Source organism: Amycolatopsis solani (assembly GCF_033441515.1).
Taxonomy (GTDB): Bacteria; Actinomycetota; Actinomycetes; order Mycobacteriales; family Pseudonocardiaceae; genus Amycolatopsis; species Amycolatopsis solani.
Window position 1 is genome coordinate 2380840 of sequence record NZ_JAWQJT010000002.1, and the last position, 56577, is coordinate 2437416.

The 56577-nt window shown below is 71.1% G+C and carries 54 protein-coding genes and 1 pseudogene (2 of these 55 cut by a window edge); 33 read left to right on the top strand and 22 right to left on the bottom strand.

Annotated elements, in window-relative coordinates:
* Positions 1 to 294, top strand: partial view of a DUF2254 domain-containing protein gene (locus tag SD460_RS31490; protein ID WP_290050218.1) — the final stretch only. 987 nt of this gene lie to the left of the window's left edge; 294 of the gene's 1281 nt are visible here — the last part of the coding sequence; its start codon lies off the left edge, out of view; the stop codon is at positions 292 to 294.
* A gap of 166 nt (positions 295 to 460) precedes the next feature.
* Here SD460_RS31490 and SD460_RS31495 read toward each other — a convergent pair whose 3' ends face one another.
* Positions 461 to 1078 (bottom strand): NADPH-dependent F420 reductase, encoded by a 618-nt coding sequence (locus SD460_RS31495; protein WP_290050220.1) that lies wholly within the window; start codon positions 1076 to 1078, stop codon positions 461 to 463.
* Between the two features lie 14 nt (positions 1079 to 1092).
* Here SD460_RS31495 and SD460_RS31500 point away from each other — a divergent pair, with 14 nt between their 5' ends.
* The gene (locus tag SD460_RS31500; RefSeq protein ID WP_290050221.1) at positions 1093 to 1557 is read left to right on the top strand and encodes a MarR family winged helix-turn-helix transcriptional regulator; all 465 of its coding nucleotides are present in this window, start codon (positions 1093 to 1095) and stop codon (positions 1555 to 1557) included.
* Between the two features lie 3 nt (positions 1558 to 1560).
* Here SD460_RS31500 and SD460_RS31505 read toward each other — a convergent pair whose 3' ends face one another.
* The 4 genes from SD460_RS31505 to SD460_RS31520 all read right to left on the bottom strand — a co-directional run bounded on the left by SD460_RS31505 (position 1561) and on the right by SD460_RS31520 (position 5826).
* Entirely contained in the window at positions 1561 to 2979 is a 1419-nt protein-coding gene (locus SD460_RS31505) for a carboxylesterase/lipase family protein (RefSeq protein ID WP_290050222.1), read from the bottom strand.
* A gap of 19 nt (positions 2980 to 2998) precedes the next feature.
* Entirely contained in the window at positions 2999 to 3895 is an 897-nt protein-coding gene (locus SD460_RS31510) for an MBL fold metallo-hydrolase (protein ID WP_290050225.1), read from the bottom strand.
* Positions 3896 to 3926: 31 nt separating this feature from the next.
* Positions 3927 to 4883, bottom strand: a complete 957-nt coding sequence (locus SD460_RS31515) for an SMP-30/gluconolactonase/LRE family protein (RefSeq protein WP_318307136.1) — start codon at positions 4881 to 4883, stop codon at positions 3927 to 3929.
* A gap of 67 nt (positions 4884 to 4950) precedes the next feature.
* Positions 4951 to 5826, bottom strand: a complete 876-nt coding sequence (locus SD460_RS31520) for a helix-turn-helix domain-containing protein (RefSeq protein WP_318307137.1) — start codon at positions 5824 to 5826, stop codon at positions 4951 to 4953.
* Between the two features lie 100 nt (positions 5827 to 5926).
* On the opposite strand from SD460_RS31520, the gene SD460_RS31525 reads away from it, so the two are divergent.
* Complete coding sequence (locus SD460_RS31525) at positions 5927 to 6421, top strand: SRPBCC family protein (RefSeq protein WP_290050229.1); 495 nt, start codon at positions 5927 to 5929, stop codon at positions 6419 to 6421.
* Between the two features lie 15 nt (positions 6422 to 6436).
* Here the strand turns inward: SD460_RS31525 and SD460_RS31530 are convergent, their stop codons facing one another.
* Positions 6437 to 6799 carry a cupin domain-containing protein gene (locus SD460_RS31530; protein WP_290050231.1) on the bottom strand — a complete coding sequence of 121 codons (363 nt, stop codon included), beginning with the start codon at positions 6797 to 6799 and terminating at the stop codon, positions 6437 to 6439.
* Positions 6800 to 6871: 72 nt separating this feature from the next.
* Here SD460_RS31530 and SD460_RS31535 point away from each other — a divergent pair, with 72 nt between their 5' ends.
* A complete protein-coding gene (locus tag SD460_RS31535; protein WP_290050233.1) occupies positions 6872 to 7591 on the top strand; it encodes a GlxA family transcriptional regulator in 720 nt (239 codons plus the stop codon).
* A 37-nt stretch (positions 7592 to 7628) separates the two neighbouring features.
* On the opposite strand, the gene SD460_RS31540 is transcribed toward SD460_RS31535, so the two are convergent.
* Together SD460_RS31540 and SD460_RS31545 are read right to left on the bottom strand one after the other, a co-directional pair.
* Positions 7629 to 8174, bottom strand: coding sequence for a carbonic anhydrase (locus SD460_RS31540; RefSeq protein ID WP_290050235.1), 546 nt, complete (start codon positions 8172 to 8174; stop codon positions 7629 to 7631).
* A gap of 71 nt (positions 8175 to 8245) precedes the next feature.
* On the bottom strand, positions 8246 to 9190 hold the full coding sequence (locus SD460_RS31545) for a GlxA family transcriptional regulator (protein ID WP_290050237.1): 945 nt from the start codon (positions 9188 to 9190) through the stop codon (positions 8246 to 8248).
* 187 nt (positions 9191 to 9377) lie between these two features.
* Between SD460_RS31545 and SD460_RS31550 the strand changes: the two genes are divergently transcribed.
* Positions 9378 to 9680: a putative quinol monooxygenase gene (locus SD460_RS31550; protein WP_290050238.1), complete on the top strand. Its 303-nt coding sequence runs from the start codon at positions 9378 to 9380 to the stop codon at positions 9678 to 9680.
* Between the two features lie 6 nt (positions 9681 to 9686).
* Here the strand turns inward: SD460_RS31550 and SD460_RS31555 are convergent, their stop codons facing one another.
* Complete coding sequence (locus SD460_RS31555; RefSeq protein ID WP_290050240.1) at positions 9687 to 10379, bottom strand: alpha/beta fold hydrolase; 693 nt, start codon at positions 10377 to 10379, stop codon at positions 9687 to 9689.
* A 29-nt stretch (positions 10380 to 10408) separates the two neighbouring features.
* Positions 10409 to 11545 carry a YbfB/YjiJ family MFS transporter gene (locus SD460_RS31560; RefSeq protein ID WP_318307138.1) on the bottom strand — a complete coding sequence of 379 codons (1137 nt, stop codon included), beginning with the start codon at positions 11543 to 11545 and terminating at the stop codon, positions 10409 to 10411.
* A 78-nt stretch (positions 11546 to 11623) separates the two neighbouring features.
* On the opposite strand from SD460_RS31560, the gene SD460_RS31565 reads away from it, so the two are divergent.
* The 4 genes and pseudogenes from SD460_RS31565 (at position 11624) to SD460_RS31580 (ending at position 15377) form a co-directional block, all read left to right on the top strand.
* Positions 11624 to 12211: a TetR/AcrR family transcriptional regulator gene (locus tag SD460_RS31565; RefSeq protein WP_318307139.1), complete on the top strand. Its 588-nt coding sequence runs from the start codon at positions 11624 to 11626 to the stop codon at positions 12209 to 12211.
* A 227-nt stretch (positions 12212 to 12438) separates the two neighbouring features.
* Positions 12439 to 13110, top strand: coding sequence for a response regulator transcription factor (locus SD460_RS31570; protein WP_290050244.1), 672 nt, complete (start codon positions 12439 to 12441; stop codon positions 13108 to 13110).
* Between the two features lie 343 nt (positions 13111 to 13453).
* The gene (locus SD460_RS31575) at positions 13454 to 14710 is read left to right on the top strand and encodes a hypothetical protein (protein WP_290050245.1); all 1257 of its coding nucleotides are present in this window, start codon (positions 13454 to 13456) and stop codon (positions 14708 to 14710) included.
* A gap of 252 nt (positions 14711 to 14962) precedes the next feature.
* Positions 14963 to 15377 (top strand): annotated as a pseudogene (locus SD460_RS31580) (beta-class carbonic anhydrase).
* On the opposite strand, the gene SD460_RS31585 reads toward SD460_RS31580, so the two are convergent.
* The 3 genes from SD460_RS31585 to SD460_RS31595 form a co-directional block, all read right to left on the bottom strand.
* A complete protein-coding gene (locus SD460_RS31585) occupies positions 15361 to 15894 on the bottom strand; it encodes a P-loop nucleotide/nucleoside kinase family protein (protein WP_290050247.1) in 534 nt (177 codons plus the stop codon). The pseudogene SD460_RS31580 and the gene SD460_RS31585 sit on opposite strands and share 17 nt — an antisense overlap.
* Positions 15894 to 16100 (bottom strand): hypothetical protein, encoded by a 207-nt coding sequence (locus tag SD460_RS31590; RefSeq protein ID WP_290050248.1) that lies wholly within the window; start codon positions 16098 to 16100, stop codon positions 15894 to 15896. The genes SD460_RS31585 and SD460_RS31590 overlap by 1 nt, the downstream gene beginning before the upstream one ends.
* Before the next feature lie 84 nt (positions 16101 to 16184).
* The gene (locus SD460_RS31595; RefSeq protein WP_290050249.1) at positions 16185 to 17156 is read right to left on the bottom strand and encodes an aldo/keto reductase; all 972 of its coding nucleotides are present in this window, start codon (positions 17154 to 17156) and stop codon (positions 16185 to 16187) included.
* A 116-nt stretch (positions 17157 to 17272) separates the two neighbouring features.
* Here SD460_RS31595 and SD460_RS31600 point away from each other — a divergent pair, with 116 nt between their 5' ends.
* The 5 genes from SD460_RS31600 to SD460_RS31625 all read left to right on the top strand — a co-directional run bounded on the left by SD460_RS31600 (position 17273) and on the right by SD460_RS31625 (position 21865).
* Positions 17273 to 17878 carry a TetR/AcrR family transcriptional regulator gene (locus tag SD460_RS31600; RefSeq protein ID WP_290050250.1) on the top strand — a complete coding sequence of 202 codons (606 nt, stop codon included), beginning with the start codon at positions 17273 to 17275 and terminating at the stop codon, positions 17876 to 17878.
* A 54-nt stretch (positions 17879 to 17932) separates the two neighbouring features.
* Entirely contained in the window at positions 17933 to 19033 is a 1101-nt protein-coding gene (locus SD460_RS31605) for a Gfo/Idh/MocA family protein (RefSeq protein ID WP_318307140.1), read from the top strand.
* A gap of 13 nt (positions 19034 to 19046) precedes the next feature.
* Positions 19047 to 19787, top strand: a complete 741-nt coding sequence (locus SD460_RS31610) for a helix-turn-helix domain-containing protein (protein ID WP_290050252.1) — start codon at positions 19047 to 19049, stop codon at positions 19785 to 19787.
* 55 nt (positions 19788 to 19842) lie between these two features.
* Positions 19843 to 20787 (top strand): NADP-dependent oxidoreductase, encoded by a 945-nt coding sequence (locus tag SD460_RS31615; RefSeq protein WP_290050253.1) that lies wholly within the window; start codon positions 19843 to 19845, stop codon positions 20785 to 20787.
* A gap of 145 nt (positions 20788 to 20932) precedes the next feature.
* Positions 20933 to 21865 (top strand): cold-shock protein, encoded by a 933-nt coding sequence (locus SD460_RS31625; RefSeq protein WP_354670596.1) that lies wholly within the window; start codon positions 20933 to 20935, stop codon positions 21863 to 21865.
* A gap of 45 nt (positions 21866 to 21910) precedes the next feature.
* Here the strand turns inward: SD460_RS31625 and SD460_RS31630 are convergent, their stop codons facing one another.
* Both SD460_RS31630 and SD460_RS31635 read right to left on the bottom strand, forming a co-directional pair.
* Positions 21911 to 22750, bottom strand: a complete 840-nt coding sequence (locus tag SD460_RS31630) for an ACT domain-containing protein (RefSeq protein ID WP_318307141.1) — start codon at positions 22748 to 22750, stop codon at positions 21911 to 21913.
* A gap of 73 nt (positions 22751 to 22823) precedes the next feature.
* A complete protein-coding gene (locus tag SD460_RS31635; RefSeq protein ID WP_290050255.1) occupies positions 22824 to 24017 on the bottom strand; it encodes an AI-2E family transporter in 1194 nt (397 codons plus the stop codon).
* Positions 24018 to 24996: 979 nt separating this feature from the next.
* Here SD460_RS31635 and SD460_RS31640 point away from each other — a divergent pair.
* Complete coding sequence (locus SD460_RS31640; protein ID WP_290050257.1) at positions 24997 to 28899, top strand: NACHT and WD repeat domain-containing protein; 3903 nt, start codon at positions 24997 to 24999, stop codon at positions 28897 to 28899.
* A gap of 157 nt (positions 28900 to 29056) precedes the next feature.
* Here the strand turns inward: SD460_RS31640 and SD460_RS31645 are convergent, their stop codons facing one another.
* Positions 29057 to 29947 carry an LLM class F420-dependent oxidoreductase gene (locus SD460_RS31645; RefSeq protein WP_318307142.1) on the bottom strand — a complete coding sequence of 297 codons (891 nt, stop codon included), beginning with the start codon at positions 29945 to 29947 and terminating at the stop codon, positions 29057 to 29059.
* 60 nt (positions 29948 to 30007) lie between these two features.
* Between SD460_RS31645 and SD460_RS31650 the strand changes: the two genes are divergently transcribed.
* From SD460_RS31650 to SD460_RS31675, 5 genes are all read left to right on the top strand, one after another.
* On the top strand, positions 30008 to 30922 hold the full coding sequence (locus tag SD460_RS31650) for a LysR family transcriptional regulator (protein ID WP_290050260.1): 915 nt from the start codon (positions 30008 to 30010) through the stop codon (positions 30920 to 30922).
* Positions 30923 to 31168: 246 nt separating this feature from the next.
* Positions 31169 to 33958: an nSTAND1 domain-containing NTPase gene (locus SD460_RS31655; protein ID WP_290050262.1), complete on the top strand. Its 2790-nt coding sequence runs from the start codon at positions 31169 to 31171 to the stop codon at positions 33956 to 33958.
* A complete protein-coding gene (locus SD460_RS31660) occupies positions 33952 to 34620 on the top strand; it encodes a hypothetical protein (RefSeq protein WP_290050264.1) in 669 nt (222 codons plus the stop codon). Before SD460_RS31655 ends, SD460_RS31660 begins: the two co-directional genes overlap by 7 nt.
* The gene (locus SD460_RS31665) at positions 34617 to 35162 is read left to right on the top strand and encodes a hypothetical protein (RefSeq protein WP_290050266.1); all 546 of its coding nucleotides are present in this window, start codon (positions 34617 to 34619) and stop codon (positions 35160 to 35162) included. The genes SD460_RS31660 and SD460_RS31665 overlap by 4 nt, the downstream gene beginning before the upstream one ends.
* Positions 35163 to 36376: 1214 nt before the next feature.
* Positions 36377 to 37603 carry a cytochrome P450 family protein gene (locus SD460_RS31675; protein ID WP_290050267.1) on the top strand — a complete coding sequence of 409 codons (1227 nt, stop codon included), beginning with the start codon at positions 36377 to 36379 and terminating at the stop codon, positions 37601 to 37603.
* On the opposite strand, the gene SD460_RS31680 is transcribed toward SD460_RS31675, so the two are convergent.
* On the bottom strand, positions 37554 to 38030 hold the full coding sequence (locus SD460_RS31680) for a hypothetical protein (protein ID WP_318307143.1): 477 nt from the start codon (positions 38028 to 38030) through the stop codon (positions 37554 to 37556). The two genes, SD460_RS31675 and SD460_RS31680, sit on opposite strands and share 50 nt — an antisense overlap.
* A 435-nt stretch (positions 38031 to 38465) precedes the next feature.
* Between SD460_RS31680 and fabG the strand changes: the two genes are divergently transcribed.
* From fabG to SD460_RS31735, 11 genes are all read left to right on the top strand, one after another.
* Positions 38466 to 39227 (top strand): 3-oxoacyl-ACP reductase FabG, encoded by a 762-nt coding sequence (fabG, locus tag SD460_RS31685; protein ID WP_290050269.1) that lies wholly within the window; start codon positions 38466 to 38468, stop codon positions 39225 to 39227.
* Between the two features lie 7 nt (positions 39228 to 39234).
* The gene (locus tag SD460_RS31690) at positions 39235 to 39687 is read left to right on the top strand and encodes a MaoC family dehydratase (RefSeq protein ID WP_290050271.1); all 453 of its coding nucleotides are present in this window, start codon (positions 39235 to 39237) and stop codon (positions 39685 to 39687) included.
* A gap of 106 nt (positions 39688 to 39793) precedes the next feature.
* Positions 39794 to 40819: a phosphotransferase family protein gene (locus tag SD460_RS31695; RefSeq protein WP_290050272.1), complete on the top strand. Its 1026-nt coding sequence runs from the start codon at positions 39794 to 39796 to the stop codon at positions 40817 to 40819.
* The gene (locus SD460_RS31700) at positions 40820 to 42043 is read left to right on the top strand and encodes an acyl-CoA dehydrogenase family protein (protein WP_290050273.1); all 1224 of its coding nucleotides are present in this window, start codon (positions 40820 to 40822) and stop codon (positions 42041 to 42043) included.
* Entirely contained in the window at positions 42040 to 43224 is a 1185-nt protein-coding gene (locus SD460_RS31705) for an acyl-CoA dehydrogenase family protein (protein ID WP_290050274.1), read from the top strand. Before SD460_RS31700 ends, SD460_RS31705 begins: the two co-directional genes overlap by 4 nt.
* A complete protein-coding gene (locus SD460_RS31710) occupies positions 43221 to 44315 on the top strand; it encodes an acyl-CoA dehydrogenase family protein (RefSeq protein ID WP_290050275.1) in 1095 nt (364 codons plus the stop codon). Before SD460_RS31705 ends, SD460_RS31710 begins: the two co-directional genes overlap by 4 nt.
* A gap of 91 nt (positions 44316 to 44406) precedes the next feature.
* Positions 44407 to 45564 carry a sensor histidine kinase gene (locus tag SD460_RS31715; protein ID WP_290050276.1) on the top strand — a complete coding sequence of 386 codons (1158 nt, stop codon included), beginning with the start codon at positions 44407 to 44409 and terminating at the stop codon, positions 45562 to 45564.
* Positions 45565 to 46018: 454 nt separating this feature from the next.
* Complete coding sequence (locus SD460_RS31720) at positions 46019 to 47059, top strand: hypothetical protein (protein WP_318307144.1); 1041 nt, start codon at positions 46019 to 46021, stop codon at positions 47057 to 47059.
* Positions 47044 to 47694 carry a response regulator transcription factor gene (locus SD460_RS31725; RefSeq protein WP_318307145.1) on the top strand — a complete coding sequence of 217 codons (651 nt, stop codon included), beginning with the start codon at positions 47044 to 47046 and terminating at the stop codon, positions 47692 to 47694. The genes SD460_RS31720 and SD460_RS31725 overlap by 16 nt, the downstream gene beginning before the upstream one ends.
* A 170-nt stretch (positions 47695 to 47864) precedes the next feature.
* Complete coding sequence (locus tag SD460_RS31730; protein ID WP_318307146.1) at positions 47865 to 48473, top strand: hypothetical protein; 609 nt, start codon at positions 47865 to 47867, stop codon at positions 48471 to 48473.
* A 134-nt stretch (positions 48474 to 48607) separates the two neighbouring features.
* Positions 48608 to 49495, top strand: coding sequence for an alpha/beta fold hydrolase (locus tag SD460_RS31735; RefSeq protein ID WP_290058309.1), 888 nt, complete (start codon positions 48608 to 48610; stop codon positions 49493 to 49495).
* Positions 49496 to 49786: 291 nt separating this feature from the next.
* On the opposite strand, the gene SD460_RS31740 is transcribed toward SD460_RS31735, so the two are convergent.
* Entirely contained in the window at positions 49787 to 50887 is a 1101-nt protein-coding gene (locus SD460_RS31740) for a CapA family protein (protein WP_290058424.1), read from the bottom strand.
* Between the two features lie 124 nt (positions 50888 to 51011).
* Here SD460_RS31740 and SD460_RS31745 point away from each other — a divergent pair, with 124 nt between their 5' ends.
* Complete coding sequence (locus SD460_RS31745; protein ID WP_290058425.1) at positions 51012 to 51815, top strand: IclR family transcriptional regulator; 804 nt, start codon at positions 51012 to 51014, stop codon at positions 51813 to 51815.
* Here the strand turns inward: SD460_RS31745 and SD460_RS31750 are convergent.
* Positions 51790 to 52605 carry an alpha/beta fold hydrolase gene (locus SD460_RS31750; protein ID WP_290058426.1) on the bottom strand — a complete coding sequence of 272 codons (816 nt, stop codon included), beginning with the start codon at positions 52603 to 52605 and terminating at the stop codon, positions 51790 to 51792. The two genes, SD460_RS31745 and SD460_RS31750, sit on opposite strands and share 26 nt — an antisense overlap.
* Positions 52606 to 52706: 101 nt before the next feature.
* On the opposite strand from SD460_RS31750, the gene SD460_RS31755 reads away from it, so the two are divergent.
* Positions 52707 to 53858, top strand: a complete 1152-nt coding sequence (locus SD460_RS31755; RefSeq protein WP_290058427.1) for an oxidoreductase — start codon at positions 52707 to 52709, stop codon at positions 53856 to 53858.
* Positions 53859 to 54002: 144 nt separating this feature from the next.
* Here SD460_RS31755 and SD460_RS31760 read toward each other — a convergent pair whose 3' ends face one another.
* The 3 genes from SD460_RS31760 to SD460_RS31770 all read right to left on the bottom strand — a co-directional run.
* Positions 54003 to 54740, bottom strand: a complete 738-nt coding sequence (locus SD460_RS31760) for an SDR family oxidoreductase (protein ID WP_290058428.1) — start codon at positions 54738 to 54740, stop codon at positions 54003 to 54005.
* 60 nt (positions 54741 to 54800) lie between these two features.
* The gene (locus tag SD460_RS31765) at positions 54801 to 55640 is read right to left on the bottom strand and encodes a helix-turn-helix transcriptional regulator (protein WP_318307147.1); all 840 of its coding nucleotides are present in this window, start codon (positions 55638 to 55640) and stop codon (positions 54801 to 54803) included.
* A gap of 117 nt (positions 55641 to 55757) precedes the next feature.
* A protein-coding gene (locus tag SD460_RS31770; protein WP_290058430.1) for a glycosyltransferase crosses the window boundary here: on the bottom strand, positions 55758 to 56577 show its 3' portion. It continues 305 nt past the right edge of the window; 820 of the gene's 1125 nt are visible here — the last part of the coding sequence; its start codon lies beyond the right edge, outside the window; the stop codon is at positions 55758 to 55760.

Consider the following 56577-nt stretch of genomic DNA (forward strand, 5'->3'; position numbering starts at 1 on the left):
CGCGTCCTCGGCTGGGACGGCTACGTGCGGCTCGCCTTCGACGAGCTCCGGCTCGCCGGCCCCGCCTCACCGCAGATCCCACGCCGGCTCTTCGCCGCGCTGCACGACCTCAAGGCCGTCGCGCCACCGGACCGGCATCCCCCGCTCGACCGGCAACTGGACCTCCTCACCGCCGCGGTCGAGCACCAGTACGACGACGGGCCCGATCGGCAGGCCGCGCTCGTGCCCGACCAACAGGGTGTCGGGTCCGGAGCCGACCTCGGCGGCGGAAGCCCGCCTGGGTCGCCACGCTGAACACCGCTCCGCCGGGGCCGGTTCGACGAGGCCCGGTCGGTGAGCAGCACGGTGCCCGGCACGTCAGACCCGGCTTGCAGGGTGGCGTTGAAGGTCGCGGTGTCCTCCCGCTTCGCGGGGTTCGCGGGCGGACGAACAGCACGCGCCGCGGCGGTGGGCGCCCACTTCAGGTGCGGTCGGGCATACCGACCGGGTGCGCGATGTCCTCCCGGATGGCGTGCAGCCCGGTCAGGGGGCCGTCGACCTGCATGAGGCGGCCCATCGGCAGCTGCCCGAGATCCACCGGCGCGTAGCCGAATTCCTCGACCACGGTGCGGAAGCGAGCCTTGGCGTCCGCGTCGTCCCCGGCGTGGAAGAGGATGCGGCGGCCCGCCGGGGTGACCGGGTCGGCCGCGATGACCGGCCCGTAGAGGTTGTCGAACGCCTTGATCACGTGGGCGTCCGGCAGGAGCGAGGCGACGAACTCGCTGCCGCCGACGTCCAAGCTGTCGAGGACGGCGGCGGGAGGCGGGTCCGCCCACTGGTTGGTCGCGTCGATGAGGATCCGGCCCGGCCGCGCGGGAAGCGCTTTCACCGCTTCGCGTACGCGGCGCCAAGTCACGGCCAGGACGACGAAATCGGCTTCACCCGCTTCGGCGATGGTGCCGGCGGACGCTCCCGGGCCGAGCCGGGAGACCAGCCCGGTCAAGGTTTCCGGTCCGCGGCTGTTGCTGAAGACCACTTCGTGGCCCGCCTTCAGCGGGTGGCTCGCGATGGCCTGGGACAGCGTCCCGGCTCCGATCATCCCGAACTCCGACCATGACGCGGGTGCGGTGGCTGGACGAGCGGGAACAACAAGCCTGGCGGAGCCTGATGGCGATGCAGGAGGGCCTCACGGAGTTCGTCGACCGCCAGCTGCGGCACCGGTGCGGTCTGTCCAATGCGGACTACCAGGTGCTCGCGCACCTGTCGGAGGCGGCGGAACCGCTGCGGTCCTACGAGCTCGGCCGGTTGCTGCACTGGGAAAAGAGCCGCCTGTCCCAGCACCTGACGCGGATGGAAAAACGCGGCCTGGTGCGCCGGGAACCCTGCGACACCGACCAGCGCGGCTCGGTGATCGCCAGCACCGCCGAGGGCACGAAGCTGATCGAAGCCGCGGCCCCCCAGCACGTCTCGGACATCCGCGAGATGGTCATCGACCACCTCACCCCGCAGGAACTCGACGCGCTCGCGGCCATCAGCGCCAAGGTCAACGCCCGGCTGGCCGCACGGGACCAGGACTGAGCGCTACGCCAGCTCTTCGACGTGCCCGCCGCGCGAGTACTCCGCCCACCCAGGATCACCCGCCCCGGCGAACGCGACCCACGAGCGGTGCATCCGGGTGGCGAGCGCCGCCGGCGGCTCGCCGGTGCCCAGCAGCTTCCGCGGCCCACGCAACGAGGGCAACGCAAGGTTGTCGAAGACGAACGGCAGCTCCATCACGTGACTGGCGCCCAGCTGCCCGTCGACCGCGTTCGACCGCCAGCCGAACTCGTAGCGGTAGGTCGTGCCCGACGTGTGTGCCGTGGCCAAGGCGTGTGTGCCGGTCCGGAACAGGCCGTCACTGAGCACCAGCGTCCGCAGTTCGGCCGGTCCGGCGTGCGGGTAGCGGCTCCGGTAGCCGCGCACGGCGTCGTCGGGGTCGCGGTGGAAGAGCGCCGCCGTCTCGCGGACGTCGAGGTCGGTGCTGCCCGCCAGCTTGCCCGCGGGCGCGAGGTAAAGGCGGCCCTCGTCGCGGTTGTCGCCGATCAGCAGGTCGACGGCGCTGTCACCGGCAGCCTCGGCCGGCTGGCGTTCGCTCACCAGGCTGAACGCCGTGATGCCGCCCAGCGGGTGGTGGTGGGTGGACGTCCGCAGATCCAGTCCCGCCAGGTCGGCCAGCACGGCGACCAGCCGGTCCTCCGGGACGTCGGCCAGCGCCGCGGCGGTGGGCGCGACACCGAAGTGCCGGCCCACCCGCCCGGTGACCATGGCCGCCTGCTCGGGCGCGAAAGCGGCGGTGCCGCTGCCGCTCTGGATGATCGCCCGGTGGAAGAGGCCGGCCGCGGCCGGCTCGGCGAGGACGCCACCGACGAGGATGGCGCCGGCCGACTGCCCCGAGAGCGTGACGGTGCCCGGGTCGCCGCCGAACCCGGCGATGTTGTCCCGCACCCACCGCAAAGCGGCGACGACGTCGAGCAGGCCGCGGTTGTCCGGCGCGTCCGGCAGGTGGAGGAAACCGGGGATGCCCAGCCGGTAGTTGACCGTCACGAGCACGACGCCGTCCCGGGCGAACGCCGAGCCGTCGTAGAGCGGTGCGCGGTTGGACCCGGCGACGAAACCGCCGCCGTGGACGAACACCAGAACCGGGCGCGGCGAGCCGTCCGCCGGCGGGGCCCAGACGTTCACCGTCAGGTAGTCGTCGCCGCGCTGCCACCCCGGGCCGAAGTACGGCGACATGTCCAGCACCCCGAAGGAATCCCGGGCCGGCTGCGGCGCGGTGGGGCCCGGCCGGGTTCCGTCGCGGACCCCGGACCACCCCGGGTGGGGATCCGGCGGGGCGAACCGCCGGATCCCGAGGGGTGCCTTGGCGTAGGGCACGCCGAAGTGGACGGTGCCGTGGTCGTGCCGGCGACCGCGGACCGGTCCCCCGGTGGTGGTGACCGTGCTGAATTCGGCCGGAGCCATCCTGCGTCTCCTGTCCGGCTCAGTACCGGGGGAACGGGGCCCAGTTCTTGATCCCGAACCCGCTGCCGCGGTGTTCGACCTCGAGCGCGCTGTGACCGCTGAAGTGGGCGGGTAGCACCAGCGCGGCGGAATCGGCGGCCCAGCCCAGCAACCGGCGGCGCGTCGCCCGTGCTTGCGCCGGGTCCTCGCAGAAGCAGCTGTTGTGCTCGGCGTGGGTGACCTGCAGCGGCGTGTGCAGGAGGTCACCCGCGAACAGCGCCCGGTCGCCGCCGGACTCCAGCTTCACCACGCTCGACCCGGGGGTGTGCCCGGGCGCGGCTTCCAAACGCAGGTTGGCGTCGATGACGTGGCCGGTTTCCCACAGCCGCACCTGACCGGCGGCGTGCACCGGCACCACGCTGTCCTCGAAGACGTTTTCGTTGACCCCGCCGGCGATCCCGGAATTGTTCGCGGGATTCCAGAACTCGAAGTCCGCCTGGGGCATCAGGTAGGTGGCGTTGGGGAAGGTGGGCACCCAGTTTTCCCCGTCCCAGCGGGTGTTCCAGCCGACGTGGTCGACGTGCAGGTGCGTGTTGACCACCAGGTCGACGTCCGCCGGCCGGACGCCGGCACGGGCGAGGGCGCCGAGGTAGTCGAGGTCGAGGTGGTCCCACGCCGCCACCGCGGGCCGGGCCTTGCCGTTGCCGACGCCGGTGTCCACGACGATGGTCCGGCCGCCACTGCGCAGCACCCACGACTGCATGGCGACGTGCACCATCTTGTCGTCCGCGCCGAGGTGGTCGGGCACCAGCCACTCGCGGTGCTCCTGCCAGGCCTCCTCGGGCACGTCGGGGAAGAACTGATCGGTGGGCATGATCGGGCCGTGCGTCTCCTCGACGCGGGTGACGGTGACCTCGCCCAGTGCGATCTGGTCCATGGCGGTTCTCCTTGCGGTGAAAGGGGTTCGGTCAGCAGCCGAGGTCGGCGACGACGAGGTTCGGGTCCCGCCCGGTGACGTACGCGGCGCTGAACACGTGGACGGTGCGGCCGCGCACGGCCACCGAAGTGGGGCTCTGCAGGCCGTCGGCCGCGGTCAGCACGATCGAGTGGCTCCCGTCGGACCGGACGAGCGCGACTTCGCTGGGGCCGTTGAGCGCGGCGAGCAGCTCGTCCCCGCGGCCGGTGAACGCGAAGTCGTCGATGCCTTCCAGCCCGGTGGCGACCGTCCGCACCGCGCCGGCGCCGCCGTCCCGCCGGATCGGGATGCGCAGCACGGTCCCCCGGTCGAGGTTCGTGGCCCACACCGCGCCCCCGCGCAGCTTCAGGCCGTTGGCGCCGAGGAAGCCGGTGGAAGCCAGTTCGGGCGCGGTGGACCAGGCGACCGGGGTGCCGCCGGCCGCGGGCACCCGCCAGAGGGTGCCGAGCACCGAGTCCGTGACGTACAGGGTGCCGGTGGCCTGGTCGAGGGCCAGGCCGTTGGGCAGCCCCTCGGCCGGCAGGGCGGCGATCCGCTGGGGCCGGCCGCCGGGCCGCAGCCGCCACACGCCGGTGAGGTCGGAAGTGCCGGTGGCGTAGAGGAAGTACAGCGTGCCGTCGGCCGCGCGGGTGATCCCGACGGTGAGCGGGAACCCGAGCACCGGGGTGTGGACTCCCCCGTCGGCGGGCGCGGGCAGGGTGGCCAGCACGCGGACGGACCCGGCCGGGGAGATTTCGGCGATCTGGCGCCCGGCCGCGAACGTGACGTCAAGAGCGTCGCCGGGCGTCAGGGCAACGTTCTCGGGCGTTTGCCCCGCGGCCAGGTCGAAGTGGGCGGCGATCCGCGCGTTGTGCAGCGGGGCGGTGACGGCGGACGCGGGCGTGGCGGTCAGCGCGACGCTCGCGGCGACCAGTACGGACGCCGAGTACCAGGGCAGCTTTTTGGACAACGTGGTTCCTTCACTCGTTTTTCGGGCGCGCGTCAGCGACACACCGGCGCGCGGGGGTGTGGTGGGGTCAGACCGGCGTCGACGCCGGGGCGGTGTCGCGCTCGACCGCTTGGGAGAGCAGCATCAGCGCCGCGCGGGCCGGCGAGCCCGGTTCCGTCGTGGCGACGACGACGGCGGGACCCGGCCCGCTGCTCAGGGTCTGCTGCAGGACGGTGAGGGTGCCGACGAGTGGGTGCCGCATCTCGTACGGGGCGACGGCGCAGGCCTTGACCCGGTGGTCGGCCCACATCCCGGCGAACTCCGGGCTTTTGGCGCTGAGCTCGCCCACCAGGGCGTGCAGCACCGCGTCGTCCGGGTACTCCCCCGCCACCAGCCGCAGGTTCCCGACCACCGCGCGGGCTTTGCCCGTCCAGTCGGCGTAGAGCTCCCGGGTGTGGCTGTCGAGGAACACCAGGCGGGCCATGTTCGGACGCTCGGCGGGCCGCGCCGGGGCCGCGAAGTCGAGGTGACCGGCGAACAGCGCGTGCCCCAGCCGGTTCCAGGCCAGCACGTCGGTGCGCCGGCCGAGCACGATCGCGGGCACTCCCGCCAAGGCGTCCAGCAGCTGACCGGCCGCCTCGGTCACCCGCTCCGGCGCCGGACGCCGGTTCCGCGGACGCCGCCGGTCGGCGCGGGCCAGGTCGTGCAGGTGCCGCCGCTCCGAGTCGTCCAGCCGCAGCGCCCCGGCGATCGCGTCGAGGACCTCGGCTGACGCGCTGAGCGACTGTCCCTGTTCCAGCCGGGTGTAGTAGGAGGCACTCACCCCGGCCAGCAGGGCCAGCTCTTCCCGGCGCAGCCCCGGCACGCGACGGCGTTCGCCGTAGGTCGGCAGCCCGAGGTCTTCGGGTCGCACCTGGGCTCGCCGCGCCTGGAGGAAGGCCCCGAGCTGCGTCTTTCCGGTCATGGCTCCAGTATCGATCGCCTCGCCGCCGTCAGCCTGCCCCAGCTGGGGGTAGGCAACGGCGGGGCTGGTTGCCGGGCGCTCGGGCGAGTGAGCTGACCTCGTGAACACCATCGAGGAACTCGACGTGACCGGATTCGCCTTCACCAGGAGCGCGTGGGTCGACGCCGCCCCCGCCCGCGTCTACGAGCTGATCAGCGACGTCTCCGCCATCGGCCGGTGGAGCCCGACGGCGAGCGGCGTCGCCTACGACGACGGCGACGGCCCGTGGCCGGGCGCGTGGTTCAGCGGCGCCAACCGCCGGGAAGACCGGGAGTGGACCACCCGGTCCCAAGTGGAGCGAGCCGATCCGGGGTCCGCGTTCAGCTTCGTCGTCGGCGGCACCGAGGACGGCATCGTCCGCTGGGCGTGGGACTTCCGTGCCGAAGGGAGGGGAAGCCTGGTGCGCCAGTCCTGGCGGCTGCTGCGCTTCGACCCGGTGCTGGGAAAGTCCCTGGCCGAGCTGGAAGCTCTGCGCGAATACATGGCGGGCAGCGTCGAAACCACCCTGGCGGCGCTCGCGCGCTGGGTCGCCGAGCAGGGCGGATCGCCGCAGTAGCGGCGGAACGGCCGGTCAGCTGGGCTCGGTGCCGCCGTCGAAGCTCCACGCCGGCTTGCCCCCGGCGGCGGTCGAGGTGACCGCGGGCCCGATCAGCAGGAAACGGGCCTCTTCCTCCGCCACCGGGCAGTGCTCCGTCCCGCGCGGGATCACGTAGAGGTCGCCCGGGCGCAGCTCGACGTCGCCGGTGCGGAGCTGGATCCGCAACCGGCCGCTGAGCAGCAGGAACGTCTCGTCCTGGTCGTCGTGCTGGTGCCAGGTGGTCGAGCCGATGCCCTTCGCGACCTTGAACAGGTTGCCGTTGGCTTCGGCGAGGACCCGCTGCGACCAGAACTCCGTGAGCCCGGCCGCTTCGTGCGCGAGATCGATGGCCGTCATGAGCACCCTCCTTGTCGTGGTGTCCCGATCGTGCCGCCGGAGCCGTCGCGAAAACAGTGGTAGAAATGGCGGATGTCGCGCGATTCCTACCAGCCGGTTCCGGTCGGCCTGCTCCTCGACGAGGGATCGAACCCCTTCGAGTTCGCCTGCGTGTGCGAGGTGTTCGGGGCGCGGCGCCGTCCGGAGATCGGGCGGGAGCTCTACACACTGCAGGTGATCGCCGACGAGTTCCGCCGCCGCTTCCCCACCGTGGACCTGCGGGAGGACCTGCTCTACGTCGACGACGGCTCGGTCCTCACCTCGGCGGGCAGCGCGGCCGCCCTGGACCTGGCCCCGCACCTCGTCCGCGCCGACCACGGCGCCGAGATCGCCAACGCGGTCAGCCGGCGGCTCATCTTCTCGACCTACCGCGAAGGCGGGCAGAAGCAGTTCGTCGAGAAACCGGTGCCCGAAGCGCGTCAGCAGTCGCTGAGCGACACCCTGGCGTGGGCCCGGGAGCGGCTGGACACCCCGCTCACCGTCAACGACCTCGCCGCCCACGCCTGCCAGAGCGTGACCACCTTCCACCGCCGGTTCCGCACCGAGCTCGGCACGACCCCGCTGGCGTGGCTGAACCTCGAGCGGGCCGAACTGGCCCGGCGGCTGCTGGAAACCGGCTCCGGCGGCCTCGACCACGTGGCGGCCCGCAGCGGGCTGGGCACCGCCTCGAACCTCCGGCGGCTGATCCGGCGCAGCACCGGCCTGACGCCGAGCCAGTACCGATCGGCTTACTTGCGAACCGCCGCGCGGTGACCAGTCGCGCCGATCCTCAGTGGACGGTGGCGGGGACCTATCGATCGTCCCGCGACCGCGGCGCGACAAGCTGCTCGAGGCGGCCGGTCTTCACGTCGTAGCGGTAGCCGGACACCTTGATGCGCCCCGACACGGCCGGTGCGTCGAGGATCGCCTGCACGTCGGCCGGGACGGTGTCCGACGGCTCGACGACCGCGGTCCGCCGGATTTCCGCGTCGTCGAAGCCCAGTTCCACGAACCCCTTGCGCAGTTCCGGATCGGCCATCAACGCCGAACCGCAGTCCGTGTGGTGGACGACCGCGATCTCGAACCAGTCCGCGTCCGGGGTCTTCGTCTCGTGCAGGTAGCTGATCCACGCCAGATCGTCCAGAAAGGACTGGTTCGCGCGGCCGCCGACCGTGCGGGCGACGATCGCGTCCCCGAGTTCGAGGCCCATCGTGGCCGCCGGGTCGACCCGGGGGTCGATGCAGGTGAGGACGTAGACCTGCTTGTTCGGGATGAACGGGATGTCCGGAACCTTGGCCTTGGCGTCGGTTTCGGCGAAACGGGCGTTGTTGTCCAGCAGTTCCTCGAAGGTGCTCATGCCTCAAGACTGCTGACGGGGCGGGGATCGGACCAGGGGCAGGACAGCCAGTTGGCGAAAGGCTTCGGCCACTACGACGCGCGGGACTTCCGGTAGGCGGTCGGCGTCGTCCCGAGCTGGCGGGCCATGTGCAGGCGCAAGTTGGCCGCGGTGCCCAGCCCGGTGCGTTCCGCGATGTCCTCGACCGGCAGCGGGGTCGACTCGAGCAGCCGCTGCGCTTCCAGCAGCCGCTGGGTGGCGAGCCAGCGCATCGGGGTCATGTCCGTGCGGGCGCGGAACTTGCGGGCGAAACTGCGTTCCGGCATCCCGGCGTGCCGGGCCATCTGGGCGACGGTCAGCGGCCGGTGCATTTCGCCGACCATCCAGCCGAACGTCGCGGACAGGCCGTCGTCTTCGCTGACCTGGCTCGCGAACTGCGCTTGCCCGCCGGGCCGGTGCGCCGCGACGACCATGTACCGGGCGACCCGGGAGGCGGCCGCCGCGCCGTGGTCCTGCCGGATCATGTGCAGGCACAGGTCGATCCCGGCGGAGAGGCCGGCGCTGGTCAGCAGCCGGCCGTTGTCGACGTAGAGGACGCCGGGGTTGAGCCGGATCGCGGGGAACCGGCGCCGGAATTCGCCCGCCTCCCGCCAGTGCGTCGTCGCGACGTGCCCGTCGAGCAAACCCGTGGCCGCCAAGGCGAAAGCCCCGATGCACACCGAGGCGATCCGCGCGCCACGGGCGTACGCCGCCCGCAGCGCGTCGAGCACGTGCGGCGGCGGATCCGCGAGCGGCCGGAACCCCGGCACGACGATCGTGTCCGCCTGCTCCAGCGCCTCCAGTCCACATTCGACATCGATCGCGAACGGCGACTGGGTCGCCACCCGTCCCGGCTCCGGGATGCAGACGTCGAACCGGTAGAGGTCCGCCTGCTCCTGGTGCCCGAACGCCTGCGCGGCGATGGCGAGGTCGAAGGTGACCACCCCGGGCAGCACCAGCGCGACGACGCGGTGCGGGCCGGGTTCTGGCGGTGGCATGGGTTCGAGTATCCCACTCCGAGCCCGCGCGCCTCCGCCTCCCGGGCCGAACGTCGAGTACTCGGCAGGCCCGGCCCGGCGGGTCGACAACCACGCTCGATATCGGGCCCGGCGGGCTGATGCGCCGCGCGCCCGCACCGCCCGATGCTGACCTCCGGAGAGATCGAACGAACCGCAGGAGGCAGACATGTCCGTCACGGTGGGACTGCTGGTGACGCTGGAGGCCCAGCCGGGCAAAGAGGCCGACGTCGAGGAGTTCCTCAACACCGGTCGCTCGCTGGTCGAGGAGGAGCCGGCCACCTACCCCTGGTTCGCCGTCAAGCTCGGACCGACGACTTACGCGATCGTGGACTTCTTCCCCGACGACGCCGGCCGCACGGCCCATCTGCAGGGCAAGGTCGGCCAAGCGCTCGGGGCGCGGGCCGGCGAGCTGTTCGCGAAGCCACCCGACATCGCGCAGCTGGATGTGCTGGCGTCGAAGCTGAAGTGAAGGTGGTCAGGACCGGTCGACCTGCTCAATCGGCCGGGCGGTGTCGAGCAGGATCTTCAGCAGTTCGCCGGGCACGTCCCGCATGAGGTTGTGCCCGCCGTCGAGAGCGTGGGTGGTCCACGAGGGATCCGCACGCAGGCGCTGGTAGATGGGGGTGAAGGGCGATTCGCCGTCCCAGCCGGCGGCGTAGACGTAGTCCCGGCGCCGGAACCGGGTCGGGCCGCCGGACAGGCGGAGCGGCTGGAGCAGTGAGGCGAGTGGGTGCGGGGTGGCCCGCGGGTCGAAGAACGGCAGCGGGCGCACGGCGTACCCGGTGTCCACGACGTCGAGGTACCACCGGCGTTCCTGGTCGGAGACCAGTGCCCAGCAGGAATCGCCGTGCTCGGGCACGACGGCGTCGAGGTAGACCAGGCGGTCCACGCGCTCGGGCACGCGGTCGGCGGCCCCGGTGATCACCATTCCGCCGTAGCTGTGGCCGACCAGCACGGCGTCGTGGATGTCCTCGGCCGCCAGCAGCGCGGTCACGTCTTCGATGTGCGTGTCGAGGTTGACTCCGCCGGGCAGGAGGTGGCTGCGTTCGCTGAGCCCGGTCAGCGTCAGCGGATGGACGAGGTGCCCGTGTCCGCGGAGTTGCCCGGTCAGGTCGGCGAAACACCAGCCGCCGTGGCACATGCCGGGAACGAGGACGAAAGTGGCCATGATCGTGCTCCGGGTGGTCGTCGGGGGATTCAGCGGATCTCGGTGTCGGGTTTCGGGGCCGCCGCCAGCAGTGCCGCCACGGCGCACAGGACGGCGGTCCAGGCCAGGGGCGCGGCCACCCCGGTGTGATCGGCGAGGAGGCCGGCCAGCCACGGGCCCACGGTCTGTCCCGCGGCGAACAGCGTGGTGAACGCGGCGAGGGTGGCGGTCCAGCCGTCGGGTGGCACGACGGTCCGGATGCGCGCGGTGACGGCGGCGGGGACCGCCATGAAGGTCGCTCCGTAGGCGACCACGGAGGCGATCGTCACGGCAGGTGAGGGTGACACCAGCGCCAGCGCCGCGCCGCCGGCCAGCACGCCGAGCACGAGAGCCAGAGCACGCGTGCCGCGCCATCGTGTGATCGGGCGGCTCCACAGGGCGGGTGACGCCACGACGGCGGCGCCCAGCGCCGTCCACGTGAGCACCACCTCCACGACCGATGCGTGCCGGTCGGCCAGGTACACGGACAGGAAGGTGATGTAGGCGATGTAGCCGGCCGAGAACAGGAAGTAGGCCACGGCGATCCGCCACAGCGGGCGCACCCGCGCCCGGCCGACCTCGCCGGCCGGCCGCGGCTCCTCGCCGGTTCCCGCCACCCTCCAGCAGATCAGGGCCGCCACCCCGGCTGCGACACCCAGACCGATCCACGCCACCTGCCAGCGTTCCGCCAGTCCTGGAACGATGACGCCACTCAGGACGATCCCCAGGCCCGTGCCCGCGAAGTACACCGTGATGGGTGCGCTGGAGCCGGCACGCGCGGAAGCCCGGGCCGCGATGACACCCCCCGCGATGAACACCACCGCCCCGCTCGCGCCGGCCACAGCGCGGACCGCCAGCAGCACCCCGAAGACGTCACTCGCCGCCGTGCCGGCCAGTGCCAGCGCGGTGACGACCATGCCCCAGCGGAACGCCGCCGCGGTACCCCACCGGCGCACCACGGCCGCCGTCACCACGGCGCCGGCCAGGTAACCCAGCCCGTTCACGGTGCTGATCGCCCCCGCCTCGGCCAGCGTCCACCGCAGGTCCTCCCGCATGGCCGGGACGAGCAGGCCGTAGGCGAAACGCCCGAGCCCCAGCGCGGAGGCGGTCCCGAGCGCCAGCCGCGCCGCCTCCCGAGTCGCTGTCACGCCCACCCCCGCAGATCGAACCGATCGGTACGATCTGGACGCTAGCACACCGATCGAACCGATCGGTACCATCGTCTTGTGCCCGTTGCCAAAGGCTCGACCATCGACCCGGACCGCACTCGCGCCACGATCCTGCACGCGGCCACCGGCCTGCTGTACGAACGCGGACTCGACGGCATCGGCGTGACCGAACTCTGCGCCCGCCTCGGCGTGTCCAAAGAGACGCTCTACCGGCACTTCGACACCAAGGACGGCCTCGTCCAAGCGGTGCTCGAAGCACGAAGCGACCGGGTCATGAGCTGGCTGACCGGCGCCGTCACGGCCGCCGGCGACGATCCCGCCGACCAGCTCACCGCCCTGTTCGACGCCCTGCAGGGGTGGTACGGCGAGCCGGCCTTCCGCGGCTGCGCACTGCTCAACGCCGCCGCCCAGCACCACACCGGCACCGTGCGGGCCATCACCGCACGCCACCTCGGCCGCTACCTCGAACTGCTCACCGAGATCGCCGGCCGAGCCGGAGCCGCCCACCCGCACCGGCTCGCACGGCAACTGCTCATCCTCGTCGAGGGCGCCACCGTCGTGGCCGACCACCACGGCCCCCATGGCGTGGGCGAAGACGCCTGCGAGGCAGCACTCGCCCTGCTCGCCGCGGCCCGCCGCCCCTGACGGACGAGGCTCACCAGCACCAGCGAAGAGGGCCTTGCTTCCCTGCGCAGATACGGCTATCGAAACTTCAGTGGCCTCGACCACAGTCGGCCGTGTCGCTCCTTTCGGATGACGACAGCGATGATCTTGATTGGATAATCTCCGCGGGTCACTGGGGACACAGCAGAGGTACAGACGCAGGCGAAATATCGTGAAGTCTGCATCATTTCTTTGAGAATGGAATACTTTTGATTGCCGTCGTCGTCGCGGAGAGTCGAGAGCTCACCCGAGCGGGATTTTGCACCGTCCTGGCGAAATCTCGGCGTTGTCGACTGGCCGGGGAAGCCGACGACGCCCTCAGCCTGATGACCGTGGTGCGCGGAAGAGAAGCGCAGGTCGTGCTGCTGGACGCGGCGCTGCTGCGTCGACACGGCATCCTCCTGATTGACCAGGTGTTCGCCAGAAGCCGAAGGAACAGCCCGCGGATCATGGTGACCTCCACACCCGGGGACGAGGACCTGGTCCTGGACGCGGTGTGCGCAGGCGCAGCGGGTTCCGTGTCGAAGGATGTCGAGGTCGGCGAGTTGATCGAGGGCATCATCCAGGTCGCCGGCGGAAAACTGCGGCTGCCGCAGTGGGCGGTTCGGCGATTGGTGGCCGCACATCGCTGCGGCGTGCTGCCTGTCGGCGATCCCGCACCGGCGTTGACGAGATTGACGCCTCGCGAAACTCAAGTGGTGCGGCTGGTCGCCGCGGGACGAAGCAACGCCGACATCGCTCAGATCTTGGTTGTGAGCGAGTCGACGGTGAAGACCCACCTTCACCGTGCGATGCGAAAACTCGACGTGTCCAGCCGTAGCGAGATGGTCATATTCGCTTACCGCAATGGGTTGACCGGGCCGTTGTCGGCGACGGACTGACGAGCTGGTGGGGAGCCGCGATCACAGACAGGCCACAGCTCCCCCGGACCGCTCAGCCCGTCATTTACGAGGGACGCACGGCCCCTGGAGCTCAGTCGCGGCCACCGACTCGGCTGAACGACGAATTTGCCACTGTTTCTCCGTGACGGATCAGAACGTCAACGACTGTCGACGACGCGGTCGTCCACTCAGCACAGTGGATTTCAATCAACTTTCCCAGTAGGCCGGACACAACGTCGAAGGGTTTGCGGTGCGGCAGGACCGATTGGACGACATGGCGAGTGCGGACCCGAGGGACAGCGACAGAGCGGCCTTGAAGGCCGGTGGCCGCCGCCGGTCGAGCGTGAGCACGGTCGGCGGGCTCGGCGTGACGGTCGTCGCGACGTCGGCAATGAGCTATGTGCTGATCATCGGGGCAGGAAAGTACCTCGGTTCGGCTGACAACGCGATTTTCTTGGCTTTCTGGGGTTTGCTGATGGGCGTGGGCAGCGCCCTGTCGCCCGTCGAGCAGGAGTTGTCGCGGCAAACAGCTGCGGCTGCGACGCGGGGAGCCCGGCCCGGCCTGAGCGTGGCCAGGACGGTCGCGGTGACTCACCTGGTCGCGATCGCGGTGACCGCTTTGCTCGCAGTGCCGACAGTGAACGCGAAACTGTTCGGCCGGCACTGGGATTTGGCGCTGATCGCCGGGGTCGGTGTTGCGACGTTTCCCGCGCTCTACGCTCTGCGAGGCCTGTTCATCGGAGCCGCGCAGAACGGCCGTTACTCGGCGATCCTGCTCGCCGAGGCCGGAGTGCGGCTGGCGTTGTTCGCCGGATTCACCGTTGCCGGAATCAACGGCCTGACCTCGTTGGCGGTCGCTGTCGCGGCCGGATCATGCGCTTGGTTGCCCTTCGTGTTCCGGGCACGAGGCATGGTCGAGACGAGTACCCCGGGCGAGCCGTGGGGCGCGCTGTGGCGGCGCATGCTGGGTCTGATCGCCAGTTCCGCGTTGACGGCCAGCGTGCTGACCGGCTACCCGGCGGTGGTCAAGATCGCCGCACCCCCTGGGAGCGAGGAGATGCTCGGCGGTTTGTTCCTGGCCGTGTCACTCCTGAGGTCCCCTTTGCTGCTCGTGCTTTCGCCGATCCAGACGTTGGCGGTGCCGACGGTCGTCCGGATACTGCACCAGCCGGACGGAGGACGGCGGCTCAACCGGATCGCGGCTGCCGGAGCAGGCGCGACGGTGATCGTCGGCTTGGTCGTGAGCGCGGTGGCCTACGTCGCGGGACCATGGGTGTTCCACCTGCTGCACGTGTTCCACCTGCTGCACGAGGACCAGTTCACGGTACCCGCGTGGACGATGGCGGGTTTGGGTTGGTCCGGAATCATGCTGGTGGCAACGATGCTGGCGGGCGCGGTGCTGGTCGCCCGTAAACAGACAGGCCGGGTTGTCGCGGTGTGGGCGGTCGTGGCCGCGCTGAGTTTGCTGGTGGTGCTGGTATCGCCCGGTTCGATCGTGTTCCGCGCCGTTCTGGGTGCGACCATCGCCCCCACCGCCGGTTTGGTCGTTGCGCTTCTGACTGTGGTCACCACGCTGCCGCGCGGACATCGTCCAGGGTGACCGCCGCGGCCGGACGGTGTTGCTTCGAGTCGACGCCGGACCCACGGATAGTCGTGATTCACTCGAGTCAACCGGTTCGCCGGGCCCGACGTCATCGAAAAGGCGAGGGCGGTCGTTCGGCGCCGTGGACCGGCCGGATTGCCGCGGTCGCCCGATCGGAGCAGAAACCGTCCAGCTCATGGGCAGAATTGCGCATACCTGCATGCAGCGATCGACTCGGCGCGCACCATTCCGCCGAAGAAGGGATCGCTCATGTCGGTCACCGACGAGCTGCTCGCCAACAACGCCGAGTACGCCGCGCGCTTCACCGGACCGCTGCCGCTGCCGCCCGCCAAGCACGTCGCCGTGCTCGCCTGCATGGACGCCCGCATCAACGTCTACGGCGTGCTCGGCCTGCAAGAAGGCGAAGCGCACGTCATCCGCAACGCCGGCGGCGTCGTCACCGAAGACCGACTGCGGCCTGCTCACCTTCACCGACGACGACTTCAAGAAGTCCATCCAGCAGGACGTCGGCGTCAAGCCCGCCTGGGCCGCCGAAGCCTTCTCCGACCTCGACGAAGACGTCCGCCAGTCGATCGCCCGGATCAAGAACAGCCCGTTCGTCCCCAAGAAGGACTCCGTGCGCGGGTTCGTCTTCGCCACCGGGAAACTCAACGAGGTGAGCTGATCGCCCCGGGAACGTGACGACTCACCGCGGCGAGGATCCGGTCCACGCTGGTGGTCACGCCGGCTGACGTCGTGTCGATGGTGAGGTGCTCGCGATCCCAGGCTTCGTACTCCCGCGCCACGACGTCTCGCCACGTCGGGAGCCGGAGGCCGGGGACGTCGGCCTCCCGGCCCTCGACGCGGGCGCGGTGCTCGGTCACGTCACCACAGACCAGCTCGACCTCGAGCACCGGAAAGCCGGCGCCGGCCGCCCGCCACGCGTCCCTGGTGAGCTTCAGGGGATTCACGCACTCGGCCACGACGCCGACTCCGTTGACGAGCTGGTCGCGGGCCAGCGCGTAGCCGGCGACGTACCCCGCGGCCCGCGGCGGCGCGGCCAGCTCACCGGAGTCCACCAAAGCCTGTTCGATCGTGTCGATCCGCAGGTACGCCGCGCCCAGCGCCCGGGCCAGGGGCCGGGCCACGGTGGTCTTTCCGGTGCCCGGCAGGCCGCCGAGCACGATCAGGCCGACGGGCATCACCGGTCCGCGGGGTACAGCTCGCCGGCCGCCGGCACGGTCGCCCGGGCGAAAGCGTTCGACGCGGCCCCGAACAGCTCCGGTGTCGCGGTGGCGGGTGAAGTTCCGGTCGCCACCGCGAACCCGGGCTCGGCGGGGCCGCGAAACCGCGAGATGTCGATCAACGGCAGGGCGGTGGCAGCCCCGGAATCGTCGAGCGTCGTCACGTCCGGCAGCCTAAGCCGCTCTGGCGGCCGGGAAGGGCGTGCTCACATCGCGGACCCGGCGACAGCCACGGTTCGCCCCTTCGGTCAGCGGTCGATGGCGGCCATGTTGTCCGCGTCGTAGCGCTCGCCGGAGGCCGGGGGCAGGTCGTTCAGGCGGGCGACGTGGCCGGCCGTGAGTTCGATGGCGTCGGCGGCGGCGTTCTCCTCCAGGCGGGCGACTCGCTTGGTGCCGGGGATGGGCGCGATGTCGTCCCCCTGGGCGAGCAGCCAGGCCAAGGCGACCTGTGCGGGCGTGGCACCGATCTCGGCGGCCACGGCCAGGACCTCGTCGACGATGCGCAGGTTGCGTTCCAGGTTGCCGTCGGCGAAGCGGTGGTTGGTGCGGCGCCAGTCGTCGGCGTCGAGGTCGTTCAGGGAGCGAATGCCGCCGGTCAGGAAGCCGCGGCCGAGCGGGGAGTAGGGCACGAAGCCGATACCCAGTTCGCGCAGGACGGGCAGGATCCCGGCCTCCGGGTCGCGGGTCCACAGCGAGTATTCGGACTGGACCGCGGTCACCGGGTGCACGGCGTGCGCGCGGCGGATCGTGGCGGGGCCGGCCTCCGACAGGCCGATGTGGCGGATCTTGCCTTCGGCCACCAGTTCGGCCAGCGCGCCGACGGTTTCTTCGATGGGCGTGCCGGGGTCGACCCGGTGCTGGTAGTAGAGGTCGATGTGGTCGGTACCCAGGCGCTCGAGTGATCCCTCCACCGCCAGGCGGATGTTGGCCGGGGTGCTGTCCGGAGCCGAGCCGCCGGTGTGGGAGATCAGTCCGAACTTGGTCGCCAGCACGACCTCGTCCCGGCGCCCCCGCACGGCCCGGCCGACCAGTTCCTCGTTGACGAAGGGGCCGTACCCCTCGGCGGTGTCGATGTGGGTGACCCCGAGGTCCAGAGCGCGGTGGATCGTGCGGATCGACTCGTCGTCGAACCGGCCGGCGCCGGAGTAGAACGCCGACATTCCCATGGCCCCCGGGCCGATGCGCGAGACCTCGAGGCCGCCGAACGTAAGGGTTTTCATGCTCTGGACTTCCCATCCGATGAGTTAAGTACCGTTCGGTGCATAACTCTAACACATCAGGACCGATCGGTACCGAACTAAGCGCCAATATCTGTACCGAGTGGTACTGTTGTCGTATGAGCGACTCCGGCAAGGCCGTCATGGGTCGGCCGCGAGGCTTCGACGTCGACCAGGCGCTGGAACGCGCGATGCGGGTGTTCTGGGCCCAGGGCTACGAAGGTGCGAGCCTCGCCGAGCTGACCGGCGCCATGGGGATCACGAAGACGAGCATGTACGCGGCCTTCGGCAACAAGGAGCAGTTGTTCCGCAAGGCCGTCGAGCGCTACGGCGCAGGCCCGGCCGCCTACGCCACGCGCGCTTTGGAGGAGCCCACCGCAAGGGCCGTGGCGTCGGCGTTCCTCCGCGGCGCGGTCCGCGCCACGACCCCTCCCGACGGCCCCGCGGGCTGCCTGACCGTCCAGGGCGCGCTCGCCTCGAGCGACGAGAGCCGGACCGCCCACGACCTGCTGGCCGACTGGCGCAACGACGCGGGAGTCCGCCTCGAGGAGCGCTTCCGGCGCGCCGTCGACGAGGGTGACCTCCCCCGCGACGCCGACCCCCGGCGGCTGGCCCGGTTCATCATGACGATGGGGTTCGGCATCGCCGTGCAGGCCGCCAACGGCCTCTGTGCCGCCGAGCTCGACGAGATCGCCGACACGGCGTTGCTCAGCTGGCCTTCGTAGCGGCTGCGCTCCTTCGCTCACCTTTCGACGACAAGACCCTGAGGCGGTAGCTCGGTGCCTGACCCCCGTAAGCCGATCGGCGTCGGCATCGTCGGATTGAGCGCCACCGGAGGCTGGGCGGCCGGGGCGCACCTGCCCGCGCTGAAAGCCGTCGACGGCCTCGAACTTCGCGCGCTGGCGGCGAGCTCGGAGGCCTCGGCCCAGGCCGCAGGAGTTGCGTACGGCGTACCCGCGTACACCTCGGTCGAGCGCCTCGCCGGCGACGAGAACGTCGACCTCGTCGTCGTCGCCGTCAAAGTGCCCCGGCATCGCGAACTCGTGGTACCCGTGCTGAAGGCGGGAGTGCCGGTGCTCTCCGAGTGGCCGCTGGCCGTCGGCCTGCGCGAGGCCGAGGAGATGGCGGCGGCCGCCAGGACGACGCGGACCTTCGTGGGTCTTCAAGGACGCGCCTCGCCGACCTTCCGCTGGCTGGCCGACCTCGTGTCCGACGGATTCGTGGGCGAAGTGCTCTCCGCCACCGTCGTGGCGTCGTCGACCGAATGGGGCACTCCGGTGTCCCCGAACCTGGTCTACACGCTCGACCGCGAGCTGGGCGCCACGATGCTGACCATCCCGTTCGGACACGCGATCGACCTGGTGTCGATGGTCGTCGGCGAGCTGCGAGATGTGGTGGCCACGACCGCGACCCGCCGCCGCCGGGTTCCCCTCGGGCACACCGGGCAGGTCGTCGCGATGACCGCCGAGGACCAGATCGCGATCTCCGGCACCGTGGCGGGCGGGGCGATCCTGGCCGCCCACCACCGTGGCGGCGCGGCAACGGGTGCCGGGTTCTCCCTGATCATCGACGGCACGGCGGGAAGGCTCGAGATCACCGGCGCCGAATTCCCGCACCTCGGCCCGGTCACGGTGCACGGCACACGCAACGGCGGTCAGCCCGCGGAACTCACGCTGCCCAGCGGCTACGACGACTACCCCGCCCTGGCCGGAACCCCGATCCACACACTGGCGCACGCCTACGCCGCGATCCGGGACGACCTCGTCCACGGAACGGCCGTCGCCCCGGACGTCACCCACGCCGTCCGGCGCCACCGGCTCCTCGACGCGATCGCGCGATCCGCCGCCTCCGGCCGGCGAGAAACCCTCCCCCCACGGTAAGGGGGCGATTTCGGTGACGCGGTGGCCGGACCAGCTGGGTGCTTTTCTGCGGGCCCGCAGGGAATCCCTCGATCCGTCGAGCGTCGGAATCGCCGCCGACCGGGGACGGCGGGTGGCGGGATTGCGCCGGAGCGAGGTCGCCGCGCGCGCCGCCATCAGCACGGACTACTACACCCGGGTCGAGCAGGGACGGATCGCCGTCTCCGAACCGGTCCTGCACGCGGTGGCCCGGGCCCTGCGCCTCACCGGCGAGGAACGGCACTACGCGGCGACGCTCGCGGGTCACAGTGGACCGCGTGCGCCGGGACGGGTGCCGCCCAAGGCGTCGGCGACTCTTCTCCGGCTGCTCGACGAGCTGGTCCTGTCCCCCGCGATGATCCTCGGCCCCGGCACCGAAATCAACGACATCCGCGCCCGGCACCTCGACTGGCCGCGGGCGGCACGGCAGCAGGTGGCCGCGCTGCGCTACGACAGCGCCTGCCGTCCCGATGATCCCGCGCTGGTCGCCACCATCGCCGAGCTGGGCGAGCGCGACGCCGACTTCCGCCGCTGGTGGAACGAGCACGGTGTCGAGAGCCGTCACGACCGGCCCACCGGTTACCGCCACCACCACGCGGGCGAGCTGTGGCTCGATCGGGACGTACTGGTGCGTCCCGGCGATCCGGCCCAGAGGTTGCTGACCCTGACCGCCCCTCCCGGCAGCACCTCGGCGGCAGCCCTCCGGCGGCTCTCCGCCGCACCCAAGGGGGGATGAATCCCTCCCTCTCGTGATCGGAATGGCGGGCCGGAAGCCTGGGGTTGTGCGGGGCATGAAGGCAATCGGACTGCACGCATTCGGCGCCCCGGACGTCCTCGAGGTCTTGGAGCTCCCCGAGCCCCGAGCCGGCCGCGGTGAGGTGCGCATCCGCGTCCACGCGGCCGCGGTCAACGCGACCGACGTCCTGCTGCGCACGGGCGGGCACGCGGTGCGGATGCCGGGCAGCCGGCCCCCGTTCGTCCCCGGCATGGACGCCGCCGGAGTCATCGACGAAGTCGGCCCGGGCGTCGGCCCCCGGCTGGCCGAGGGGCAGGAGGTCGTGGCGATCGTGCCGTTCACCGGCCCGCACGGCGGCGCGTACGCCGAACAGGTCGTGGTGCCGGCGGCGAGCGTAGTACTCGCGCCGCGGGGGATTTCGCTCGCCGCGGCCGCCACCGTGCCGATGAACGCCCTGACCGCCCGGCTCGCGCTGGACACCCTGGCGCTGCCGCCGGGCGCTCCCCTCGCGGTCACCGGGGCCGCCGGGGCGGTCGGCGGCTACGCGGTCCAGCTCGCGCGGGCGGAGGGGCTCACCGTGCTCGCCGACGCCGCACCCCGCGACCGGGACCTCGTCGCCGGGTTCGGCGCCGACCACGTCGTCGAGCGCGGCGCCCTTGTCGCCGAGCGCTTGCGGGACCTGGTTCCCGACGGCGTCCCCGGCGTCGTCGACGGTTCGGTGCAGACGAGCGAGCTCCTGCCCGCCGTCGCGGACGGCGGGACGGTGATCGAGCTCCGCGGCTGGACCGGACCGGCCGAGCGGGGCATCCGGGTGCGCCCCATCATGACCTCCGACATCTGGACCGACACCGACGCCTTCGACACGCTGGCGCGTCAGGTCGAGGCGGGGACACTGACCCCGCGCGTCCACGCCGTCCTCAGGCCGGAGCAGGCCGCGTACGCCCATCGGCTCCTCGCCGCCGGCGGTCTGCGCGGACGTCTGGTCCTGGACTTCTCCTGATGCCATAAGACCTGGTCTCAAAACTCGGCGTGTCGCTGGGTGAACCAACGGCCCGCACCGCCCGCCGGTGGGCCCGGCCCGGCGGACCGGAGGCCCGTCAGGGAGACTGGGGGCCAATGCCCGCCCTCTCGACCTGGAGTCTTTGATGCCGCAAGGGACCGTCCGCTGGTTCGACGCCGAACGGGGTTTCGGCTTCCTCGCGCCCGAGGACGGCTCGCCGGACGTGTTCGTGCACGCCTCCGAGATCGTCGGGGACGGCGGCGGGAAACTGCTCCGCGAGGGTCAGGCCGTCGTGTTCGAGGTCGGCGAGAACGACCGCGGGCCGCAGGCGCTACGCGTTCGCGTCACCGGCGATGCTGCCACCGGCAGCGTTGTGGGCGTGCTCGGCACCGTCAACTGGTACGAGCCGGGCAAGGGGTACGGCTTCGCGTCGCCGGACGGCGGCGGCGCCGACATCTTCGTGCACAGCTCCGCCATCGTGACCGGCGGCGTGGTCACCGAGGGGCAGCGGGTGGCCTTCCTGATCGTCGAAGGCGAGCGCGGCCCGCAGGCCGAGCACGTGATTCCGCTGGGAGCAGGGGCCGGCTCACCCGCTGCGGCCGGTACCGCGGACGGTGCCGACGGCACGGTGGCCTGGTACGACGAGGACAAGGGCTTCGGCTTCATCAACCCCGACTCCGGCGCCGGGGACGTCTTCGTGCACGCCCGGGCCCTGGCCGAGGGGCTGACGTGGCTCACGGAGGGTGACCGCGTCGCCTACGAGGTGGCCAGTGGGGACAAGGGCCCGCAGGCCCGCGACGTGCACCTGGTCCGGGGCGCCGAGCCCCAGACGGCGCCGCAGCGGCCGGCACCTGCCGCGGCCGCAGGGCCGCCCGTACGAGGCGGCGAGGGCGTCGTCGCGCGCTACGACGGCGACCGCGGCTTCGGCTTCATCACCCCGGACGCAGGCGGCGACGACCTCTTCGCCCACGCGTCCGTGATCATGGGGTCGGAGCCGCTGCAGAAGGGTGACCGGGTCCGGTACGCGGTGCGGCAGAGCGACCGGGGCCCGCAGGCCGACCGCGTCGAACGCCTCTGAAGAGGCGGCCCCACCGGCTGATCACTTCCCGGCGAGAGTGCTCGTTCATCCCCGTCGATGGTCGCGGGGATCGCCGCCGCCCGGCGACACGGTCTCGGGAGTCCCGGCGAGGCGGCGCTGGAGGTCGAGGACGGCCTTGGCCCTGGCGAACTCCGCCGGGGTGAACGGCAGCAGCGACCGGGTCACCACCAGGCCGCCGTCGGCGTCGGCCAGCCGCATCACCGTTCCGTCGATGCCCTCACCGGCCCGCTTCCCGCGACGCCCCACCGGTTTCCGGACGATGTCGCACTCGCCCAGCACCGCCGGCAGCAGCTGGTCCAGGCCCGTTTCCCGGGCGGCCGCCAGTGTCAGCAACCGGGTCGGCAGGTCGACGAACTCGTGCACGTCCGCGGGGACGACGCGCACGTCCCGGCCGCCGCCGAGTTCGGTGACCGTCGCGATGTCCGCCGCGGTCGCCCCGGCCGGCGCCCGGACCAGGAACTCGTCCACCACGCCGTCCGGCACCGCGAGCACCTGCAGCGAAACGATGTCGTAGCGGTGCGCCGCCAGCGCGGCCGTCACCCCCGCCAAGCTTCCCGGCACGTCACGGACCGTGGCGCGCACCCGCCACGCCACGCCGGTCAGCAGCGGGTGTTCACCCGTGCCGCCGCGCGCCGGGTTCGGGCGCGGGCGATGCGTCCACCACCGGCGCCACGCGGCGGTGGCGATCAGGAGCCCGCCCAGCCCGAACAGCACGACGGGGCCGACGCGGTTGTGCGACAACGTGCTGACGAACAGATCGGCGACCCCGGTGGCGATGAACAGGGCCGCGAGCTCGATCAGCTCCCGGGTCATCGAGGTCCTCGCCCGCTGGACGGTCTTCGGCTGCGCCTCGGCTTCGGTCATGCGGCCAGCATCTACGCCCTCTTTTACGCCGCACCCGCCGACCTGTCACGATTCAGTTAACCCGGGAGGGCGTTCACGCCTGATCGAGCCGTGGGTACGTGACCTCGTGCAGGATCAGCAGCACCGCCGCCGCGATCGGGATCGCGACGAGCGCGCCGATCACCCCGAGCAGGACCCCGCCGAGCAGGACCGCGACCACCGTGACCAGCGCGGGCACCTTGACCACCTTCCCCATGATCCGCGGGACCAGCACGTAGTCCTCCAGCACCCGGTAGACGAGGAAGAACCCGACGGTGGCCGCCGCGACCGGCCAGGACACCGTCAGCGCCACCAGCGACACGGTGATCCCGCCGATGACCGTGCCGAGAACGGGGATCAGGTCGAGCAGAGCGACCAGGACCGCCAGCAGCAACGCGTACGGCACCCCGAAAACCAGCAGCCAGCCGAACGTGAGCGACCCGGCGATCAGGGAGATCAGCGCGTTGCCCAGCACGTAGCCGCCGACCTTGGCGAAGATCTCGTCGCCGATCAGGATCACCCGCGGCCGGCGCGAGTGCGGCACCAGCCGGTAGAAGGTCCGGCGGATGCGCGGCAGGTCGGCCAGGAAGTAGATCGTCAGCACGATCACGACCAGCAGGTCCCCCAGCGTCCCGAGCACGGCCTTGCCGGCCGACAAGGCCGTGTCGAGCACTCCCGTCCCACCGCTGAGCAGCTGCTGCAGGTGCTGCTGCAGCCCGAAGCGGTCGTTGAGCTGCCCCAGCGGGGAACTGTGGTCCTGCAACGTCTGCAGGTACCGGGGCGCCTGGTGCGCGAACGTCGTCGCCTGCTCCACGACCACCGGGATCGCCAGGGCGAGGAACCCGCCGACCACGACCAGCAGCCCGAGCAGCACGGCCAGCACCGCCGCCCACCGCGGGAACCGGCGGCCCACCAGCCACGACACCACGGGCTCCACGCCGAACGCCAGGAACAGCGCCAGCCCGATCAGCACGAGGGTGTGCTGGACCGTCACGATCGCCTGGGCGAGCACGTAGGCCACCGCCACCCCGGCGGCCCCGAGCAGTCCGACGAAGAACGGCGACTTCCGGTCGAGCCGGCGGCCGGGTTCGCCCAGCGGCCGGGCCGGGGTGCTCAGCCGCGCGGCCTCCGCCTCCGCCTCGGCCACCACGCCTTCGTCCTCGGTGTGGGGCTGCGCGATCAGGGCGTGGTGCCCCTCGCGCACGGGACCCGCGCGGTCGCCGGGTTCGTCGCCGCAAGACGCTGTCATGGTCGAGTCCCTCCGTGCCGCCGGTTGCCAACGGGCGCGAGTTCCCCGTTCCGGTGGTTTGAAGCGGGACCGGTGAGTTTCTTTCGGAATTCGGGGCGCCGGCCCGGCGGACGGCACCATCCCGCGTCCGGCCGGCTGACCACAGTGGACGGTCACTCCCGGTCCTCGCGCCTACCGCACACTGTCACGGTCGCGTATCGTCAGGTGGCCAACCGCTAAGTCCGCGTTTTTGCGACACATCACCACGAAAACGGCGTTTCGGCTTCGGCTTCGGCCCGCGCTCGCCTGATCGCCCACGGTCACACGCACGACACTGAGCGACGGCGGTGGGCCCGTGTCTGAGCATTTCGTTCCAGCCCTGGTACCCGCCGCACGTCCACCTCGGGCCGAGCGCCGCCACGGAGAGACCGCAGCCGCTCCCCCACTCGGCCTGATACACGGGAAAAGTCTCGGCGCCGCCCATGAAGTTGTCGAGACGACGAAGCCGACTTGTTCGGCGGCGCAACTCATCGACCTCGGATTTCTGGAGGCGGCCGAACCGGTACCTGCCCTGGTTCCGGACGCTGGGTGTAACCGCGCATTGGATCAGGTACACGACGCTCACGTGGGCTGCCGTCGAGGCGTTCTTCGACGGTGTAGCCAGTGAACGCTCCTCGCCGTCCTTGGTGTACCGCACGCACGAGGAACTGCTCTGGTCGTAACCAATGCGACGTCGACATACCCCTGCGCTTTGAGATCCCGAGCGATCAGCCGCAGGGACAGCGCGCCGATGCCATCGAACCGAACGGCGTGCGAATCACCTCGCGCGGCCAAAGCACGGATCGTCTCAGCGACCAATGTCAGGGGAGCGGTCTCGGCCAGCTGTTCCTGTTAACCCGATCGTGTGAATGCAGGAACTGGCTTCCCCACGGCGAAACACGGGACGCCACGCGGGCGACTACACGACGCCCACGTTGAACCACTCACGCCTTGGACACAGGTGACCGAGCAACCCCACGACGACGCCCTCCCGATCGTCCACAACGAAATCACCGGCCCGTTCAGCGGCACAGCCATCCAGACCGGCAGCGTCGGATCGATCAATCACGTCGAAGGCGATCAGCACCTGCACTACCTCGACGGCGCACGCGATCGGCTGCGCACCTCCCCGGGGACGGTGGCGAGTGACTGCCCCTACCCGGGGCTGGCGGCGTTCGAACCCGAGCAGGCAGCGTGGTTCTTCGGGCGGGACGCCCTGCTCGCGGAGCTGATCGCCGGCCTCGATCGGCGACTGCGCAGCGGCGGGGCGCAGGTCGTCGTGGCGCCATCAGGCGCGGGCAAGTCGTCGCTGTTGTCCGCCGGTCTGCTGCCCAAGCTCGGTCAAGGCGCTCTGCCCGGATCAGACCAATGGCCGACGTTGGTGCTCACGCCCACGGCTCATCCCCTGCGGGAGTTCGCCGGCCGGATCGCGTCGCTGATCGGTGACGACGTCGCCTCGAATCCCTCGCAGCTGTCAGCGGGGCTGGCCGCTCTGGTGAGCGAGGATCCGAAGTCTCGGGTCGTCGTGGTCGTGGACCAGTTCGAGGAACTGTTCACCCAATGCACCGATGACGAGCAGCGGCGGACGTTCATCGATCTGCTCGTCGAGATCAGTACTCCGAGCGACGCGCGCCGGTCGGCACTCGTCGTCATAGGACTGCGGGCGGACTTCTACGCGGCCTGCATCGACCACCCGCCACTGCGGGCCGCCCTGCAGGACAGCCCGCTGGTGGTCGGTCCGATGACCGAGACCGAACTGCGCGAGGCGATCCTGTTCCCGGCCCGGAGCGTAGGACTGGACGTCGAGCCCGGGCTGGTCGAGCTGCTGCTGCGGGACCTGGGTGCGACCGCGGCCGACGACGGCTCGGCCGCCTACGAGGCGGGCCGGCTGCCGTTGCTGGCGCATGCGTTGCGGGTCAGCTGGCAGCAGCGCAACGGTGCCACGCTCACGCTGCAGGGTTACCAGGACACCGGCGGTATCCAGCACGCCATCGCCGTTACGGCCGACCGTGCTCTCGCCGGTCTCGGCCAGGTCGCACCGCAGGCGCCGGAGCTGGCACGGCAGGTATTGCTGCGGCTGGTGAGAGTCGGCGAAGACAGCGAGACCACGCGCCGCCGGGTCGATCGTGCCCAGCTCGCGGCGGAGTTCGAGGACTCGGAAACACTGGACATGGTGCTCGCCGCGCTCACCGCCCCGGACACCAGGCTGCTCACAGCGGACGAGGACACGATCCAGCTCGCCCACGAGGCACTCATCGGAGCGTGGCCCACCCTGCGCGGCTGGCTGTCCGACAACCGCGCCGGAGTCTTGGCCGCGCAGCAGCTCGCGGACGCGGCCGAGCGCTGGGCCGCCGACGACGAGGATCCGGGCCAGCTCTACCAGGGCCTTCGCCTGGAGGTCGCGCAAAGCCTGCTCGAGGACACCGAGGCCGGTCCACCCATCGGCGTGCTGGGCCGGCGGTTCCTGGTGGCGAGCCAGGCCGGCCGGGACGCCGACCGAAGACTCGCCCGCCGACGACGCCGACGCGCCCGGATCACCCTCGCGGTGATCGTCGTGCTGCTGCTCATCGCCGGCGTCGCCGTGACAGCCAACGAAACCACCCGTGATCAGCGGGACGCCCAAGAGCTGCTGGCCACCGCACGCGCCGAGCTGGCCGCGGCCGACTCCCGCCGGGCGGACCACCCCGTCGACGCTCTGCGCTGGGGAATCACCGCCTCCTGGTTCGCCGCGAACACCGACGACCCGACGACGATGGAATCCGCCCACGGCGGACTGGTCCGGACCATCGCCGACTCCTGGTACTTCCGCGGCCTGCGCACGGTTCCGGATTTGCTCGGTATCGACACGGGAGAGGGCGACTGGCTGCTGACCTTGACCAAGCACGGCGAGCTCGGCCTGTGGGACACCGCCGGCGAACCCGGGACGGCGCGGAACGTGCCGCTGGGGCCAACCGGTGGCCCGATCTCCCAGGCCACCGTCTTACCTCGCCGAAACCTGCTGGTCACCGTGGCCGTCGACGGACCCCTGACCGTGTGGAACCTGGCAGATCGGCACGTACCGCAGCGCCTCGGAACCGCGGCGGCGGGCCCGACGGCGATCACCACACTTCGGTCGACATCGGACGGGAACCGGATCCTCTCCGGCGATGAAAACGGAGCCGTGGCGGTGTGGGATCTGGCCGAGCCCAGTCACCCAGTCCGTCAGGGCACTGGCGTGCCACCGTGCTCCCCGCACTGCAATCCGGTCCTCGACGTGGCGATCCGAGCCGACGGCGGCAGCATGGTCTCGGTCGATCGCAACGCGGTCACGACCTGGACCATCCCCGGCACGGGCAATCCACGCCGTGGCCGCCAGGTGCAGCTGCCCCCGCTGCCGAACCCCATCCAGAACGCCCGCAGCGCCGAGCACCGGAGCATCACCGCAACACCGGATTCCAGCATCGCCACCAGTCTCCGGCCCGACGGCGGCGCGGTGGCCGTCGGCGGGACCGACGGCCGCGCCGCATCCGCGATGCTGGCCGGTGACCCGGCCCAGCCCGACCCGGCGGCTACGGGCCGGCTTCGCACGCTGGCCGCACTACCCGGCCACGAATTGCACACCGACTTGGTCCTGTTCAGCCACGACGGACGTCAGGTGGCCACCGCGGGGACCGACCGTTCCGTGCGGCTGTGGGACGTCACCGACCCGGCGCATCCCGTGCTGCGGCACCAGTTCGCCGCCCAGCCCGGACCGATCGCGAGCCTGGCGTTCAGCACAAGCGATCAGCTGCTGCTGGTGGCGGGGCGAGACGGCACAGTCGCCGAGTACCTGACCGACGGCCTGGTCACGCCGCGGGACCCGGTGAACGTGCCGGCCGAGCGCCCTCTGGTGTGGGCCGACCCCGACCCCAAGGGGGGTGAGGCGACCGCGTCGCGGTCCGGCAGGCGGCTCTTGGCGATCGGTGATCCAGTAGGCCGGCTGATGGTCGTCGGCCGGGCCGCCGCCGAGTCGGCGCTGATGAGCGACTCGTTCGTGCCGTCCGATGAGTTCGACGGCTCGGTGTCGTTGTGGCGGCTCGGCGACGGTAAGCCCGCTGCGCTGGGGAAGATCGACCACCGGCACACCCCGACCGCGCTGGCACTGGGGCCGGCCAACCGGGTTCTGGCCGTGGGTGACGGGCTCGGCGGCCTCGGGCTGTGGGATCTCACCGATCCCGCGACCCCGCGCCTGCTCATCGACATGAACCACGACGCGCTGGGAATCGGACTCTCGGAGATCACCTCGGCTGCGATCACCCACGACGGCCGCCGCCTCGCCCTCGGCACCGCCGAATTCGGCGTACTGCTGCTGGACATCAGCACGCCCGACCATCCGGCGATCACCACCAGGTTGACCGAGCCGACCGGTTCCGTGCACGGCCTGGCCTTCAGCCCGGACGACGGCACGCTGACCGTCGGCAGCGGTGACGGGTTCGTGCGCTTCTGGGACATGCGCGGCGGCCAGGTCCTCGCGGCCGCCGTGCCCAGCGCGTCGGGTCAGGTGGTGTCCGCAGTTTATGCTCCGGGCAAGCCGTTGCTGGCCACCGGTTCCGTGACCGGCTCGGTCACGTTGTGGGACGTGACGAGTCCTCGCCAGCCAATAGCACTCCAGACGATACCCGGGCCGCCGAAGGGGGCCATGGTCGTGCAGTTCACACCGGATGGCGCCGGTCTGGCCGCCACCGACGGCTACGAGCAAGTGAACCGGTGGTCGGTGGTCAACGCCGGTCAGGCCGTCGCCGATCCCGCCCGGGTCGCCTGTGGCCTGGTCGGGCGGGGTCTGAGCCAGGCCGAGTGGGAAGCCGATCGCGACCTGTCCCACTACGACTACCAAGCCATGTGCTGAAGTCTTCGACCACGCAGCGGCAAACGCCGCGCGGTCCACTACTTCCGCTGCGGGATCCGGCGCCCAGAACCGAGTCACCGTCCTGTGGGTGCCGCACGCTGACGGCCCCGAACAGTTCCACCTGCGACCGGGCTTCACCCCGACCGGGCAGAGCCGGTCACCGTGAACCCGGACCGTGCGGCAAGCCGGCGTGGTGTTCCAGGAACCGCGCGACGTCCGACGGATCCTGGAGCGGCAGCGGGTAGATCACCAGGCGGTCCACTCCGAGCTCGGCGTAGCGCTGCGCAGCACGAGGTTCCACCACCACCGGATCCAGTGGTAGGTAACTGATCTCCAGCTTTCCCAGCCGCTCCGGGCGCTCAACCTCGCTCGCGGCCTGCCGTAGCCCGGCCAGGTGCCGGGGCAGGTCGTCGAGCGTGCCGTTGCCGAACCAGCCGTGGCCGCGGGTGATCGCGCGGCGGAAGGCGGCCCGGCTGTGACCGCCGATCACGATGCGCGGCCCGCCTCGCCGGGCCGGGCGGGGATGCGCGTCGACGTTCCGGAACGCGACGAACCGGCCCTGGTACGCGGGAGCCTGGTCGGTCCACAACGTCGTCATCGCATCGAGGTATTCATCGGTACGGCGCCCTCGTTCGGACATCGCGACGCCGACCGCGCGCATCTCGGGTTCGAGGTATCCGGCGCCGACGCCGAGCAGCAGGCGGCCACCGCTGAGCACGTCCAGGCTCGCGGCCTGCTTGGCGAGGACAACCGGGTTGCGTTGCGGCAGGATCACGATCCCGGTCCCGAGCTCCAGCCGCCGGGTGACGGCCGCGACGTAGGACAAGTGGACCAGGGGGTCGAGAATCGGGTCGGTCAGCTCCATCGGCGCCGCCGCCACCCGGGGGCTGGGCAGCACCACGTGCTCACCGGCCCACCACGACGAATAGCCGAGATCCTCGGCCAGCCGCGCCAGCTTGACCGTCTCGGCCGGGCCCAGCGTGGCTTTCGCGTTCAGTCCCGAGACTCCCAGTTCCATTACCCGTGCCCTCCTGCCGTCGATGATCACTTCCCATCGTCGGGCTGCTCGGGACCGGCCGTCCAAGACTTGTGGCTATAGCCTGTGGCTATGGATGTCCACGTCCGGGATCTGCGCTACTTCGTCGCGGTGGCCGAAGAGCTCAGCTTCACCAGGGCAGCCCACCGGCTGTTCATCGCCCAGCCGTCGCTGAGCAAGCAGATCCGCCGGCTGGAAACCTCGTTGCAGGTCGCGCTGTTCGAACGGGATCACCACGCCGTCGCGCTGACCGCCGCGGGTGCGGCGCTGCTGCCGCAGGCCCAGCGGATCATCGAGCAGTGGGCGGTCGCGCAGAGCGCGGTCTTCGACGCGGTCACCGCACAGCACACCACCCTGACAGTCGGCTTTCACACCAGGATCGGCCGTGGTCTCATCCCCCACGTGACGGCCAGGATGGCGACATCGCTGCCGGGCTGGAAGCTGCTGTTCCGGCAAGTCCCCTGGAGTGATCCCACCGTCGGACTCTCGAGCGGCGAGGTCGACGTGGCCATCGCCTGGCTGCCGATCCCGGACGACGGCGAGTACTCGTGGAAGGTCGTCGCCACCGAGCAGCGGTGGGTGGCGCTGCCCGCCGGTCACCGGCTCGCGCCCCGAACGGTCGTCGCGCTGGGTGAGCTCGCCGACGAGCCCTTCGTCGCGCTCCCCCGCACGGCAGGACCGCTTCGCGAGTTCTGGCTGGGAAACGACCAGCGCCCGGCACCGGCCCGGATCGTCGCCGAGGCCGAAACCGCCGAGGAATCCCTCGAAGCCGTCGCCTCCGGACTCGGGGTGGTGCTGCTGTCCGCCGGCAACGCCGAGATCTATCAGCGCGACGACATCGTGTACCGCCCCGTGACCGGGCTCAGACCGTGCGAACTCGCCGTGGCCTGGCGAGCCAAGGACGACCGTCACGCCGTGCGTGTCGTTGTCGAAGCGTGCACACGATGCCTCTGCGGCGAATCGGGCGCCACCTCTTCCGCCGGGTAGCGAGACCGCCGCCGGCCCCGGCCACCCGCGTCCGAAGCCCCTCTGGACGACGGACAGCAACACCCGGACAATCGGCAACTGACTCGGGGAGGGGTTGGACAGGCCATGCCACGTGCAGAGCGACCGTTGGATCCGGATGGCTCAGTCCTCACCCAGTTCGCCACCGACCTGCGAAAACTTCGAGAAGCAGCGGGTGGACCGCCCTATCGGGACCTGGCTCGGCTAGCGCACTTCTCGTCGACGACGTTGTCCGACGCCGCAAGCGGTCGCCGGCTGCCCAGCCTGGCGGTCACGCTGGCGTACGTCGCAGCATGCGACGGCGACCGGGCCGAGTGGCAACGTCGATGGCACGCGGTCTCCGCTGAGCTGAACGACCTCGAACTCGAACACGGCGACCAAGCCGCCACCACGGCGCCCTACGTCGGCCTGGCGGCGTATGGCTCTTCGGACGCCAGGCGGTTCTTCGGGCGCGAACGCCTGGTCGACGACCTCGTCGCCCGGCTTCGGCGACAACGTTTCCTCGCCGTGTTCGGACCCTCCGGAGCAGGCAAGTCGTCGGTGTTGCGGGCGGGACTCGTCCCGGCCCTGGAGGAGATGGACAGTGCCGGGCCGATCGTTCTGTTCACCCCAGGCACGCACCCGGTGCAAGAACTGGCGCTCCGGCTCGCTCCGCTCGTGGGCGCCATCGCGTCGAGAATCGAGGCCGAGTTGCTCGAGGGGCCTCAGGCACTGCGGGCGCTCAACAACCAGCTGCTGCTCGACCGGCCTCCCACTGCGGAAACCGTGATCATCGTCGACCAGTTCGAGGAGGTCTTCACGCTGTGCGACAGCCACGAGCACCGAGCCGCGTTCCTGGACCTGCTGCTCTCGGCGGCATCTCCCGGATCCCGGTTCCGGGTCGTGCTCGGTGTGCGTGCTGACTTCTATGCCCACATCGCCCAGCACGAAGGCCTGGTCACGGCTCTGCAGGACGCCCAGGTCACCGTCGGGCCGATGACCGCCGAAGAACTCCGCCGGGCGATCACCCGCCCCGCGACCGATACCGGCTGTGCGGTCGAGAGCGACCTGCTGAGCGTGCTGATCGCTCAGACCCACGGCCAAGCCGGCGCCTTACCGCTGCTGTCACACGCGTTGCGCGAGACGTGGCGCCGCCGCAAGGGCAACACGCTGACCCTCGCGGGATTCCAAGCCACCGGCGGCCTCGACGGTGCGCTCGTGCGCACCGCCGAAACTGTGTTCAGCGGGCTGACGGTGCCTCAGCAGCACCTCACCCAGCAGCTGCTCAAACGCCTGGTCGCCCTGGGCGAGACCACCGAGGACACGAAGCGCCGGATTCCCCGCGCCGAGCTCGAAAACGACGACGACACCATCGCCGTTCTGCAGGTCCTCGGTGACGCACGACTGCTGACACTGGGCCGGGACACGGTCGAGATCACCCATGAGGCGCTCATCGGCTCGTGGCCGCGGCTGCAACGGTGGCTCAACGCCGACCGCGAAGGACATCGGATCCACCGCGAGCTCGCCGACCGCGCCATCGACTGGGAAGCCCATGGCCGAGACCCTGCGTCCTTGCTCAGGGGCTATCGCCTGACCCTCGTCGCCGACCGGATGCGGCCGAGCGAGGAGCTGACATCCCGGGAGCGCGCCTTTCTCGCCGCTTCGCTCTCCGCTCGTGATCAAGAGCAGTCGGCGAGCCGGCGACGGATCCGACGCCAGCGAGCGCTCATCGCCGCACTGGCCGTCATCGCCCTCGCGGCCTCGGCCATGGTGGTCTTCGCCCTCGACGCCCAGCGCGACGCCACCCGGCAGCGCAACACCGCACTGGCACTGCGCGCGGCCGCCGCCGCGACCGATCTCCTCACTCGCGACCCGAAGCTGGCCGCCCAGATAGCTCTCGCCGCCTATCGCCTGCTGCCAGCCCGAGAGACCGAGGAAGCGGTCATCAGCACCGCGGCGATGGCGCACGGCAGTCAGATCGCACAATCCAGGGCAGAAATCTCGAACGACTCCCGGATCATCATTTCCGCGGATAATGCCGCACACACCACAACGATATACACGTTGAGCGACAAGGGAATCGAAAAAACGACCACGGTTCAGAACTCTGGAGCACCCAAAGATGTGACGATGAGTCCCGATGGCCGGCTTTTCGCCGTGCCAGTCACAGGAAACATGATGGAACTGTGGAAACTCGGCACCACGGGCGGCCATCCGGTACTGGCCTCCACCCTCAAGGGCGCGTCCGAAGTACGGTCCTGGACCCCGGACAGCCGATTCGCCCTCATCGGCAACACTCCTGAATACCCACCCGGCCCAGCCGGCTCGCCAGTGACCTACCCGGACAGTCCCGTAATCTGGGACCTGGCAGATCCGACCGTTCCGGTTCGCGGCAGGACCGTCGACAGCGACGGAACTTTCGTCGGCAACTCGCACACGCTGGCGATAACGCCCCGCCTGGAAGGCGTCAACGGCGTGCAGACCATCGAGCTCGAAACCTTCGATCGACCTCCACCAACTCGGCGGCCTTGGCTGATCGGTGATCAGAACTGGTCTTTCATGGAAATGCACTTCCTGCACAACGGCACCACCGCGCTCCTGTCCCAAACCACGGGCGTCGGAAAGTTTGCACTCGCCAAGTGGGACATCTCAAACAAGGAGCAGCCGGTTCGACTCGGCAAGTTCATCCTCCCCGACGGCGCCTTCATGAGGCCGGAAGCGGGGAGCGACCTGACCCCGGATCGGATCGTCATCACCCAAAACGGCACGCTCACCACCTGGGACATCGCAGACATCAACCACCCCAAGTTGACCTCTAGCATAGTGACGGCCAGCACTCAAATAGAGGCACTTCGACTCACTCCCGACAAAACAGCCCTGCTGGGCGTGGTGATTTTGGGCGGCAACAGACATTCTGTCGTACGCTGGGAATTCGATCCAGGTAAAGCGACCGCGAACATCTGCGCAAGCGCGGACAGGTTACCGCAAGCCGTATGGGACCAGTATTTTCCAGCGTTGCCCTATAAACCACCTTGCTGACGTCCACAACCGGAGCCGCCCTCGCGGCGTTCGCCATTACGCGACGTATCGCGAACAACAGTGCTACCGAGGGGAGCACCTGCGAGCACCTCAGCCAGTCGCGCCGCGCCAGCCGATGCCGGCGCGGTTACCGGCTGATCAGCGCGATATCCTCGACATCACACTTCGGTTTCGCCAAACTCCAGCAGCTGGCGCGCTCGATCATCGGGCGGCGCGTGCGTCAGCAGCTCGCCCGCTCAGCAATGGGAGTACTGCACGGGCGGGACCACACCGCCGGATCTGCCCTGCTGCGGGGCAGCACGAGCCGGGTCATCGCGCCGGGCGGGCTGAGCGAGGGCCTAGCCTCCGACGCCACCGAGCACCTCGGCGCCGAACTCGGTGCACGGCCGCCCGCCAGCGGTGTCACCGCCTGTCGGATTCGGCCCGGCTCGCTGCTGTCGGTTCTGCGCCTGCCCGACGCCCTGCGCTGCCACTCCGAACCCGCCGAAGGTGCCGGCATCAAGCACGTGATCCCGATGGTGGATGCCCGCGTGCAGCTGATCCAGCGACTCGCCGCCGAAGGAGACCCCCTGGCTCGCAATGTGGTTGGTACCCGTGAAAACCGGGTAGGAGCAGAGGCGTGCGATCAGCTTCGAGCGCACGCACCTGGAGGGGACCCGTGAATTTCATCTACCGCCGCTCGCACCGAAGACTTGCCAGCGCGGTTGCGCTCGTAGCGACCGCAACCACCACGGCGCTGCCCGCCACGGCATCGGCTGCGACCGACTCGCCGACATACAACTACACCAGCGAGGTCGGCGACTACCTCGGTCAAGGAAACGCTGAGCACTACAGCCCCGCCACCGCGGATTTCGTGCTGGAAAACTATTGGGGCAACACGGCCGTTCGCTTCACCGTGCTCGAACCTCGCCACGGCGGGCCGTACGCCGGCACGTATTGGGTGGTCTACCTGAGCCCGCCCAGCGGACAGCGGCTGCACACCGGCCACTACACCGGGGCAACCAGCTACCCCGGCGCCACCGCGACCGCCCCCGGGCTGAGGGTCGAGGGTGAAGGCCGCGGTTGCGGGACGACCTATGGCGAGTTCACCGTCCGAAACATCAGTTTCGACGCTACTGGTGACCCGACGCACCTCGACGCCACCGTGATCGCCCGCTGCGACTCGACGAGCGCACCGGCCTACACCGCTACGCTGCACTACTGAACACAGGCACCTTGCGGGCGCACTTCCGCCCGCAGGGTGCCTGACCGCCACTGAGCGGTAAACCTGATCCGAAAGCGCGTGCGGGCAGAGAGGGTTGGCCAGCGGGCTCGGCTGCGGGTGGTGCACGACGGCGTCGATGATCGCCAGGTCGGCGGCTGTCAAGGCGAGGAGGTACCAGCCTTTGCGGTCAGGCGTCGCCAACGAGTGAACCAGGCCATGGTTCGCTCAGTCACCCAGCGGTGCTTGCCGAGCTTGTCCTTGCATACGACGCCCTTGCGGGCGCCGCGGACCGTGATGCCGCGGGCCGGCTTAGGCCGCCGCAGGCCGCGGCCAGCAACCCGTCTCCGGAGATCGTAGTGCTTGCAACGGCAACCACCTGTCCATACTGGGCATCACAGGGGTACAACGACGTCAGGCACACCGACCAAGCCCGAGCGGCCAGCCGAGAAGCTCACCGGCGACCACTACGCGCCTGGCGGATGGGAGAGTGAGCTCGCCCGGCAGCGGTTGACACTGCCCACAACAACCCGAGCGTGCCCCGGTCGGAAGTCGGGCGGGTCGCCTCCGGCCGCGCCCCGTCGTCGGCGATGGCAACGACTCGCCGGCCTGGTCGCGCAAGCGCAAGGGCTACGTCAGCGCACCGGACTCGCTCGCACTGACCGGGAAGAGCGCGGACCTGACGTCCGTACTGCGCTTGAGATTTCCCTGCAGCTTGCTGCGCATGACAACTGGGGCGGACGGAAAATCGGACTGCCCGTCGAGAAACCGATTTGATCACCCATCATTCACCTGATCCGGGCACCAATATCCCCCAGGCGGGTGACTTCACTCAGGTGGCGGATAAGCGCCCACCGCGCGTCATTTCACTCGTTGAGTGCACGCGAGCCGCGTCCTCACGGTGGCACAATTATCAATGCCGTCAACCGGGCGATCCTAGGGGTGACACCATAACGGAAACCGGAAGGCCGCGTTCCGGATCACCACCGCAGGCGTGATCAAGAGGGTAAACTCAGTCGCCGGGCCGGCTCAGGCGGCGACGGCCCACTCGACTGTGGCCGCCATCGTGCCACACCTTTCCTGCGGTGCGAGATTCTTCTGTTCAGTGAATCCCACCGGCGGGTTCGCGCCTTGAATCGAGTTCTGAAAAAACAGCGGCTCTTTCACCGCCGCGCCGTTCTACAGCGACAGCGCCGGAAACCGGCGGGGGGATGAGAATGGAACAGCCAATCAAGCTCGACGTCAACGCCTCCGACGTGCACGCCGAAGGTGCCCGCCTCCGGGAACGGGGGCCGGTTACCCGGATCGAACTGCCCGGTGGCGTTCCGGCCTGGGCCGCCACCGGCAACGACGTCTTGCGCCGGCTGCTGGCCGACCCCCGGGTGTCCAAGGACGCGGTGCAGCACTGGCCCGCGTTCACCAACGGGGACATCGCCGACGACTGGCCACTGCGGATCTGGGTGTCGGTCCGGAACATGTTCACCGCCTACGGTGCCGACCACCGGCGGCTGCGTTCCCTCATGACCGCCGCCTTCACCGCCCGCCGCACCGAGGCGCTCCGCCCGGAAGTCGACGAGATCACCCGGGACCTGCTCGACGCCATCGAGGCGGATTCCGGTGACGCGCCCGCCGACCTGCGGGCGCGCTACGCCTACCCGCTGCCGATCGAGGTCATCTGCCGGCTGTTCGGCGTCCCGGGCGACAAACAGGCCAGGATCCGCGACGTGGTCGACGGCTTCTTCGACAGCGCGATCACCGCAGAACAGGCCCAGGCGAACGTGGCGGCCGCGTACGCCCTGTTCACCGAACTCATAGCCCAGAAGCGCGCCGCGCCCGCCGACGACCTGACCAGCGCCCTGATCGCCGCGCGCGACGACCGGGACGGCGCGCTGACCGAAACCGAGCTCGTCGACACGCTGATGCTGATGATGACCGCCGGCCACGAGACCACGGTGAACCTGCTCGACCACGCCATCACCGCGCTGCTGACCCACCCCGATCAGCTCGCCCTGGTCCGGTCCGGGCGAGCGTCCTGGACCGCCGTGGTGGAGGAGACGCTGCGCTGGCAGGCACCGATCCCGTACACGCCGCTGCGGTACGCGGTCGAGGACATCGAGGTGGACGGCACGGTGATCCGCCGCGGCGACGCGATCCTGGTCGGCTTCGGCGCCGCCGGGCGCGACCCCGTCCAGCACGGCGACACCGCCGACGAGTTCGACATCACCCGCGCGGCCGCACCGCACCTCACCTTCGGCCACGGCGTGCACCACTGCCCCGGCGCGCCGCTGGCCCGGCTCGAAGCCGAGGTGGCGCTCCCGGCGCTGTTCGACCGGTTCCCGGACCTGACCCTCGCCGTGCCGCCGGAGGAACTGACCACCCTGCCCACGTTCCTGTCTAACGGGCACACCAGCCTGCCCGTTCACCTCCGGACCACACCTCGCTGACACCGGGACCGTGAATCCGGACGCCTGACGGTTTTCGATCGGAGACGACACCGCCCGGCTCCTTCTTCAGCGGTATCCAGGAGACGACTTCGGCCAGCGCGTCGAGGGTCTCGCTGTCGAAGTGACCGGTGGCGTTGTCGGCCTCGGCGATCACCATCCCGTAGCCTTCCGCGCGGGAGGCGTAGTGCAACCCGGTCATCGTCACCCCGGCCACACCCAGCACCGCCGCGATCTCCCAGGGCCGGATGTCGCCACTGCCCTGCACCCGCTCGACTTCCTCGAACGCCTGTGCCTGCTTCTTCGACCGGAACCCGACCCGCACCACCGAGATCACCGCGGCGTTGCCGCGCCCATCCCCCACCGGCAACAGCGTGCGGTCCAACCGCGTACACCCGGCCGCGACGCAGTCGGCTTCGCGCTCGAGCATGTGGACTTCCCGGCGCAGCTGCTTGACCTTCAGCTTGCTCCAGGCCTCGTCGACGCCGGCACCCGGTTCAATCGCTCCCAGCGACGCCCCCGGTGACCGAAGGACGAGCTTTCTCGGATCGGGGCGGGGTCCACCTTGCGGACACTGCGCACTCGGCCGCCGTATCCACTCCTTGACCGGGGCCACCGAGGACCGTGCAGCTCCATCGCCGACGTGGTCGCTACCGGAGCCCACCAAGTAAGTCAAGGACGCGGTGGACCGGATTACCTGAAGCGGTTCCCCGAGCGGAGTAGCCGAGTTCCGGCCTCCAGACATGGCTATGATCCTTCGCATGGCGGCCCCACGCCGGGACCTATCTCGCGGTATCGTCGGGTGACCAACCGCTTAGTAGGCTCGCGGGCACGCGCCCGCTTCTCAACGACGAGGAGGTCCCCCGTGACCGATTCCCCTTCCCGTGTCGCCGTGGTCACCGGTGCCGGCCGAGGTATCGGGGCCGCTGTGGCGGCGCGGCTGGCCGAGGACGGTTTCGCCGTCGGGCTGCTCGATCTGGACGAGGCCGGCGTGAAGCAGGGCGCCGAGGCGATCGTCGCGAAGGGTGGCAAGGCCGTCGGTGTCGCGCTGGACGTCAGTGACGCCGAGCAGGTCGAGGCGGCCGTCACCCGCGTCGCCGACGAGCTCGGCCCGCCCGTCGTGCTGATCAACAACGCCGGCATCACCCGCGACAACCTGATCTTCAAGATGACCGAGCAGGACTGGGACTCCGTGCTCGGCGTGCACCTCAAGGGCTCGTTCCTGATGACCCGCGCGGTGCAGAAGTACATGACGCAGGAGAAGTACGGCCGGATCGTCAACCTGTCGAGCACCTCGGCGCTGGGCAACCGCGGCCAGGTCAACTACTCCGCCGCGAAGGCCGGCATGCAGGGCTTCACCAAGACCCTCGCCATCGAGCTGGGCAAGTTCAACGTCACCGCGAACGCGATCGCGCCGGGCTTCATCGCGACCGACATGACCGCGGCGACCGCCGAGCGGATCGGCATGAGCTTCGAGGACTTCAAGGCCGCGGCCGCGTCGCAGATCCCGGTGCAGCGCGTCGGCACGCCCGACGACATCGCCAACCTGGCGTCGTTCCTGGTCAGCGAGGGTGCCGGGTTCGTGTCCGGCCAGGTCATCTACGTCGCCGGCGGACCGAAGGACTGAGGACGGCATGCGCGAATTCGACAACCTCGACGCCTTCGCCGCCGCGGTCGGCGAGCACCTCGGGTACAGCGAGTGGCTCACGGTCACCCAGGAGCGGGTGAACCAGTTCGCCGACGCCACCGACGACCACCAGTGGATCCACGTCGACGAGCCGATGGCGACCGCGGGCCCGTTCGGCGGCACGATCGCCCACGGCTTCCTGACGCTGTCGCTGCTCTCGGCGTTCGGCCCGAAGATCTACAAGGTCAACGGCATCAAGATGGGCATCAACTACGGCCTCAACAAGGTCCGCTTCCCGCAGCCGGTGCGGGTCGGCTCGAAGGTGCGCGCCGGAGCCGAACTCGTCGAAATCACCGACATCCCGGGCGGCAAGCAGGCCGTCTCGAAGTGGACGGTCGAGATCGACGGCGAAGCGAAGCCCGCGTGCGTCGCCGAGTGGGTCACCCGGTTCCTCGCGTGACCGCCGGGAAGCGTCACTTTCCCTACGAAAGTGACGCTTCCCGGTGTTCTCTGTACGTCATACCGACTAGTCGGTATGCTCCCCGCAGAACGCTTGAGGAGGCTGGATGAACCCGACCGACCCGCCGGGCCTGGACCTGGGCCGCCTGCGCGCCCACCTGGACGAGCACCGGCCCGGCCTGGTCGCCGCGGAGCTGACCGCGGACGTCGTGGAAGGCGGCCGGTCGAACCTCACCTATGTGGTGGGCGACGGCCGGTCGCGCTGGGTGGTGCGCCGCCCGCCGCTCGGGCACGTGCTGCCCACCGCGCACGACATGACCCGCGAGTTCCGCGTGATCTCGGGCCTGCGCGACACCGCCGTCCCGGTGCCTGAAGCGCTGCTGCTCTGCGAGGACGCCGACATCGTCGGGGCGCAGTTCTACGTCATGAGCTTCGTCGAGGGCACGCCCTACCGGACCGCGGAAGAACTCGCGCGGCTCGGCGAAACGCGCACCCGCGCGATCGCCGACGCCTTGGTCGACACCCTCGTCGACCTGCACGCCGTCGACCCGGCCGCCGTCGGGCTCGGCGACTTCGGCCGGCCGGAGGGCTTCCTGGAGCGGCAGCTGCGGCGCTGGAAGAAGCAGCTCGACGCTTCCCGCAGCCGCGACCTGCCCGGCATCGAGGAGCTGCACGACCGGCTCGCCGCCGCGGTGCCGGTGTCGGGGAAGCCGTCGATCATCCACGGCGACTACCGCCTCGACAACGTCCTGGTCGACGGCGACGACGAGATCTCCGCCGTGCTCGACTGGGAGATGTCGACGCTGGGCGATCCGCTGACCGACCTCGCGCTGCTGGTGGCCTACGCCGAGCGCGACAAGGTGTCGCTGCAGTTCGTTTCCAACGCCAGCTCCGCCCCGGGCTACCCGAGCACCGACGAAGTCGTACGGCGCTACGCCGAACGTTCGGGGCGGGACGTCTCGCAGCTGAACTGGTACGTCAGCTTCGCGTTCTTCAAGCTGGCGGTGATCCTGGAGGGCATCCACTTCCGCTACACGCAGGGCAAGACGGTCGGCGCGGGTTTCGAAGGCGTCGGCGCCGGTGTCCCGCTGCTCATCACGCACGGCAACGAGATTCTCAAAGAGGAGAAGTAAATGGACTTCGCGTTCGACGAGAAGACCGAGGAGCTGCGCGGGAAGCTCCTCGAGTTCATGGACTCGCACATCTACCCCGCCGAGCCGGTGTTCGAGCAGCAGCTCGCCGAACGCGACGACCCCTGGGCCATCCCGCCGGTCGTCGAGGAGCTGAAGGCCGAGGCCCGCAGGCGCGGCCTGTGGAACTTCTTCCTCCCCGGCGACCACGGCGCGGGCCTGACGAACCTGCAGTACGCGCCGCTCGCGGAGATCACCGGCCGCAGCATCCGGCTCGCGCCGACCGCGCTCAACTGCGCCGCGCCGGACACCGGGAACATGGAAGTGCTGTCCATGTTCGGCAGCGACGACCAGAAGAAGCAGTGGCTGGAACCGTTGCTGGACGGGGAAATCCGGTCCGCGTTCGCGATGACCGAGCCGGACGTCGCCTCCTCCGACGCCCGCAACATCGAGACCGCGATCCGGCGTGACGGCGACGAATACGTCGTCAACGGCCGCAAGTGGTACATCTCCGGCGCGATGAACCCCGCGTGCAAGATCTTCATCGTAATGGGCAAGACCGACCCGGAAGCCGCGCCGCACAAGCAGCAGAGCATGATCCTGGTCCCCCGCGACACCCCGGGCCTGACGGTCAAGCGCGGCATGCACGTCTTCGGCTACGACGACAGCGACCACGGCGGCCACGCCGAGGTGCTCTTCGAGGACGTCCGCGTGCCGGTCGAGAACCTCATCGCCGGCGAGGGCGACGGCTTCGCGATCGCCCAGGCCCGCCTCGGCCCCGGCCGCATCCACCACTGCATGCGGGCCATCGGCATGGCCGAACGCGCGCTGGAACTCATGTGCCGGCGCGCGATCTCGCGCGAGGCGTTCGGCAAGCCGATCGCGCAGCAGGGCGTCGTGCAGGACTGGATCGCCGAGTCGCGCGTGAAGATCGAGCAGCAGCGCCTGCTGGTGCTCAAGACCGCGTGGCTGATGGACACCGTCGGCAACCAGGGCGCGCACACCGAAATCCAGGCCATCAAGATCTCGACGCCGGCCGCGGTCGAGTGGATCCTCGACAAGGCCGTGCAGGTGCACGGCGCGGGCGGCGTCAGCCAGGACTTCCCCCTGGCTGCCATGTGGGCGGGCAACCGCACGCTGCGGCTGGCCGACGGCCCGGACGAGGTCCACAAGCGGTCCCTGGCCCGACGCGAACTGAAGAAGTACCTCTCGGAGGGCGCGAAGTGACTGTCACCGCCGAAGACCTGACCCGCCAGGCGAGCGAGTTCCTCGCCGCGCACGACCCCACGTCGACCGACCGCCTGGACTTCCTGCGCGCCCGGTTCGACGCCGGGCTCGCCTGGATCCACTTCCCCGCCGGGCTCGGCGGGCAGAACGCGCCGCGCGCCCTGCAGTCCGTTGTGGACGGTGTGTTCGCGGACGCGGGCGCGCCGGACAACAACCCGCGCCGGATCGGCATCGGCCTCGGCATGGCCGCGCCGACCATCCTCGCCTTCGGCACGCCGGAGCAGCGCGAGCGCTTCCTGCGTCCACTGTGGACCGGCGAGGAGGTGTGGTGCCAGCTGTTCTCCGAGCCGGGCGCCGGCTCCGACCTCGCCGCGCTGGGCACGCGCGCGGTGCGCGACGGCGACGACTGGATCGTCACCGGCCAGAAGGTGTGGACGTCGGGCGCGCACGAGTCGCAGTGGGCGATCCTGGTGACGCGCACCGACCCGGACGTGCCGAAGCACCAAGGCATGACGTACTTCCTGTGCGACATGACCGCGCCCGGCGTCGAAGTCCGGCCGCTGCGCCAGATCACCGGCGAGGCCGAGTTCAACGAGGTCTTCCTGACCGAGGTCCGGATCCCGGACACCCAGCGCCTCGGCGCGGTCGGCGAGGGCTGGAAGGTCGCGCAGACGACGTTGATGAACGAGCGCGTCGCGATCGGCGGGCACGTCCAGCCGCGCGAGGGCGGGCTGATCGGCATCGTCGCGAAGACCTGGCGCGAGCGGCCCGAGCTGCGCACGCCGGAGCTGCGTGACCGGCTCGTGCAGCGCTGGGTCGAGGCCGAAACGCTGCGGCTGGCCGGCACGCGCCTGCGCCAGCAGCTGACGGCGGGCGCGCCCGGGCCGGAGGGCTCGGCCATGAAGGTCGCGTTCTCCGAGCTGAACCAGGCGCTCACCGGCCTGGAGGTCGAACTGCTCGGCGAAGAGGGCCTGTCCTACGACGACTGGTCGTTCCGGCGCCCGGCGATCGTCGACTTCACCGGCCGCGAAGCCGGCTACCGCTACCTGCGCGCGAAGGGCAACTCCATCGAGGGCGGCACCTCGGAGGTCCTGCGCAACATCATCGCCGAACGCGTGCTGGGGCTGCCCTCGGAGCCGCGCGTCGACAAGGACGTCGCCTGGAAGGACCTCCCCCGATGACTGACCTGCTCTACTCGGACGTCGAGGAAGACCTGCGGGCTTCGGTCCGGGACCTGCTGAAGGACAAGGCCGGCGCCGAAGCGCTGCTGGCGCGCGTCGAGACGGCCGAGGGCTACGACCTGAAGCTGTGGCGCACGCTGGCCGACGAGGTCGGCGTGGCCGGGCTGGCGGTGCCCGAGGAGCTGGGCGGGCACGGCGCGTCGGCCCGCGAGGTCGCCGTGGTGGCCGAGGAGCTGGGCCGCAGTGTGGCGCCGGTGCCGTTCCTGGGCAGCGTCGTGCTGGCGACGACGGCGCTGGTGGCCGTCGGTGCCCGCGAGTTCGTCGGCCGGCTCGCCGCGGGACAGGCGATCGGCGCGCTGGCCGTGCCGCTGACGACGGCGCCCGGCGCGGGCTTCCCGTCGTCGGTGACCGCGTCGCCGGAAGGCACGCTGAGCGGGCGGGTGGGCACGGTCGCCGACGCGTCGGTGGCGGACCTGCTCGTCGTCCCGGCCGCGGGCCCGGACGGACCCGCGCTGTACGTCGTCTCCGCCGCCGACGCGACGGTGTCGGAGCTGGTCTCGTTCGACCTGACCCGGCGGGTGGCCGACGTGTCGCTTTCGGACGCGCCGGCCACGCTGGTCGCGTCGGGCCCGGAGGCCGCGGCGGCGCTGGAGCAGGCCCTGCTGTTCGGGGCGGGCATCCTGGCGTCGGAGCAGACCGGGGTCGCCGAGTGGGCGCTCACAGAGACGGTGGCGTACCTGAAGGGCCGCTACCAGTTCGGCCGCCCGGTCGGCGGGTTCCAGTCGCTGAAGCACCGCCTGGCGAACCTGTACACGGACCTGGTGCTCGCCCGCGCGACGGCCCGCAACGCCGCCGACGCGCTGGCCACGGCCACCGACGTGCCGATCGCGGTGGCGGTCGCCCAGGCCCGCAACGCGCCGATCGCGGTGCGCGCCGTCGAGGAAGCGATCCAGCTGCACGGCGGCATCGGGATGACGTGGGAGCACCCCGCGCACCTGTACCTGAAGCGCGCGAAGGCGGACGAGCTGGCGCTCGGGACGCCCGGACGGCACCGCGCCCGCCTGGCGGACCTGGTGAACCTGCCCGCCTGACCCGTTCGTGGTGGTCACCCCGGGTTCCGCGGGGTGACCACCACGGCTGGTAGAAACGGGCTGACCGATTTCCGCCGTTCCCGGGAGCGCGATGACCACCAGCCCGGCCGGCTCGGTGGAATCCCAGCTGCGCGCCTCGGTCGCCCAGTTCGCCGGCCCGGCCCGTGCGGTCGCGACCGGGATCATCGGCGTCTTCGGGGTGGTCGCCACCCCCGGCGGGGCGCTCCCGCTCGCGTTCGCCCTGCTCGCGCTGACGTTCGGCGCCGGCGTCGCGGACGTCCTCGCGGGGCCGCGGACGTCGTTCGCGTTGTCGGTGCTGCGCGCCGGGGCGGTGTGCGCCGCTCAGCCGTGGATCACATCCGTGCCCGGCGAAGCGAGCCTGTGGGCGGTCAACGTCCTGACGATCACGGCGATCACGTGGCAGTGGGAGCATCCCCCGCGGTTCACCGGCCCGGCACTGGTGGCGCTGCTCGCGACCGGCGCCGTCGCCGGCCTGGGCGCGTGGCTGCCGGTGGCGCTGCGGGTGGTCGTGGAGACGGTGCTCGCGCGGCTCGCGTACGTGCTGCTGAGCCGATCGGCGGCCCGCACGGACGCGGCGCGCACCGAACAGGCGGCCGTCGAGCAGGCCGAGGCCCTCAGCCGGGACCGGCGCCGCCGCGAACGCGAGTACCTGGCCCTCCTGCACGACACGGCGTCGGCGACGTTCCTGGCGGTGGCCTCGGGCGCCACGACGACCCCGGCGGCGGTAGCCGGCTACGCGGCCCACGACCTGGCCATCCTGACCGGCGGCGAGGACCCGGTCGACCTCGAAGCGGGCCTGCGCATGGTGTCGGCGGGCCGCGCGTTGCCGGTCGAGGCGGAGTGGCAGCCGGTCCCCCAGATCCCGGCCGCGGCGGCCCTCGCCCTGGTCCGGGCGGCGGAGGAGGCCCTCCGCAACGCGGAACGCCACTCGGGAGCGAAGTCGGTCCGGCTGCGGTTGGCTCCTTCCCCGGCACCGGGCGGCGTGGAGGTGACGGTGGCGGACGCGGGTATCGGCTTCGCCCCGGCGGAGGTGCCTTCGTCCCGGCGAGGCGTGCGGGGGTCGGTGGTGGAGCGCATGCGCGCGGCCGGCGGAACGGCGGAGGTCACGTCCCGGCCCGGAGCGGGAACGACGGTGACGTTGCGGTGGTCCCGCGAGGTGCCGCCGGACGCGGCACTCCCGCCCGGCGCGGCTCCGGCTACCACCGCGCCGAGGGGGACCCGTGCCTGACACGCCAGCCGAGCCTGCGGGCCGCCCGGCGGGCGGCGTCGTGCCGAGCGGGCCTGACGCCGCAACACCGGCCGCGCGAGTCACCCCGCCGCCGCAGCCCCCGCCCGAACTGGCCACCCACCTCAGCCCGCCGAGCCAACCCCCGCCCGACCCGGCCGCTCGGCCAACCGGCACCACCTCGGCCAGCCGACCCGACACCGCAACACCGGCCGCTCCGCCGACCGGCGCCGCCTCGCCAAGCCAGCACGCCACCGCCACGCCGGCCGAACCGACTGCCCGACACTCGCCCGCCCCGCCGCCGCAGCCCCCGCCCGAGCCAGCTACCCGCCTCACCCCGCCGGGGCAATCTTCAGCCGAACCAGGCGCCCAGCCGACCGGCACCGCCCCGCCCAGCCACCCCGGCACCGCCACACCGGCCGAGCCCGCTGTTCGGCTGGCCGCCGCCATCCGGGTTGTGCTGCTCGGTGTCACCGCCGTCATCCAGCCCGGGCTCGGGCTCGCTCCTCTCCTCCGCCACCAGTCCGCCTACCGGCCGCCCCTCGCCGCCGACCTTGCCTTCGTCGTTCTCGCCGCCGTCACCGCCGCCTGTGCCTGGTGGGTGCTGCGCCGGAAACCCCTCCCGCTCGCCGTCTCGATCGCCGGCACCCTGGTCGTCCTGACCGCCTCCTCCGTCGCCACCGCCGCGCTGCCGCCGGACTCCTTCTTCCGGGAGCCCCACTGGTCCTTCGGGCTCGTCGGCTGGCACCTCCTGGTCCTGCTCGCCGACCGCGTGCCCGCGCTGCTCACCGCGCTCGGGGTGCACGTTGCCGCCAGCGTGACCCAGTTCCTGCTCGCTGGGCCCGTCGCGCGGACCGAACTCGGGGATGCCGCCATCGTCGTGTTCGGGGTGACCGTCTTCCAGCTCGCCGTCGCCGGGCTGATCACGCTGCTCGACCGGCGGGCCCGGGAAGCCGCCGCCGCGGGCGCCGCACGGGCCGCCGTCGCCACCCGGGCCGCCGTGGCCGCGCAGGCCGGGCAGGCGCTGCGGGCCGGGTTCGCCGAACAGCTCGGGGCGACCCTGCCGCTGCTGGCCGGGCTCGCCGACGGGACCGTCGATCCCCGCACCGCCGAAGCGCGCGCCCGGTGCGGGCTGGCCGCCGCGCAGCTGCGGCGGCTCTTCGCCGAGAACGACGACGTGCCCGATCCGCTCGTGCACGAGGTCACCGCCTGCCTCGACGTCGCCGAGCGGCGCGGGGTCGCGGTGGCGCTCGCCGTCAGCGGTGATCCCGTCGACGTCCCCGCGCCGGCGCGCCGCGAGCTGACCGGGCCCGTGCTCACCGCGCTCGCCGCCGCCCGGACGCGGGCCCGGGTGAGCGTCCTGCGCACACCCGAACTCGTCCGCGTCGCGGTCGTCGCGGACGGCACCTCCGAATTCAGCGGATCGGCGGCGGTCCCCGTCGCGTCCCACTCGCGAGACGGACAGACCTGGATGGAGGCGCGGTGGCGACCCGAGTGACGGCCGTGGTGGTCGACGACCACCCGGCGGTGCGCGCCGGCGTGGCGTACTGGCTGACCGCCGGCGACCCGCCGATCGACGTCGTCGCGGACGGCGAAGACGTCAAGGCCGCTTGGCTGGGCGCGGGCGCGACCGCCGACGTGGTCATCTTCGACCTGCACCTGGGCGGCCCCGCGCCGGCGTTCGGGGACCTGCGGCGGCTCGCCGAGGCCGGGCGCCGGGTCGTCGTGTACTCGATGCGCGCGGACGACGACGTCGCCCTGCAGTGCCTCGAACTCGGTGCGCTCTGCTACCTGACGAAGGCCGAGGGCGCCGGCCACCTGGTGGAGGCGACGCGGGCCGCGGCGCAGGACCGGCCGTACACGCCGCCGTCGCTGGCCGGAGCGCTCGCCGCGGACCGGTCGGAGACGCGGCCCGCGCTTTCGGCGCGTGAAGCCGAGGTGCTCGTCGAGTGGTTCCAGTCCGAGTCGAAGGAGTTCGTCGCGCACCGGCTCGGGATCTCCCCCAGCACGGTGAACTCCCACCTCGAGCGCATCCGGGTCAAGTACGCGCGCATCGGCCGCGAGGCGCCGACGAAGGCCGCGCTCGTCGCGCGCGCCATCCAGGACGGCCTGATCGGCGTCGACGATCTGTGATCTCCGTGTGGTGCGAACGGCCCACACCGGCGGCGCGGCGCCCGGGTTAGCGTCCCGCTGACGGAGCCGCGAGGGCACCCCGCCGGGTCGCCGCGACTGTCCTGGGGGCGGCCGCGGCGCTCCGGCTCCGCCCCGCCGGAACCCGTCCGGCGGGTTGCACGAGGAGATCCATGAAGCACGTCCGCACCACCGCCCTGCTCGCCGCCGCCTTCCTGCTCTCGGCGTGCGGCAGCGAGCCCGGCCAGGCGACGCCCGCCGCGCCGTCCGAGACCCCGGCGGCCCCCGCGTCGGCCACGGAGTCCTCGACGGCCGCGGCCGCCCCGGCCGGCAACGTCACCAAGCCCGGCACCGAACTCAAGGTGGGCGAGCGCGCGGTGGTCCCGTTCAAGTACGGCACGACCAAGTCCGGCACCATCGCGATCACCGTGACCGCGATCGAGAAGGGCGAGAACGCCGACCTGGCGAAGTACGGCGACAAGGCCAAGGGCATCACGCCGTTCTACCTGCGCGCGACGGTCGAGAACGTCGACGGCGCCGACCTGTCCTACGCGTCGGTGAGCCTGCGCGCCCTCGGCGCCGACGGCCGCTCGACCGGCGTGATCATCACCGGCAGCACCGACGGCTGCAAGTCCGGCACCGCGGGCAAGGACTTCACGGCGCCGGGCGCGAAATTCGAGACCTGCACGCTGCAGGGCGCCCGCGAAGGCGCCGAGGTGGCCGCCGCGACCTTCGACAAGGGCGACGGCTACGACAAGTCCCCGGTGGTCTGGAAGAGCTGACCGCGAGCCGGGAACGGAATTTTCGCTCATCTGAGCGAAAATTCCGTGAGCCACGCCACCCGAGAGGAAAAAGGGTGGCGAAAGTGCCCTTCTCCCCGTAGCTCTCCCGGCGGCCCCGATCTAGCCTTGGCGCCATGGAATTCGCCGTCGCGCCGACGGATGCCGGGGTGCCCGGTGCGCTGGAAGAATTGACGATCGCCGCCGGTGGGCGGCGGTACAGCGCGCTCGCGGCCGGCCCCGGAAGCGGTGAGTTCGTGCTCTTCCTGCACGGCTGGCCCGAGTTCGCCGACGCCTGGACCGAGCAGCTGCACGCACTCGGCGAGGCCGGTTACCGGGCGGTGGCCGTCGACCAGCGCGGGTACGCGGCGGGCGCGCGGCCCGACGGCGTCGAGCACTACACCCTGGACCAGCTGGTCGGCGACGCCCTCGCCTTCGCCGGCAGCCAGGGCGCGGAGCGGTTCCACCTGGTCGCCCGTGACTGGGGCGGCATGGTCGCTTGGGTGCTCGCCACCGCGCACCCGGACCGGCTGCGGTCGCTGACCGTGCTCTCCACCCCGCACCCGGCGGCGCTGCGGCGGGCGGTCGCGATCGACGACGGGCAGTTCCACGACCTCGGCTACATCCGGTTCTTCCGGCGGGGCGACGGTAAAGCCGAGAAATTCCTCTTACGCGACGAAGCCGCGCAATTACGCGCTGTTTACAGCAGGCGCATTCCGGTCGAACTCGTCGAACGGACCGTCGCGCGCCTTTCCGAACCGGGCGCGCTGACCGCGACGCTGAATTGGTACCGCGGCGCCACCGACGATGATTTTTCCGTTCCGGCGGGCCGGATCACCGTGCCCACGCTCTACCTCTGGGGCCGCGAGGACCCCTACCTCGGCCAGAGCACCGCCGAGCTGACCGTGCACCACATCGACGCCGAGTACCGGTTCGAAATCCTCGAGGGCGCGAGCCAGTGGATGGCGATGGAGGCCCCGGACGAGGTCATCGCCCTGCTGCTGGACCACATCGGCCGGCACTAGCTTCGCGCGCCGCAAGCCGCTGACGTGCGGGACGAGCGCCCCAATGTGGCGGGGGGGGGGGGGGGGGGGCCCCCCCCCCCCCCGGGGGGGGGGGGGGGGGGCCCCCCCCCCCCCGGGGGGCGGCCCCCCCCCCCCCCCCCCCCCCCCCCCCCCCCCCCCGGCGGGCGCCCCCCCCCCCCCCCCCCCCCGCCCGGCGCCCCCCCCCGTCGGTCTTGGTGGGGGGGGGGGTGGGTGTTGTTGGGGGCCCCCCCCCCCCCCACCCCCCCCCCCCCCCCCACGGCGGCAGGGCGGCTAGGCGGTGGTTCGGCGCACGGTGCCGTCGGGGTCGACGACGACGGCCGGGTCCAGGTCCCGGGACGATTCGGCGACCTGCGCGAGGATCGACGCGGCGACGTCCGGCCGGGGGAGGACCGGCTGGCTGTCCGGGTCGAGTTCGATCGGGTCGAGGCGGAGGGTGGGCCCGCCGGTGCCGCCGAGCCCGACGCGGAACACGGCGCTCTCGAACCACGGGCCGCGCACCAGGGCAGGCTGGTAGGGGGCCGCCGGGTGGGCGTCTTCCTTCGGCACCATCGCTTCGGCGTTCCAGCCGTCGCACCAGTCGAAGACGAAGTTGCCGGTCGAGTACAGGATCAGCCCGTTCCGGTAGAACTCCACGGGGTGCAGGCAGTGGGGGTGGTGCCCGATGACGAGGTCGACGCCCGCGTCGATCAACCGCCGGGCCAAGGGCTGCTGGTACTGGGCGAGCGGCCCCTGCGCGGCGGGCAGGTAGCAGTGCGGAACACCCCAGTGCAGCGCGACGACGACGAAGTCGTTGTGCCGCTTCGCTTCCCGGACCAAGGCTTCGGCTGCCTGCACGTCGGGCTCGTGGGCCTCGGAATGGACGAAGGGCGGCGTGCCCGGCGTCTCGTCCAGGAAGCCGCTGTCGTACTCGAAGGACTGACGCACCCGGATGGCGCCGATGCCCGCGCGGTCCGCGGTCGCGTCGAAACCCCGCGGTAGCGCGCAGCAGAAGCTGAAGAACGCCAGGCTTTCCCCGCCCGTCGAGACGACTCGGGCGCGCGTCGCTTCGGCGCGCGTTTCCCCGAAGCCGGCGTGGCCGACTCCCGCGGCGTCCAGCGCGCGGACGGTGTCGCGCATCCCGTCGGCGCCGTAGTCCAGCGCGTGGTTCATCGCCAGCGACACGAGGTCGAACCCGAGGCCGGCCAGCTCCGTGGCGCCCGACGTCGGTGCGCGCATGGCGACCAGCTTTTCCGCGCGCTGACCTCGTCCGGTGAGGGGAACTTCGAGGTTGCCGATCGTCAGGTCGCCGCCGCGCAGGAGCCCGAACGCCGAGCCGTCGCGACGGCGCGGCCACCCCGAGACGACGACGTCGCCCACAACAGTCAGATCCACGTGAACTCCGTTCCATGATGTGGCACGCTGTGCCGCAGGGTAGACCGACGCTGGCGACGTTGTAAAGCGCCGCTGTGCCGGGATGAGGTACGGCAGGTGCGTCCGGTGGTACGGTCGTGGCCTCATGAGCACAGCGGGCGACGACGGCGAAGCGGGCAAGCCGAACAGCAGCATCCGGTCGATGAACAGCGTGTTGAGCACGCTTCGCGTCTTCGAGGAAGTCGCGGTGCGCCAACCGATCGGCGTCTCGGAACTGGCCCGGGTGACGGGCATTCCCAAGAGCTCGGTCCAGCGCTGCCTGGTGACCCTCGAACAGGCCCGCTGGCTCCGGATCGTGGACCGGGAGCACGCGCGGTGGGGCGTCACCATGAAGGCGCTCGTGCTGGGCCTGCGCAGCGCGGGCGAGCAGGACCTGCGCGAAGTGGCGACGCCGGTCATCAAGGGACTGGCCGCCGAAACCGGCGAAACGGTGCTTCTCGGCCTGCGCGACGGCGACGACTACCTGATCGTCGCGCGCGAGGACAGCTCACAGCTCGTGCGCGTGTTCATGGAGATCGGCACCCGCGTGCCGCTCGGGGCGAGTTCGGGCGGCGTCGCGATCCTCGCCCGTCTTGAGCCCCCGGAGGTCGACGAACTCCTGCGGGCCGAGCCCCGGGAGTTCGAGGGTGCGCCGCTGCTCGGTCCCGACGAGCTGCGGGAGGAGATCGCCCGGACCGCCGAGCGCGGCTACGCCGTGAACATGTCGTCGTGGTACCGCCCGCACGTCGCTTCCCTCGGCGCGGCGATCACCAACGCGGCCGGACGACCCCTCGCGGCGGTCACGCTGAGCATCCCGGAGATGCGGTACGAGCCCGCGCGGGAGAAGCAGCTGGCGAAGAAGGTCGTCGCGGCCGCGGACGAGATCAGCCGCCTGCTCTCGTCCCCGTGACGGCCTGCGCGCGCACGACGCCGGCGATGAGCGCGGCCGTTCCCTCCGGTGCCTCCACCGGGAAGTGATGGCTGCCGAGGTCGACGCGCACCACGTCGACCCGGCCCGCCAGCCGGTCGATGGCCTCCTGGGTGACCAGTTCGCGCACCCCGAACACGGTGATCGGCTGCTGCACGGCGGCGAGTGCCTCGTCCATGTCCCAGGCGACGAGCCCTTCGAACGCCCGGGTCCCCGCCGGCTGCCGCACCGCGGCCATCTTGGCGAAGTGCGCGTCCTTGAGCGCCGGGTCGGTGCCCGGGGGCGAACCGGCCTCGACCATCGCGCGGACCAGCCCGGCGAAGTCGTCCCGCAGCGGTTGCAGCAATCCCCGGGCTTCCTCTTCGCCCATGGCGCCGAAGAGGAAGAGGTAGTGCAAGGCGTCGAGCGCGACGATGTGCCGGACCCGCCCGGGACGCACCCGCCCGGTCTCGACCGCCACCGCCCCGCCGAGTGAATGCCCGACAACGACGCTGTCGGTCACCTCCTCGGCGTCGAGGACCGCGGCGACGTCGCGCGCGAACTCCTCGATCGACCAGGCCTCGCGCGCCGAACGCGATTCGCCGTGCTCGGCGAGGTCGACCGCGAGCACGCGGTAGTCGTCCGGCAGGAACCCGGTCAGCGCGTCGAAGTCGGTCCGGTCGCACGCCCAGCCGTGGACGAGGACAACCGTGGGTCCCTCCTCCGGGCCGCTGATCGAATACCGGATGGACGTCTCGTCCGCTCGGTGGACTTCGCGGCTGTCCGTCGCCATGCCTGCTCCTCGTGCCACTATGCGATACGACGTATCGTTGAGTAGCATGACGGTAAGTGCGCCGTGGAGCCGTGTCAATCGCCGAGTCAAGGAGCAGCGGGATGCCGCCGACCCTCTTCAGCCCGATCGAGATCCGCGGGGTGCGCCTGCCGAACCGGGTGGCCGTGTCCCCGATGTGGCAGTACTCCGGAGTGGACGGCCGGCCGACGTCCACGCACACCGTCCACTACGGACGGCTGGCCGAAGGCGGCGCGGGGCTGGTCATCCAGGAAGGCACGACGGTGGACCGGCGTGGCCGGGGGACGGTGGGCGACCTCGGTCTTTGGGAGGACAGCGTGGTTCCGCACTACGCGCGGCTCGTGGAGGTCGTCAAAGCCGGTGGCGCCGTGCCGGGCATCCAGCTCATCCACGCCGGCCGCAAAGGGCGCCGGAACCCGCCGTGGCTCCCCGGCACGCCACCGCCGTCAACGGACTGGCCGCTGCTCGCGCCCAGCGCCGTCCCTCTGGGACTCGAAGGGGCCGAAACCCCGGTCGAAATGACGCTGCGGGACATCGAAGACACTGTGACGGCCTTCGCGGACGCAGCTCGACGGGCCGACGAAGCCGGGTACGAAGTCCTCGAACTGCAAGCGGCCCATGGCTACCTGATCCACAGCTTCCTCTCGCCACTGGCGAACCGGCGCACCGACCACTACGGCGGGTCGGCGGAGAACCGGTTCCGGTTCCTCGTCGAGATCGTCGACCGCATCCGGACGGTCTGGCCGGACGCCAAGGCGCTGTTCGTCCGCCTTTCGTGCGTCGACGTCGAGTGGACGATCGACCAGACCGTCGAGCTGGTGCGGGAACTGCGCGCCCACGGCGTCGACGTCATCGACTGCAGCTCCGGAGGAATCACCGGGCTGCCGTTCCCCGGCCTGAAAACCGGCTACGGCTACCAGGTGCCCTACGCGCACCAGATCCGCGAGCGGACGGGGAGCACGACGATGGCCGTCGGGCACATAGTCCACGCGGCACAGGCGGAGTCGGTCATCGAGCACGGCCGGGCGGACCTGGTCGCGCTCGGGCGAGAGCTGCTCTTCAACCCGAACTGGCCGCTGGACGCTGCCCGCAAACTGGGCGTGTCCGATCCCTATGTCGGTGCCCCGGCGCGCATTGCGCACTGGCTCGGCAAACGGGAGCAGAGCTTCCCGGGATTCGTGCCGTCCACCGAGGGGCGGGCCGCTGCCGGTGATCGAACAGCTGGAGGGCGCTGAGCCGGATTACCCCCGGACCGGTCGACGAACGTCGTCCGCTCCACGATCGTCACCGCGTGCCCGGCCCGCGCGAGATCGATGCCCGCGCACAGCCCGGCCGCTCCTGCCCGCTGATCAGGATCCGCAGGACAAGGCGTCCAGGGCCTATGCGCGGTAGCGGCCGCTGAGCACGCTCAGCACGTCGGCGTAGCGGCCTTCGGCCTCGGCGTTGCGCTGCCACTTCACGCGCTCGACGAGAACCTGCTCGGCCTTCGGGTCGGTCCCGAGCAGATCCATGACCTCGTCGAGGAAGTCCTCCAAAGGCATCGCCACCTCGGAGTTCTGCTGGTTCATCAGCGTGGTGCGGATGGCGGGCGGCACCAGCTCGATCACCTGGACGTTGCTGCCGGTCAGCTGCACCCGCAGGCTCTCGGTGTAGGAGTGGACGGCCGCCTTGGTGGCGTTGTAGGTCGGCGTGGCCGGCAGCGGCACGTACGCCAAGCCGGAGGTGACCGTCATGACGGTCGCGGCGGGCCGGGCGAGCAGGCCGGGCAAGAACGCGTGGATCAGCCGGATCGGGCCGAGCAGATTGACCTCGACGGTCCGCTCGGCGACGTCGAGCGCGGCCGGGTCGCGCAGGTCCTCGGGCTCCATGATGCCGGCCATCGTGATCAGGGTGTCCAGCGCCGGGTGGCGGGCAGTGAGCTCGTCACGGGCCTCGGTGATCGATGCCGGGTCGGTGGTGTCGATGGTGATGGTGTCGAGGCCGTGCTCGGTGCGGATCTGCTGAAGCAGTTCGGTGCGGCGGCCGCCGACGATGACGGTGTTGCCGTCGGCCTGCAGGCGGAGGGCCAGTCCGAGGCCGATGCCCGAGGTGGCGCCGGGGATGAAGACGGTGTTCACGAAAAGTCCTTCCGGTGAAAAGGGTGGAGCGCCCGCGTTCGCGAGGTGGGGGAAATCGGCTCAGGAGAACTTCTGATGGCCGAGTACGTCGAGGAAGGCGAACTGCTCGAACCCGTCCGATCCGGGCCGGGGCCGGAAAAGGACGAGCCGGTGACCGGTGGCCGGGCTCAGCACGACGTCGCATTGCAGGTCGAGTTCACCGACGAGCGGGTGCCGGATCAGTTTGGGTGCCGAGGTCAGCGCCGCGACGTGCTGCTGTGCCCACAGGCCGGCGAACTCGGTGCTGCGCCGCAGGAGATCGGCCACCAAGCCGTGCGCGAACCGGTCACCCGGCGAGCGCTGGGCGACACCGGCGCGCAGGTCGGCCGCATAGGCCCGGCCGATGCGCTCGTGTTCGGCCGGATCGTTGCCGTCCCGCGACGCGGGATCGGCGAACCAGCGCCACGTGACGTTGGATTCGTAACCGGGCAGCCCGGTCCAGACACCCAGCAGGTGCTCGGCGGCCCGGTTCTGCGCGACCACGGTGAGCAGGTCGTCGGCCACCTGGGCCGGCGTGTGCCCGAGCGCGTCCAGCAGGTAGATCATGGCCGGGTCGACGTGGGCCAGCGGGGAGCGCGGCTCCGGTGGCTGCTGCCCGGCGAGGCGGAACAGGTAGTCCTGCTCGTCACCGGTGAGCCGCAGGGTGCGAGCGAGACTGGCCAGCGCCGCTGTCGACGGCGTACGCACCCGGCCCTGCTCGAGCCGGGAATAGTAGTCGGGCGACAACGCGGCCAAGCTCGCCACTTCCTCCCGGCGCAAACCGGGGGTGCGGCGCCGGCCACCACCGGGCAGCCCCACATCCTCGGGCCGCAGCCGTTCCCGCCGGTGCCGCAAGAACTCACCGAGCGCGTTGTCATCCACGTCGACCTCCTTTCTCTCTGGCCTTTCTCCAGCATCTCCGTCCAGAACCGGGTCAGGAAGGTCAGGTTCTGCCTAGGTGCGCCATACCGTGGCTATCGCTTCCGTGCCGATACGGGGTCACCGCGCGAAATCGCCGAGGCGGCGGCGCAGCGCCGGCCACACCTCGTCCGGCGTAGGGCGCCGGCCCAGCAGTTCGGACGCCGCTTCCGCTCGTGTTCGCAGGGACGGCTCGTGCAGCATCGCCGACACCGCCGCGGTGAGGGTGGCCGGATCCTCGCAGACCGTGCCGGCTCCGAAACCGGAGACGAGGGACGCCACGAGTGGCTGGTTCGCGATGCGGGGCACGAAGACCAGGGGCAGGCCGCGGGACAGCGCGGCGAGCGTCGTGCCCGAGCCGCCCGCGGTGACCACGGCCTGGACCCGGTCCAGCAGCTGGCTGATCGGGGCGAACGAGACGACGTGGACGCGGCCGGCTTCGCCCCCGACCTGTTCGGGCGTCACGGTGAACCCGCTCGTGACCAGGGCGTTGGCGCCGGCGTCGAGCACACCGCGGACGGCGGCGCCGAGCAGTTCCGGATCTTCCACGACCGTGCCGAGGGTCACCAGCACCACCAGACGCCCGTCGTCGAACGCGGGCACGTCCATTCGTGCCGAGGTGTCGTACGGGCTGGTCCCGATCGCCATCGCGGCGCCTTCGCCGCGGGGGTGCTGTTCGAGCCATTCCGGCCACAGCTGGACGGTCGCCAGCCGGGCGGGCATGGCCAGCTCGCGCTGTTCCAACGCCATCACCAGGCCACTGTGGAGAGCCGCGTCGACCGGAGTGGCCGGGCTGTGCACGAAGCTCACCCACGGGATGTCGAGCCGGCGCGCGACCAGCGGCGCGACGTAGTCCCACATCTCCGCGACGATGACGTCCGGGCGCTCGTCGGCGACCACT

Bases quoted from the DNA above. Each gene is read 5' to 3' on its own strand.
- SD460_RS31495 (WP_290050220.1), bottom strand. From the start codon at position 1,078: ATGATCGGAGCCGGGACGCTGTCCCAGGCCATCGCGAGCCACCCGCTG.
- SD460_RS31500 (WP_290050221.1), top strand. From the start codon at position 1,093: ATGACGCGGGTGCGGTGGCTGGACGAGCGGGAACAACAAGCCTGGCGG.
- SD460_RS31505 (WP_290050222.1), bottom strand. From the start codon at position 2,979: ATGGCTCCGGCCGAATTCAGCACGGTCACCACCACCGGGGGACCGGTC.
- SD460_RS31510 (WP_290050225.1), bottom strand. From the start codon at position 3,895: ATGGACCAGATCGCACTGGGCGAGGTCACCGTCACCCGCGTCGAGGAG.
- SD460_RS31520 (WP_318307137.1), bottom strand. From the start codon at position 5,826: ATGACCGGAAAGACGCAGCTCGGGGCCTTCCTCCAGGCGCGGCGAGCC.
- SD460_RS31530 (WP_290050231.1), bottom strand. From the start codon at position 6,799: ATGACGGCCATCGATCTCGCGCACGAAGCGGCCGGGCTCACGGAGTTC.
- SD460_RS31535 (WP_290050233.1), top strand. From the start codon at position 6,872: ATGTCGCGCGATTCCTACCAGCCGGTTCCGGTCGGCCTGCTCCTCGAC.
- SD460_RS31540 (WP_290050235.1), bottom strand. From the start codon at position 8,174: ATGAGCACCTTCGAGGAACTGCTGGACAACAACGCCCGTTTCGCCGAA.
- SD460_RS31545 (WP_290050237.1), bottom strand. From the start codon at position 9,190: ATGCCACCGCCAGAACCCGGCCCGCACCGCGTCGTCGCGCTGGTGCTG.
- SD460_RS31550 (WP_290050238.1), top strand. From the start codon at position 9,378: ATGTCCGTCACGGTGGGACTGCTGGTGACGCTGGAGGCCCAGCCGGGC.
- SD460_RS31555 (WP_290050240.1), bottom strand. From the start codon at position 10,379: ATGGCCACTTTCGTCCTCGTTCCCGGCATGTGCCACGGCGGCTGGTGT.
- SD460_RS31585 (WP_290050247.1), bottom strand. From the start codon at position 15,894: ATGCCCGTCGGCCTGATCGTGCTCGGCGGCCTGCCGGGCACCGGAAAG.
- SD460_RS31595 (WP_290050249.1), bottom strand. From the start codon at position 17,156: ATGAAAACCCTTACGTTCGGCGGCCTCGAGGTCTCGCGCATCGGCCCG.
- SD460_RS31600 (WP_290050250.1), top strand. From the start codon at position 17,273: ATGAGCGACTCCGGCAAGGCCGTCATGGGTCGGCCGCGAGGCTTCGAC.
- SD460_RS31615 (WP_290050253.1), top strand. From the start codon at position 19,843: ATGAAGGCAATCGGACTGCACGCATTCGGCGCCCCGGACGTCCTCGAG.
- SD460_RS31625 (WP_354670596.1), top strand. From the start codon at position 20,933: ATGCCGCAAGGGACCGTCCGCTGGTTCGACGCCGAACGGGGTTTCGGC.
- SD460_RS31630 (WP_318307141.1), bottom strand. From the start codon at position 22,750: ATGACCGAAGCCGAGGCGCAGCCGAAGACCGTCCAGCGGGCGAGGACC.
- SD460_RS31635 (WP_290050255.1), bottom strand. From the start codon at position 24,017: ATGACAGCGTCTTGCGGCGACGAACCCGGCGACCGCGCGGGTCCCGTG.
- SD460_RS31650 (WP_290050260.1), top strand. From the start codon at position 30,008: ATGGATGTCCACGTCCGGGATCTGCGCTACTTCGTCGCGGTGGCCGAA.
- SD460_RS31675 (WP_290050267.1), top strand. From the start codon at position 36,377: ATGGAACAGCCAATCAAGCTCGACGTCAACGCCTCCGACGTGCACGCC.
- SD460_RS31680 (WP_318307143.1), bottom strand. From the start codon at position 38,030: ATGCTCGAGCGCGAAGCCGACTGCGTCGCGGCCGGGTGTACGCGGTTG.
- SD460_RS31690 (WP_290050271.1), top strand. From the start codon at position 39,235: ATGCGCGAATTCGACAACCTCGACGCCTTCGCCGCCGCGGTCGGCGAG.
- SD460_RS31695 (WP_290050272.1), top strand. From the start codon at position 39,794: ATGAACCCGACCGACCCGCCGGGCCTGGACCTGGGCCGCCTGCGCGCC.
- SD460_RS31700 (WP_290050273.1), top strand. From the start codon at position 40,820: ATGGACTTCGCGTTCGACGAGAAGACCGAGGAGCTGCGCGGGAAGCTC.
- SD460_RS31710 (WP_290050275.1), top strand. From the start codon at position 43,221: ATGACTGACCTGCTCTACTCGGACGTCGAGGAAGACCTGCGGGCTTCG.
- SD460_RS31715 (WP_290050276.1), top strand. From the start codon at position 44,407: ATGACCACCAGCCCGGCCGGCTCGGTGGAATCCCAGCTGCGCGCCTCG.
- SD460_RS31730 (WP_318307146.1), top strand. From the start codon at position 47,865: ATGAAGCACGTCCGCACCACCGCCCTGCTCGCCGCCGCCTTCCTGCTC.
- SD460_RS31735 (WP_290058309.1), top strand. From the start codon at position 48,608: ATGGAATTCGCCGTCGCGCCGACGGATGCCGGGGTGCCCGGTGCGCTG.
- SD460_RS31745 (WP_290058425.1), top strand. From the start codon at position 51,012: ATGAGCACAGCGGGCGACGACGGCGAAGCGGGCAAGCCGAACAGCAGC.
- SD460_RS31750 (WP_290058426.1), bottom strand. From the start codon at position 52,605: ATGGCGACGGACAGCCGCGAAGTCCACCGAGCGGACGAGACGTCCATC.
- SD460_RS31755 (WP_290058427.1), top strand. From the start codon at position 52,707: ATGCCGCCGACCCTCTTCAGCCCGATCGAGATCCGCGGGGTGCGCCTG.